Source organism: Citrobacter sp. A316 (assembly GCF_002042945.1).
GTDB classification, from domain to species: domain Bacteria; phylum Pseudomonadota; class Gammaproteobacteria; order Enterobacterales; family Enterobacteriaceae; genus Citrobacter; species Citrobacter portucalensis.
On sequence record NZ_MVFZ01000007.1, the window covers coordinates 1 to 56,933 of the forward strand.

59 protein-coding genes are annotated in these 56,933 nt (G+C 53.0%); 18 read left to right on the forward strand and 41 right to left on the reverse strand.

Annotated features, from left to right (window positions below):
- The 9 genes from BZK41_RS10150 to fkpA form a co-directional block, all read right to left on the reverse strand.
- Positions 1-352 (reverse strand): GTP-binding protein (locus BZK41_RS10150; protein ID WP_000031704.1); only part of this gene is annotated, 352 nt, incomplete at its 3' end.
- Between the two features lie 69 nt (positions 353-421).
- Positions 422-2,536: an elongation factor G gene (gene fusA, locus BZK41_RS10155; protein ID WP_003023659.1), complete on the reverse strand. Its 2,115-nt coding sequence runs from the start codon at positions 2,534-2,536 to the stop codon at positions 422-424.
- A gap of 96 nt (positions 2,537-2,632) precedes the next feature.
- The gene (gene rpsG, locus BZK41_RS10160) at positions 2,633-3,103 is read right to left on the reverse strand and encodes a 30S ribosomal protein S7 (protein WP_016154763.1); all 471 of its coding nucleotides are present in this window, start codon (positions 3,101-3,103) and stop codon (positions 2,633-2,635) included.
- Positions 3,104-3,198: 95 nt separating this feature from the next.
- A complete protein-coding gene (rpsL, locus tag BZK41_RS10165) occupies positions 3,199-3,573 on the reverse strand; it encodes a 30S ribosomal protein S12 (protein WP_003023654.1) in 375 nt (124 codons plus the stop codon).
- Between the two features lie 125 nt (positions 3,574-3,698).
- The gene (tusB, locus tag BZK41_RS10170) at positions 3,699-3,986 is read right to left on the reverse strand and encodes a sulfurtransferase complex subunit TusB (protein WP_079938084.1); all 288 of its coding nucleotides are present in this window, start codon (positions 3,984-3,986) and stop codon (positions 3,699-3,701) included.
- Between the two features lie 7 nt (positions 3,987-3,993).
- On the reverse strand, positions 3,994-4,353 hold the full coding sequence (gene tusC, locus BZK41_RS10175; protein WP_079938085.1) for a sulfurtransferase complex subunit TusC: 360 nt from the start codon (positions 4,351-4,353) through the stop codon (positions 3,994-3,996).
- On the reverse strand, positions 4,353-4,739 hold the full coding sequence (tusD, locus tag BZK41_RS10180) for a sulfurtransferase complex subunit TusD (RefSeq protein WP_079938086.1): 387 nt from the start codon (positions 4,737-4,739) through the stop codon (positions 4,353-4,355). Before tusD ends, tusC begins: the two co-directional genes overlap by 1 nt.
- Positions 4,739-5,461: a transcriptional regulator gene (locus BZK41_RS10185; RefSeq protein ID WP_003023643.1), complete on the reverse strand. Its 723-nt coding sequence runs from the start codon at positions 5,459-5,461 to the stop codon at positions 4,739-4,741. Before BZK41_RS10185 ends, tusD begins: the two co-directional genes overlap by 1 nt.
- 167 nt (positions 5,462-5,628) lie before the next feature.
- Positions 5,629-6,447: an FKBP-type peptidyl-prolyl cis-trans isomerase gene (gene fkpA, locus BZK41_RS10190; protein WP_003827768.1), complete on the reverse strand. Its 819-nt coding sequence runs from the start codon at positions 6,445-6,447 to the stop codon at positions 5,629-5,631.
- Positions 6,448-6,679: 232 nt separating this feature from the next.
- On the opposite strand from fkpA, the gene BZK41_RS10195 reads away from it, so the two are divergent.
- Positions 6,680-6,898: a protein SlyX gene (locus BZK41_RS10195; RefSeq protein WP_003023639.1), complete on the forward strand. Its 219-nt coding sequence runs from the start codon at positions 6,680-6,682 to the stop codon at positions 6,896-6,898.
- A 198-nt stretch (positions 6,899-7,096) separates the two neighbouring features.
- Here BZK41_RS10195 and slyD read toward each other — a convergent pair whose 3' ends face one another.
- The 4 genes from slyD to kefG form a co-directional block, all read right to left on the reverse strand.
- Entirely contained in the window at positions 7,097-7,708 is a 612-nt protein-coding gene (gene slyD, locus BZK41_RS10200) for a peptidylprolyl isomerase (RefSeq protein WP_008786294.1), read from the reverse strand.
- Between the two features lie 94 nt (positions 7,709-7,802).
- A complete protein-coding gene (locus tag BZK41_RS10205; protein WP_016154768.1) occupies positions 7,803-8,003 on the reverse strand; it encodes a YheV family putative zinc ribbon protein in 201 nt (66 codons plus the stop codon).
- Positions 8,004-8,012: 9 nt separating this feature from the next.
- Positions 8,013-9,818 carry a glutathione-regulated potassium-efflux system protein KefB gene (gene kefB, locus BZK41_RS10210; protein WP_003827759.1) on the reverse strand — a complete coding sequence of 602 codons (1,806 nt, stop codon included), beginning with the start codon at positions 9,816-9,818 and terminating at the stop codon, positions 8,013-8,015.
- The gene (kefG, locus tag BZK41_RS10215; protein WP_003023629.1) at positions 9,818-10,369 is read right to left on the reverse strand and encodes a glutathione-regulated potassium-efflux system ancillary protein KefG; all 552 of its coding nucleotides are present in this window, start codon (positions 10,367-10,369) and stop codon (positions 9,818-9,820) included. Before kefG ends, kefB begins: the two co-directional genes overlap by 1 nt.
- Positions 10,370-10,501: 132 nt before the next feature.
- Here kefG and BZK41_RS10225 point away from each other — a divergent pair, with 132 nt between their 5' ends.
- The 4 genes from BZK41_RS10225 to BZK41_RS10240 all read left to right on the forward strand — a co-directional run bounded on the left by BZK41_RS10225 (position 10,502) and on the right by BZK41_RS10240 (position 14,785).
- Complete coding sequence (locus tag BZK41_RS10225) at positions 10,502-12,403, forward strand: ABC transporter ATP-binding protein (protein WP_079938087.1); 1,902 nt, start codon at positions 10,502-10,504, stop codon at positions 12,401-12,403.
- A 221-nt stretch (positions 12,404-12,624) separates the two neighbouring features.
- Positions 12,625-13,647 (forward strand): hydrolase, encoded by a 1,023-nt coding sequence (locus BZK41_RS10230; protein ID WP_003827753.1) that lies wholly within the window; start codon positions 12,625-12,627, stop codon positions 13,645-13,647.
- Positions 13,644-13,862, forward strand: a complete 219-nt coding sequence (locus BZK41_RS10235) for a YheU family protein (protein ID WP_003023615.1) — start codon at positions 13,644-13,646, stop codon at positions 13,860-13,862. Before BZK41_RS10230 ends, BZK41_RS10235 begins: the two co-directional genes overlap by 4 nt.
- A gap of 53 nt (positions 13,863-13,915) precedes the next feature.
- On the forward strand, positions 13,916-14,785 hold the full coding sequence (locus BZK41_RS10240) for a phosphoribulokinase (RefSeq protein WP_008786301.1): 870 nt from the start codon (positions 13,916-13,918) through the stop codon (positions 14,783-14,785).
- Positions 14,786-14,883: 98 nt separating this feature from the next.
- On the opposite strand, the gene BZK41_RS10245 is transcribed toward BZK41_RS10240, so the two are convergent.
- Complete coding sequence (locus tag BZK41_RS10245; RefSeq protein WP_043018552.1) at positions 14,884-15,288, reverse strand: OsmC family protein; 405 nt, start codon at positions 15,286-15,288, stop codon at positions 14,884-14,886.
- A 308-nt stretch (positions 15,289-15,596) separates the two neighbouring features.
- Here BZK41_RS10245 and crp point away from each other — a divergent pair, with 308 nt between their 5' ends.
- Positions 15,597-16,229, forward strand: a complete 633-nt coding sequence (crp, locus tag BZK41_RS10250) for a cAMP-activated global transcriptional regulator CRP (protein WP_000242758.1) — start codon at positions 15,597-15,599, stop codon at positions 16,227-16,229.
- 51 nt (positions 16,230-16,280) lie between these two features.
- A complete protein-coding gene (locus BZK41_RS10255) occupies positions 16,281-18,368 on the forward strand; it encodes a YccS/YhfK family putative transporter (protein ID WP_079938088.1) in 2,088 nt (695 codons plus the stop codon).
- 91 nt (positions 18,369-18,459) lie between these two features.
- Here BZK41_RS10255 and argD read toward each other — a convergent pair whose 3' ends face one another.
- From argD to ppiA, 5 genes are all read right to left on the reverse strand, one after another.
- A complete protein-coding gene (gene argD / locus BZK41_RS10260) occupies positions 18,460-19,677 on the reverse strand; it encodes a bifunctional acetylornithine/succinyldiaminopimelate transaminase (protein ID WP_079938089.1) in 1,218 nt (405 codons plus the stop codon).
- Between the two features lie 85 nt (positions 19,678-19,762).
- Positions 19,763-20,326, reverse strand: a complete 564-nt coding sequence (gene pabA / locus BZK41_RS10265; RefSeq protein ID WP_079938090.1) for an aminodeoxychorismate synthase component 2 — start codon at positions 20,324-20,326, stop codon at positions 19,763-19,765.
- 31 nt (positions 20,327-20,357) lie between these two features.
- Positions 20,358-20,960 carry a putative adenosine monophosphate-protein transferase Fic gene (locus BZK41_RS10270; RefSeq protein ID WP_079938091.1) on the reverse strand — a complete coding sequence of 201 codons (603 nt, stop codon included), beginning with the start codon at positions 20,958-20,960 and terminating at the stop codon, positions 20,358-20,360.
- A complete protein-coding gene (locus BZK41_RS10275) occupies positions 20,950-21,117 on the reverse strand; it encodes a YhfG family protein (protein WP_003827708.1) in 168 nt (55 codons plus the stop codon). The genes BZK41_RS10270 and BZK41_RS10275 overlap by 11 nt, the downstream gene beginning before the upstream one ends.
- 106 nt (positions 21,118-21,223) lie before the next feature.
- The gene (gene ppiA, locus BZK41_RS10280; protein ID WP_003023595.1) at positions 21,224-21,796 is read right to left on the reverse strand and encodes a peptidylprolyl isomerase A; all 573 of its coding nucleotides are present in this window, start codon (positions 21,794-21,796) and stop codon (positions 21,224-21,226) included.
- A gap of 264 nt (positions 21,797-22,060) precedes the next feature.
- Between ppiA and tsgA the strand changes: the two genes are divergently transcribed.
- From tsgA to BZK41_RS10310, 6 genes are all read left to right on the forward strand, one after another.
- Entirely contained in the window at positions 22,061-23,242 is a 1,182-nt protein-coding gene (gene tsgA, locus BZK41_RS10285) for an MFS transporter TsgA (RefSeq protein ID WP_079938092.1), read from the forward strand.
- Between the two features lie 270 nt (positions 23,243-23,512).
- On the forward strand, positions 23,513-26,056 hold the full coding sequence (gene nirB, locus BZK41_RS10290) for an NADPH-nitrite reductase large subunit (protein WP_003023592.1): 2,544 nt from the start codon (positions 23,513-23,515) through the stop codon (positions 26,054-26,056).
- Positions 26,053-26,379: a nitrite reductase small subunit NirD gene (gene nirD / locus BZK41_RS10295; protein WP_079938093.1), complete on the forward strand. Its 327-nt coding sequence runs from the start codon at positions 26,053-26,055 to the stop codon at positions 26,377-26,379. The genes nirB and nirD overlap by 4 nt, the downstream gene beginning before the upstream one ends.
- A gap of 187 nt (positions 26,380-26,566) precedes the next feature.
- Entirely contained in the window at positions 26,567-27,370 is an 804-nt protein-coding gene (gene nirC / locus BZK41_RS10300) for a nitrite transporter NirC (RefSeq protein WP_079938094.1), read from the forward strand.
- 26 nt (positions 27,371-27,396) lie between these two features.
- Positions 27,397-28,770 (forward strand): siroheme synthase CysG, encoded by a 1,374-nt coding sequence (gene cysG / locus BZK41_RS10305; protein ID WP_079938095.1) that lies wholly within the window; start codon positions 27,397-27,399, stop codon positions 28,768-28,770.
- A 267-nt stretch (positions 28,771-29,037) separates the two neighbouring features.
- Positions 29,038-29,208, forward strand: a complete 171-nt coding sequence (locus tag BZK41_RS10310; RefSeq protein ID WP_048215416.1) for a YhfL family protein — start codon at positions 29,038-29,040, stop codon at positions 29,206-29,208.
- A 68-nt stretch (positions 29,209-29,276) separates the two neighbouring features.
- Here the strand turns inward: BZK41_RS10310 and BZK41_RS10315 are convergent, their stop codons facing one another.
- The 20 genes from BZK41_RS10315 to BZK41_RS10415 all read right to left on the reverse strand — a co-directional run bounded on the left by BZK41_RS10315 (position 29,277) and on the right by BZK41_RS10415 (position 47,036).
- Positions 29,277-30,371, reverse strand: a complete 1,095-nt coding sequence (locus BZK41_RS10315) for an aminotransferase class I/II-fold pyridoxal phosphate-dependent enzyme (RefSeq protein ID WP_079938096.1) — start codon at positions 30,369-30,371, stop codon at positions 29,277-29,279.
- A gap of 12 nt (positions 30,372-30,383) precedes the next feature.
- Positions 30,384-31,688, reverse strand: a complete 1,305-nt coding sequence (locus BZK41_RS10320; protein ID WP_079938097.1) for a YhfT family protein — start codon at positions 31,686-31,688, stop codon at positions 30,384-30,386.
- 11 nt (positions 31,689-31,699) lie between these two features.
- The gene (locus BZK41_RS10325; RefSeq protein WP_079938098.1) at positions 31,700-32,053 is read right to left on the reverse strand and encodes a DUF2620 domain-containing protein; all 354 of its coding nucleotides are present in this window, start codon (positions 32,051-32,053) and stop codon (positions 31,700-31,702) included.
- Positions 32,054-32,063: 10 nt separating this feature from the next.
- Positions 32,064-32,942, reverse strand: a complete 879-nt coding sequence (locus tag BZK41_RS10330; protein WP_079938099.1) for a phosphotriesterase-related protein — start codon at positions 32,940-32,942, stop codon at positions 32,064-32,066.
- Positions 32,939-34,165: a phosphopentomutase gene (locus BZK41_RS10335; RefSeq protein WP_079938100.1), complete on the reverse strand. Its 1,227-nt coding sequence runs from the start codon at positions 34,163-34,165 to the stop codon at positions 32,939-32,941. The genes BZK41_RS10330 and BZK41_RS10335 overlap by 4 nt, the downstream gene beginning before the upstream one ends.
- Positions 34,165-35,328: a YhfX family PLP-dependent enzyme gene (locus BZK41_RS10340; protein ID WP_079938101.1), complete on the reverse strand. Its 1,164-nt coding sequence runs from the start codon at positions 35,326-35,328 to the stop codon at positions 34,165-34,167. Before BZK41_RS10340 ends, BZK41_RS10335 begins: the two co-directional genes overlap by 1 nt.
- An 83-nt stretch (positions 35,329-35,411) precedes the next feature.
- Positions 35,412-35,774: a PRD domain-containing protein gene (locus BZK41_RS10345; protein WP_079938102.1), complete on the reverse strand. Its 363-nt coding sequence runs from the start codon at positions 35,772-35,774 to the stop codon at positions 35,412-35,414.
- Between the two features lie 15 nt (positions 35,775-35,789).
- Complete coding sequence (gene yhfZ, locus BZK41_RS10350) at positions 35,790-36,695, reverse strand: GntR family transcriptional regulator YhfZ (RefSeq protein WP_079938103.1); 906 nt, start codon at positions 36,693-36,695, stop codon at positions 35,790-35,792.
- Positions 36,696-36,861: 166 nt separating this feature from the next.
- Positions 36,862-37,866 (reverse strand): tryptophan--tRNA ligase, encoded by a 1,005-nt coding sequence (gene trpS, locus BZK41_RS10355; RefSeq protein WP_003827687.1) that lies wholly within the window; start codon positions 37,864-37,866, stop codon positions 36,862-36,864.
- The gene (gene gph, locus BZK41_RS10360) at positions 37,859-38,617 is read right to left on the reverse strand and encodes a phosphoglycolate phosphatase (RefSeq protein ID WP_003837920.1); all 759 of its coding nucleotides are present in this window, start codon (positions 38,615-38,617) and stop codon (positions 37,859-37,861) included. Before gph ends, trpS begins: the two co-directional genes overlap by 8 nt.
- The gene (gene rpe / locus BZK41_RS10365) at positions 38,610-39,287 is read right to left on the reverse strand and encodes a ribulose-phosphate 3-epimerase (RefSeq protein ID WP_003023561.1); all 678 of its coding nucleotides are present in this window, start codon (positions 39,285-39,287) and stop codon (positions 38,610-38,612) included. Before rpe ends, gph begins: the two co-directional genes overlap by 8 nt.
- Positions 39,288-39,304: 17 nt before the next feature.
- The gene (dam, locus tag BZK41_RS10370) at positions 39,305-40,141 is read right to left on the reverse strand and encodes an adenine-specific DNA-methyltransferase (protein WP_003023558.1); all 837 of its coding nucleotides are present in this window, start codon (positions 40,139-40,141) and stop codon (positions 39,305-39,307) included.
- 117 nt (positions 40,142-40,258) lie between these two features.
- Entirely contained in the window at positions 40,259-41,557 is a 1,299-nt protein-coding gene (damX, locus tag BZK41_RS10375) for a cell division protein DamX (protein WP_079938104.1), read from the reverse strand.
- A 96-nt stretch (positions 41,558-41,653) separates the two neighbouring features.
- Positions 41,654-42,742 carry a 3-dehydroquinate synthase gene (gene aroB, locus BZK41_RS10380; RefSeq protein WP_003827681.1) on the reverse strand — a complete coding sequence of 363 codons (1,089 nt, stop codon included), beginning with the start codon at positions 42,740-42,742 and terminating at the stop codon, positions 41,654-41,656.
- A 57-nt stretch (positions 42,743-42,799) separates the two neighbouring features.
- Positions 42,800-43,321, reverse strand: coding sequence for a shikimate kinase AroK (gene aroK / locus BZK41_RS10385; protein WP_003023552.1), 522 nt, complete (start codon positions 43,319-43,321; stop codon positions 42,800-42,802).
- Positions 43,322-43,725: 404 nt separating this feature from the next.
- The gene (hofQ, locus tag BZK41_RS10395) at positions 43,726-44,973 is read right to left on the reverse strand and encodes a DNA uptake porin HofQ (RefSeq protein ID WP_079938105.1); all 1,248 of its coding nucleotides are present in this window, start codon (positions 44,971-44,973) and stop codon (positions 43,726-43,728) included.
- Positions 44,876-45,289, reverse strand: a complete 414-nt coding sequence (locus BZK41_RS10400; protein ID WP_079938106.1) for a HofP DNA utilization family protein — start codon at positions 45,287-45,289, stop codon at positions 44,876-44,878. Before BZK41_RS10400 ends, hofQ begins: the two co-directional genes overlap by 98 nt.
- Positions 45,279-45,734 (reverse strand): hypothetical protein, encoded by a 456-nt coding sequence (locus BZK41_RS10405; RefSeq protein ID WP_079938107.1) that lies wholly within the window; start codon positions 45,732-45,734, stop codon positions 45,279-45,281. Before BZK41_RS10405 ends, BZK41_RS10400 begins: the two co-directional genes overlap by 11 nt.
- Positions 45,718-46,257: a PilN domain-containing protein gene (locus BZK41_RS10410; protein WP_079938108.1), complete on the reverse strand. Its 540-nt coding sequence runs from the start codon at positions 46,255-46,257 to the stop codon at positions 45,718-45,720. The genes BZK41_RS10405 and BZK41_RS10410 overlap by 17 nt, the downstream gene beginning before the upstream one ends.
- Positions 46,257-47,036, reverse strand: a complete 780-nt coding sequence (locus BZK41_RS10415) for a DNA utilization protein HofM (protein WP_079938109.1) — start codon at positions 47,034-47,036, stop codon at positions 46,257-46,259. Before BZK41_RS10415 ends, BZK41_RS10410 begins: the two co-directional genes overlap by 1 nt.
- Positions 47,037-47,156: 120 nt before the next feature.
- Here BZK41_RS10415 and mrcA point away from each other — a divergent pair, with 120 nt between their 5' ends.
- Positions 47,157-49,709 (forward strand): peptidoglycan glycosyltransferase/peptidoglycan DD-transpeptidase MrcA, encoded by a 2,553-nt coding sequence (gene mrcA / locus BZK41_RS10420; RefSeq protein WP_048227408.1) that lies wholly within the window; start codon positions 47,157-47,159, stop codon positions 49,707-49,709.
- A gap of 105 nt (positions 49,710-49,814) precedes the next feature.
- Here the strand turns inward: mrcA and nudE are convergent, their stop codons facing one another.
- Positions 49,815-50,375, reverse strand: a complete 561-nt coding sequence (gene nudE, locus BZK41_RS10425; protein ID WP_003827667.1) for an ADP compounds hydrolase NudE — start codon at positions 50,373-50,375, stop codon at positions 49,815-49,817.
- A gap of 322 nt (positions 50,376-50,697) precedes the next feature.
- Here nudE and igaA point away from each other — a divergent pair, with 322 nt between their 5' ends.
- The 4 genes from igaA to hslO all read left to right on the forward strand — a co-directional run bounded on the left by igaA (position 50,698) and on the right by hslO (position 54,879).
- Positions 50,698-52,833: an intracellular growth attenuator protein IgaA gene (igaA, locus tag BZK41_RS10430; RefSeq protein WP_079938110.1), complete on the forward strand. Its 2,136-nt coding sequence runs from the start codon at positions 50,698-50,700 to the stop codon at positions 52,831-52,833.
- A 62-nt stretch (positions 52,834-52,895) separates the two neighbouring features.
- A complete protein-coding gene (gene yrfG / locus BZK41_RS10435) occupies positions 52,896-53,564 on the forward strand; it encodes a GMP/IMP nucleotidase (protein WP_016157638.1) in 669 nt (222 codons plus the stop codon).
- Positions 53,565-53,574: 10 nt separating this feature from the next.
- Positions 53,575-53,976 (forward strand): ribosome-associated heat shock protein Hsp15, encoded by a 402-nt coding sequence (gene hslR / locus BZK41_RS10440; protein WP_016157639.1) that lies wholly within the window; start codon positions 53,575-53,577, stop codon positions 53,974-53,976.
- 24 nt (positions 53,977-54,000) lie between these two features.
- Positions 54,001-54,879, forward strand: a complete 879-nt coding sequence (hslO, locus tag BZK41_RS10445) for an Hsp33 family molecular chaperone HslO (RefSeq protein ID WP_003023531.1) — start codon at positions 54,001-54,003, stop codon at positions 54,877-54,879.
- 94 nt (positions 54,880-54,973) lie between these two features.
- Here hslO and BZK41_RS10450 read toward each other — a convergent pair whose 3' ends face one another.
- Positions 54,974-56,692, reverse strand: coding sequence for a DUF4153 domain-containing protein (locus tag BZK41_RS10450; protein WP_079938111.1), 1,719 nt, complete (start codon positions 56,690-56,692; stop codon positions 54,974-54,976).
- Positions 56,693-56,933: the final 241 nt, after the last annotated feature.

The following is a 56,933-nucleotide window of genomic DNA, read 5'->3' on the forward strand; positions in this document are numbered from 1 at the left end:
CACGAGTCTGCGGCATCGGGCCGTCAGTCGCAGCAACAACCAGGATCGCGCCGTCCATCTGCGCAGCACCGGTGATCATGTTTTTAACATAGTCGGCGTGGCCCGGGCAGTCTACGTGTGCGTAGTGACGAGTCGGGGTGTCATATTCAACGTGAGAAGTGTTGATGGTGATACCACGAGCTTTTTCTTCCGGCGCGTTATCGATCTGGTCGAATGCACGAGCAGCACCGCCGTAGGTTTTAGCCAGTACGGTAGTGATTGCAGCGGTCAGGGTAGTTTTACCGTGGTCAACGTGGCCGATGGTGCCGACGTTAACGTGCGGTTTTGTACGTTCAAATTTTTCTTTAGACACGGCTATATTCCTTACTATAGTGCTCTCCCCTATGGAGAGAGCACGGGACTTAGGTTTTAATCCTGTGGATTATTTACCACGGGCTTCAATAACGGCCTGAGCAACGTTGTTCGGCGCATCGTCGTACTTCAGGAACTCCATGGAGTAAGAAGCACGGCCTTTGGTCAGAGAACGCAGCTGGGTTGCATATCCGAACATTTCAGACAGCGGAACTTCAGCATGGATAACAACGCCAGTGACGTTGGATTCCTGACCACGAAGCATACCACGACGGCGGCTCAAGTCACCGATTACGTCACCGGTGTTCTCTTCCGGAGTCTCTACTTCAACCTTCATGATAGGCTCAAGCAGAACTGGTTTCGCTTTCTTAAAGCCATCTTTGAAGGCGATAGAAGCGGCCAGTTTAAACGCCAGCTCAGAGGAGTCAACGTCATGGTAAGAACCGAAGTGCAGACGCACGCCCAGATCAACAACCGGGTAACCCGCCAGCGGGCCAGATTTCAGCTGTTCCTGGATGCCTTTATCAACGGCCGGGATGTATTCGCCAGGAATTACACCACCTTTGATGTCGTTGATGAATTCGTAGCCTTTCGGGTTTGAACCCGGCTCCAGCGGGTACATGTCGATAACAACATGACCGTACTGACCGCGACCACCAGACTGCTTAGCGTGTTTACCTTCGATATCGGTAACTTTCGCGCGAATCGCTTCGCGGTAAGCAACCTGAGGTTTACCGACGTTCGCTTCAACGTTGAATTCACGCTTCATACGGTCAACGATGATGTCGAGGTGCAGTTCACCCATACCAGCGATAATGGTCTGGTTAGATTCTTCGTCAGTCCATACGCGGAAAGACGGGTCTTCTTTAGCCAGACGGCCCAGAGCCAGACCCATTTTTTCCTGGTCAGCTTTGGTTTTCGGTTCTACCGCGATGGAAATTACCGGCTCAGGGAATTCCATACGTTCCAGAATGATCGGGTGATCCGGGTCACACAGGGTGTCACCAGTGGTCACGTCTTTCAGACCGATTGCAGCCGCGATATCGCCCGCGCGAACTTCTTTGATCTCTTCACGTTTGTTAGCGTGCATCTGTACGATACGGCCAAAACGTTCACGTGCAGTTTTCACTGAGTTCAGGATGGTGTCACCGGAGTTAACCACACCAGAGTACACACGGAAGAAGGTCAGGTTACCCACGAACGGGTCGGTAGCGATTTTGAATGCCAGAGCAGCAAACGGCTCGTCATCGCTAGCATGACGCTCAGCAGGAGTATCTTTACCGTCGTCCAGAATACCGTTGATCGCAGGTACGTCTACTGGGGATGGCAGGTAATCAATTACCGCATCCAGCATCGCCTGAACACCTTTGTTCTTGAACGCAGAACCACAGGTTACCAGGATGATTTCGTTGTTCAGAACGCGCTGACGCAGAGCTTTTTTGATCTCTTCTTCAGTCAGTTCTTCGCCACCCAGGTATTTCTCCATCAGCTCTTCTGAAGCTTCTGCAGCGGACTCGATCAGGTTCTGGTGCCATTCTTCAGCCAGTTCCTGCATGTCAGCCGGGATATCTTCATAAGTGAAGGTTACGCCTGCATCTTCTTCGTTCCAGTTGATGGCTTTCATTTTCACCAGGTCAACAACACCGGTGAACGCTTCTTCAGCGCCAATTGCCAGCTGCAGCGGAACAGGGTTCGCGCCCAGACGGGTTTTGATCTGACCAACAACTTTCAGGAAGTTCGCACCCATACGGTCCATTTTGTTAACGAACGCAATGCGCGGAACTTTATATTTGTTTGCCTGACGCCATACGGTTTCAGACTGAGGCTGAACACCACCAACTGCGCAGTAAACCATTACTGCACCATCAAGCACACGCATGGAACGTTCTACTTCGATAGTGAAGTCAACGTGCCCCGGGGTGTCGATGATGTTTACGCGATGCGGTTCATACTGCTTAGCCATACCAGACCAGAATGCAGTAGTCGCTGCGGAGGTGATAGTAATACCACGCTCCTGCTCCTGCTCCATCCAGTCCATGGTGGCTGCGCCGTCATGAACTTCACCGATTTTGTGGTTTACACCGGTGTAGAACAGAATACGTTCGGTAGTAGTGGTTTTACCGGCGTCGATGTGCGCACTGATACCGATGTTACGGTAGCGCGCGATGGGTGTTGTACGAGCCATTTGATTCCTCGTTTATCTTTTAGGCGTTCAATTTAAGTAGCCCAAAGCGGGCTGCTTACTAGAAGCGCCCGCCTGGTGACTAAAACTCCGAAGGGATTACCAACGGTAGTGTGCGAACGCCTTGTTGGCTTCTGCCATACGGTGAACGTCTTCACGTTTCTTAACTGCAGTACCTTTGTTTTCTGCAGCATCAGAAAGTTCGTTCGCCAGGCGCAGAGCCATGGATTTATCACCGCGTTTACGAGCAGCTTCAACGATCCAACGCATTGCCAGGGCATTACGACGAACCGGACGGACTTCAACTGGAACCTGATAAGTAGAACCACCAACGCGGCGAGACTTAACTTCGACAGTCGGACGCACGTTTTCAAGGGCTACTTCAAAAGCTTCCAGGCCATCTTTACCAGAACGCTGAGCCAGGGTCTCCAGCGCGCTGTATACGATGGTTTCTGCAGTAGATTTTTTACCATCTACCATCAGGATATTTACAAATTTAGCCAGCAGCTCTGATCCGAACTTAGGATCCGGCAGAATTTTACGCTGACCAATGACGCGACGACGTGGCATGGGAATACTCCGTTGTTAATTCAGGATTGTCCAAAACTCTACGAGTTTAGTTTGACATTAATATAAAACGTTTGGCCTTACTTAACGGAGAACCATTAAGCCTTAGGACGTTTCACGCCATACTTGGAGCGTGATTGCTTACGGTCTTTAACACCGGAGCAGTCAAGCGCACCGCGAACGGTGTGGTAACGAACACCCGGGAGGTCTTTTACACGACCGCCACGGATCAGGATCACGGAGTGCTCCTGCAGGTTGTGACCTTCACCACCGATGTAGGAAGTCACTTCAAAACCGTTAGTCAAACGCACACGGCATACTTTACGCAGTGCGGAGTTTGGTTTTTTAGGAGTGGTAGTATATACACGAGTACATACGCCACGTTTCTGCGGGCATGCTTCCAGTGCAGGCACGTTGCTCTTTGCAACTTTGCGTGCGCGTGGTTTGCGTACCAGCTGGTTAACTGTTGCCATTAAATAGCTCCTGGTTGTAGCTTTCGCTTCGTAAACACGTAATAAAACGACCTCATACAATATGAGGACGCAGAATTTTAGGTCGGTGTCGAAAAGGTGTCAAGAAATATACAACGATCCCTCAATTACCAGGACATCTGGCTGGGATGCTTCACCGTAAGTCTGACGAAGTCAGTATAGCTAACCCTGACGACACTGTCTGAAATTTGACCATCCAACCCGCGAGCCTTAATGTCTTCTTCCAGCACATAGACCTTAATGGAGGCATTTTGCAGACTTTCAAGGAAACGACTTCCTTCTATTGCCGCGGTCACGCCATCCTGGAGCAATAAAAGCTCATCGTCTTTATCTACCAGGCGAAGAAGAGAGGAGAAATCGGTAAGCCACGCGGAGCGATGTAGTGTGTGCAGCATGAGTATCTCAAAACCTTAAAATGACGTCATAGTTGCCTAGCTCACGGCGTAAATCTTCCGGTTCTAACGCTGTCGCATCGACCACAAAATTAACACCCTGCTGGAGACCCCGTTCACGTAATGAGGCGGCACAAAGCCAACATTGCTCGATATCGTACAACCCTAACAGCTTGAAGGTTGAGATGTAGTCTCGGGCCAACACAACATCCGGCTGTTGTCCCTGGAGGATTTGAAAAACACCATCGCCGATAAAAAATACGCCGAGGTCTTCCGTTAATGCCGATGTCGCCAGCAATGCATCTAACCCTTCACGACCAGATGCGCTGCCGTGCGGCACGGTAGAAAAGACAAAAGCAACACGTTTCATCAGAACTGCACCACGCGATCGCAGGTCAGGGATGCCTCAGCCAGCGATCCAAGCCCGCTGAGGTTAAAACCTGATTGTAAATTTGCCCCTGCCAGTCCCAGCCGCTTTGCCTCAGTTTCATCAACAACGCCGCGCCGCAACGCCGCCGCCACGCAGATATTCAGCGTCACACCATGCTGTTGATTCAGTTGTTGCCAGGCCCGCACCAGATCATATTCATCACTGGCGGGTGAAGTCAGGAAATTGGCGTTATATACACCTTCACGATAGAAAAAGACGCTGCATAACTCATGCCCTTCTTCGAGTAGCGCGTGAGCAAATTGCAACGCGCTGCTCGCCTGCTGCGTGCCATAAGCAGGCCCTGTCACCATGATGGCAAAACGCATTACTTGTCTTGCCCCTGGAAATCGCCGCTTTTGAACTGACGAATATAGAGGTAGACCGTATGTTTGGAGATGTTCAGCCGATCGGCGACCTGGTTGATGGCATCTTTAATATCGAAGATGCCTTTCTCATACAAATTCAGGACGATCTGGCGGTTCTTCGCGTTGTTGGAAACATTGCGATCGGCATTCACTTCTTCAATCGTGAATTCCAGCGTCTGGGTAACCAGATCTTCCACCGAAGAAGCGAAGTTGACGGCAGAGCCCACTTCCGGGGTTTCCGGTGGGATAAAGGTATTCATTATCTGCGAGAAAGGAACATCAAGGTTCATGTTGATGCACAGCAGACCAATCACGCGATGCTCACGGTTGCGAATGGCAATCGTCACCGACTTCATCAAGACACCGCTTTTCGCACGTGTGAAGTAACACTTCGACACGCTGCTATCCGCACCCGTCATATCATGCAGCATACGCAACGCAAGGTCGGTAATCGGTGAGCCAATTTTACGGCCCGTGTGTTCACCGTTAGCAATGCGGATAGCCGAGCATTTCAAATCCTGCAAAGAGTGCAATACGATTTCACAATGGGAACCAATGAGCATCGCCAACCCGTCCACTACCGCTTCATAGGATTTGAGGATATCGAAGTCGGTTTGATCGAAAGGACGTTGATCCAGCAAATCTAGCTCACTGGTTTCGTTGGTTAAAAGCGACCTGGACATGAAAAAAAGCACTCCTTTTCAGGAGCCTGTCGTTATGTTGTCAGGGCAGGCTCATCACTATTATAGGGGCATCTAAAGTAATACAGCGCACAAGGCGCTTTCCAGTATTAATTATATCCTGTAGATAATAAAAAACCGCCGCCCTGTGGGCGGCGGTTTCTGTTAGCTTATTTTTTGCTGCTGTCTGCAGCTTTATCTGCCGGTGCAGCATCTGGCTGCGCGTCGGCTTTCGGTGCCGGTTTGATGTCTAACAGTTCAACATCAAAGACCAGCGTAGAGTTGGCCGGAATGCCCGGAACGCCGGTTTTGCCGTAAGCCAGATCCGGTGGGATAACCAGCTGGATTTTGCCGCCTTTCTTGATGTTTTTCAGGCCTTCAGTCCAGCCAGGGATTACACCGTCAAGACGGAAAGAGAGCGGCTCACCACGGGTATAAGAGTTATCAAACTCTTTCCCATCGATCAGCGTACCTTTGTAGTTGACTACCACGGTATCGCTGTCTTTCGGTGCAGCGCCAGTCCCCTCTTTCTCTACTTTATAGACCAGGCCAGTAGAAGAGGTTTTAACGCCTTTCTCTTTAGCAAATTTCTCGCGGTAAACTTTACCTTTGGCTTCGTTATCAGCCGCGTCTTTTTCCATTTTCGCCTGAGCGGAGCTCTTCACGCGCGCTTCAAACGCCTGCAGAGTTTGTTCGATTTCCTGGTCAGACAGTTTGCTCTTGTCTGCAAACGCATCCTGAACACCAGCGATCAGCTGATCTTTATCCAGTTTGATGCCCAGTTTTTCCTGCTCTTTCAGAGAGTTTTCCATATAACGACCCAGGGACGCGCCCAGCGCGTAAGCGGCTTTTTGATCGTCATTCTTGAATGCTGCTTTGCTGTCAGCAGTAGCGGCTGGTTTCGCAGCATCAGCAGCGAAGGTGATCGGGGCATGCAGAGCAACAGCCATTGTGGTCGCCAGCAGCGTTACTTTAAACAGTGATTTCATCCATATCTCCAGGGCCGGGGCATCTCACCCCAGGGTTAACTAACATAAAAATGTACTATAAAGCGTTGCAGAACAAATCAACATACAGGCACGCCCTATTATCACCACTTTTCAGACTCTTTTTGTTTAAATTAGTTTCGTTACCGAAGATTGAGTGCTGTGCAAACAGGCAAAGTTAAGTAGAATTCGCCGCAGTCCGCGATCTGCCGGAGAAAAAAGAAAGAGGTGAATCATGCAGGATACAACAATGGAAACTCGCCTGGCTGAACTGGAAAGTCGCCTGGCATTTCAGGAGATAACCATTGAAGAGCTCAACGTGACGGTGACCGCGCATGAACTGGAAATGGCCAAACTGCGCGACCATCTGCGTCTGCTGACAGAAAAGCTCAAAGCAACGCAGCCGTCCCACATTGCGTCGCAGTCTGAAGAGACCCCGCCGCCACATTATTGAGACGTAAAAAAAGCGGGGATATCCCCGCTTTTTTGTGTCCGAAGGCGCTAACGCTTATCGGATCTACTCACATATACCCAAAGGATTTCAAATCACAGCAAGGCGGCAAGCTTGAGGAAGTCCTGGGAGCATAGATAACTATGTGACCGGGATTCGAAAGCGCAGCCAACACCGCTGTGGGTTGAAAGACGAAGGGTATTAGTGGCAACCGCAGCCGCCGCCGTTACCTTTACCGCCACCGCCGCAGCAGCCTTCGCCGCCGTGCTCGTGACCATGGTCGTGACCGTGGCCGTGACCACCGCAGCAACCATCATGACCGTGGTCATGATCGTGGTCGTGACCGTGAGCACCGTGAACATGGCCGTGAGCCAGTTCTTCTTCGGTCGCTTCGCGGATAGCAACAACTTCTACGTTGAATTTCAGATTCTGGCCAGCCAGCATGTGGTTACCGTCAACCACAACGTGGTCGTCTTCCACTTCGGTAATTTCTACCGGTACTGGACCCTGGTCAGTTTCAGCCAGGAAACGCATGCCAACCTGCAGTTCGTCAACGCCCATGAAGACGTCTTTAGGAACGCGCTGTACCAGGTTTTCGTCGTACTGACCGTATGCGTCGTTTGCGCCAACAGCAACATCGAATTTGTCGCCAACTTCATGACCGTCCAGCGCTGTTTCCAGGCCAGAAATCAGGGAACCGTGACCATGCAGGTAGTCCAGCGGTGCACTCACCGGAGACTCATCAACCAACACACCGTCTTCTGTACGTACCTGATAGGCCAGGCTGACCACCAGGTCCTTTGCTACTTTCATGATATCTCCTGAGCATGGAAAGAATAGTGGCGCAGATTGTAGCGGAATTCTGCACCCGTGTACCCTCTAGCTTAAAAAAAGCTGCGCCATATCGCTAGTCCGGATGAAAAATCCCGATCACTTGCTCTTCTTTGCGAACGTGCTCGCGCGCCTCTTTATCCGCTTCCCGCATCTGATGGCCGCACTTAACACACTCAACAATATCGATATTATTTTCGCGCCACATCGCCAGCGTATCCTGCGCCTGGCAGGACGGACATTTTGCACCTGCGATAAAACGTTTACGAATTGCCATGATTATCCTCTACTCAAATTCATCCCAGCCATCCAGCTGACGTCGCTCTTGCTGCATCTCTCGTTGGAAAATTTCCTCCAGCTCGCGCCGGGCTTCCCTGGCTCGAGAGATTTGTACCGTATCCGTGTGCATGGGGATCAGCTCCCGCAGCATGCGCATATCCAGCCGCCGAAAATGCAGCTGAGCGCGCTGAGCCTGGTGCGGATGCATACCCAGTGTAACCAGCGTTTTACGCCCCAGCTCCAGCGCACTGGAGAACGTTTCGCGGGAAAACTGCGTCACACCAGCCTGTAATAACTCATGCGCCTCTACACGTCCGCGCGCTCGCGCAAGAATATGCAAATGCGGAAAATACTGTTGGCACAGTTCCACCAGTTTCATGGTGTCTTCAGGCTCATTACAGGTAATAACAATAGATTGCGCCGCCTCAGCCCCTGCGGAGCGCAACAGTTCCACCTGCGTGGCGTCACCGTAATAAACCTTATAGCCATATTTACGCATCAGATTCACCGCACTGATATCCCGCTCCAGGACGGTAATGCGCATTTTATTGGCCATCAACAGGCGACCAATAACCTGACCAAAGCGCCCAAACCCCACCACAATCACCTGCGGTTTATCATCTTCCACCCAGGGTTTTTCGTCTTCCTCATCCGTACCGTTAAACTGGCGGGAGAGCCATTTATCAATCAGCTTCATCACCAGCGGTGTGGTCATCATCGACAGCGTGACGGTCACCAGCAGCAACGCCATTTGGTCGCCCTGAAACAGCCGTTGCGAGGATGCCGTTGAAAACAGCACGAAAGCGAATTCACCGCCCTGACTTAAAACCCCGGCAAATTGCATCCGTTCAGAGCTTCTCATGCCGTTAAGACGTGCCAGCACATACAGCACCAGCATTTTTACGACCACCAGCACTATCACGCTCGCTGCCACCCACAGAATATGGGTGTAGAGCACGCCAAGATTGAGCGACATGCCTACGGAGATAAAAAACAGCCCGAGCAACAGGCCTTTAAACGGATCGATTGCCGTTTCCAGCTCATGTCGGTATTCGCTTTCCGCCAGCAGCACGCCCGCGATAAACGTTCCCAGCGCCATTGACAGCCCCAGCGCATCCATAAATAAAGCAGAACCCAGCACCAACAGCAGCGTGGCGGCGGTGAATACTTCCCGCACGCCAGAATCCGCAATAAAGCGGAAAACCGGACGCAGCAAATAGCGACCGCCAATCAGCATGCCGGCAAAGGCCAGCACCTTCATTCCCACTTTAATCCAGTCAAAATGTTCGTCAGCAGAACCCGCCAGCAGCGGAACCAGCGCTAGCGCAGGGATCACCGCCAGATCCTGAAACAGCAGTACCGAAAAGCCCAGCTGTCCGGATTCACTGCGGTTCATGCCTTTTTCGCGCATCAACTGTAGCGCCATAGCGGTCGATGACATTGCCAGACCAATGCCGCCAACCACTGCCGCCTGCCAGGAGAACGCAGTGAGCATCAATAATCCGGCCAGCACCACCGCACTCAGCATCACCTGCGCGGCACCGACACCAAAAATTGAACGCCGCAGTTGCCACAGTTTGGCGGGATTAAGTTCCAGCCCAATGATGAACATCAGAAACACCACGCCCAGCTCGGAAAAGTGCAGAATTTCATCCACATCGCTGATGAATCCTAATCCCCACGGGCCGATAGCAATACCCGCCAGCAAGTAACCCAGCACAGGACCGATACCCAGCTTTGAGGCCAGGGGTACCGCAGCCACCGCCGCGAAGAGGAACAACACTCCCGCCGTCAATAAATCAGAACCTTCCATCAGCGGCCTCCCACAGGGATCGGATTCGCCAGCCAGTCACCATACGCTTTCGCATGGCTATCCAGCTCCTGCTTCGTTTGCCGTCTGGCCCAGTAAACGATAATAGGGCTCATCCAGTGCATACGGCACATACCGGCCGTTAGCTCGAAAGGGCGCAGCACATCGCTCATTGGATAACGATTTAGCGCGTCATAGCGGTAGGCGCTTTCCGGTTCTCCGGTAGTGATAACGCTACGCCAGTACTTTCCCGCCAGTTGATTCCCTCCGGGACCGCTGGCAAATCCGCGGCTCAGTACGCGGTCAAGCCACTCCTTTAGCAGCGCCGGACAGCTATAGGTATAGAGTGGGTGCTGAAAAACAATCACATCATGCTCACGCAGCAGCGCCTGTTCATGCGGAATATCGATAAAAAAATCAGGATAGTGCGCGTAAAGGTCGTGCACGGTAACATTGCTGAGCTGCATGGCCGGTTTAAGCAGAACACGGTTCGCGACCGAGTCCTGAGATTCCGGATGGGCATACAGCAGCAAGACTTTCGCTGGCTGGAACATCATCCCCCTCCCGGTTTTGTCTTTTGTCTATTTTCGACGTTTTGGGCTACCATTGCGCCTCGGTGCGGCAAACGGCCCACACATTACATTATCATAATGATAAATTAACATAGTCTGAACATACGGCGCCTTATGATTGTTTTCTCATCGTTACAAATTCGTCGCGGCGTGCGCGTCTTGCTGGACAATGCCACGGCCACCATTAATCCAGGGCAGAAGGTTGGCCTGGTGGGTAAAAATGGCTGCGGTAAATCTACCCTGCTGGCATTGCTGAAAAATGAACTCAGCGCCGACGCTGGAGGATTTACCTATCCGGGGAACTGGCAGCTCGCGTGGGTGAATCAGGAAACGCCTGCGTTGCCACAGCCCGCGCTGGAGTATGTGATTGACGGCGACCGCGAGTATCGTCAACTGGAAGCGCAGTTGAACGACGCCAACGAACGTAACGATGGACATGCCATTGCCACCGTCCATGGCAAGCTGGATGCTATCGACGCCTGGACCGTGCGTTCACGCGCCGCCAGCCTGCTACATGGCCTCGGTTTTTCCAACGAACAGCTTGAACGTCCGGTCAGCGACTTCTCCGGTGGCTGGCGTATGCGTCTCAACCTGGCCCAGGCGCTGATTTGCCGTTCAGACCTACTGCTGCTCGATGAACCCACCAACCACCTCGATCTCGACGCGGTGATCTGGCTGGAAAGATGGCTGAAAAGCTATCAGGGCACGCTGATCTTGATCTCCCACGACCGCGACTTCCTCGATCCGGTGGTAGATAAAATTATTCATATCGAACAGCAAACCATGTTCGAGTACACCGGCAACTACAGCGCGTTTGAAATCCAGCGTGCGACCCGCCTCGCACAGCAACAGGCAATGTACGAAAGCCAGCAGGAACGCGTGGCGCATCTGCAAAGCTATATCGATCGTTTCCGCGCTAAAGCAACGAAAGCAAAACAGGCGCAGAGCCGTATCAAAATGCTGGAACGCATGGAGCTGATTGCCCCAGCGCACGTGGACAACCCGTTCCACTTCAGCTTCCGTGAGCCGGAAAGCCTGCCAAACCCGCTGCTGAAGATGGAAAAGGTCAGCGCTGGCTACGGCGATCGCGTCATTCTCGATTCGATCAAACTGAATCTGGTGCCGGGTTCCCGCATCGGCCTGCTCGGTCGCAACGGCGCGGGCAAATCGACGCTGATTAAGCTGCTGGCAGGCGAACTGGCCCCCATCAGCGGCGAGATTGGCCTGGCGAAAGGCATCAAACTGGGCTACTTCGCACAGCACCAGCTGGAGTTTTTACGCGCCGATGAATCACCCATTCAGCATCTGGCACGCATGGCGCCGCAAGAGCTGGAGCAGAAACTGCGTGACTACCTGGGTGGATTCGGCTTCCAGGGCGATAAAGTCAGCGAAGAGACACGCCGCTTCTCCGGTGGCGAAAAAGCGCGTCTGGTGCTGGCGTTGATCGTCTGGCAGCGCCCGAATCTGCTGCTGCTCGATGAACCGACCAACCACCTGGACCTGGATATGCGTCAGGCGCTGACCGAAGCGCTGATCGATTTTGAAGGCGCGCTGGTTGTCGTCTCTCACGACCGTCACCTAATCCGCTCCACCACAGACGACCTCTATCTGGTACACGACAAGAAAGTCGAGCCGTTTGATGGCGATCTGGAGGATTATCAGCAGTGGCTGAGTGATGTCCAGAAACAGGAAAATCAGGGCGACGAACCAGCGAAAGAGAGCGTTAACAGTGCCCAGGCACGTAAAGACCAGAAGCGTCGTGAAGCGGAACTGCGCACCCTGACACAACCCTTGCGTAAAGAGATTACCCGTCTGGAAAAAGAGATGGAGAAACTGCACGCGCAGTTGGCGCAGGCGGAAGAGAAACTCGGCGACAGCGAACTGTACGACCAAAGCCGCAAAGCCGAACTCACCGCCTGTTTGCAACAGCAGGCCAGTGCGAAATCCGGGCTGGAAGAGTGTGAAATGGCCTGGCTGGAGGCTCAGGAGCAGCTTGAGCAGATGCTCGCCGAGTAGTCATGATTGCCGGAGAAGGCGAAGCTGCCATCCGGCGCCAGAGCCGAAAATGCCTGATGAGGACGCTCGCGCGTCTTATCAGGCCTACGTTTCGTTGACGTAGTTGTGACCCAATCTCGCGTAACCTGCTGACTGACTAGCGACAAAATCACATATTGGCTAACCCGCACGCGCTGTGCGCGGTATAGTTATTCTTTCCGATTATTAATTGCTCCGGTGTTATGGTTGAAATCACGTCCACAGAAATGACCCCACCTACCGACGATTCGCGAGAATTCCGCCCGATGCGCGGTATCAGTAACCGCCATCTGCAGACGATGCTGCCGCGTTTAATTCGCCGCAAGGTGAAGTTCGACGCCCACTGGCAGCGTCTGGAATTGCCCGACGGTGATTTCGTCGATCTGGCGTGGAGCGAAGATCCGCAACAGGCGAAACACAAACCGCGCCTGGTGGTTTTTCACGGTCTGGAAGGCAGTCTGAACAGCCCCTACGCACATGGCCTGATTGAAGCAGCACAAAAGCGCGGCTGGCTGGGCGTGGTAATGCATTTTCGCGGTTGCAGCGGCGAACCCAATCGTCTGAACCGTATTTATCACTCCGGTGAAACAGAAGATGGCACCTGGTTTTTACACTGGCTGGAACGTGAGTTCGGTCGCGTACCGACCGCAGCGGTAGGTTATTCACTCGGTGGAAACATGCTGGCTTGCCTGCTGGCCAAAGAAGGCAACGATATTCCGATAGATGCGGCGGTTATCGTCTCCGCGCCTTTCGTGCTGGAAGCCTGTAGCTACCATATGGACAAGGGCTTCTCCCGGGTCTATCAGCGCTACCTGCTCAATTTGTTGAAAGCCAATGCCTCACGTAAGCTTGAAGCCTATCCAGGTTCGTTGCCGGTGAGTCTGGCCCAGTTGAAATCTTTGCGCCGCATTCGCGATTTTGACGATCTAATCACCGCCAAAATCCACGGTTTCGCCGATGCTATAGACTATTACCGCCAGTGCAGCGCCATGCCGTTGCTTAATCGGATCGCCAAACCAACGCTGATTATCCATGCGAAAGACGATCCGTTTATGGATCATCATGTGATCCCAAAACCGGAAAATCTGCCCTCACAGGTGGAGTACCAGCTTACTGAACACGGCGGCCACGTCGGATTTATAGGTGGCACGGTGCGCCGTCCTGAGATGTGGCTGGAATCCCGAATCCCGGACTGGCTGACAACGTATCTGGAGGCGTCATCATGATTATCCCCTGGCAAGATATCTCCCCGGACGCGCTGGACAATCTGATTGAAAGCTTTGTCTTGCGCGAAGGCACCGATTATGGTGAACATGAACGCTCGCTCGAACAAAAAGTCGCCGACGTCAAACGCCAACTACAATCAGGTGAAGCCGTGCTGGTGTGGTCCGAACTGCATGAAACGGTCAACATTATGCCGAGGAAGCAGATTCACGAGTAATCCGTAGCCGCCGGCCGACTTTACTATAATTACAACCATTTCATGGAGTTGTTATGTCTGCCAAACATCCGGTGATTGCGGTAACAGGATCCAGCGGCGCGGGGACCACCACCACCAGCCTCGCGTTTCGTAAAATTTTCGCGCAGTTAAATCTGCGCGCCGCCGAGGTGGAAGGTGACAGTTTTCATCGCTATACCCGTCCGGAAATGGACATGGCGATTCGCAAAGCGCGCGATGCCGGGCGGCATATCAGCTATTTTGGCCCCGAGGCTAATGACTTCGGCTTGCTGGAACAAACCTTCATCGAATACGGTCAGACGGGCAAAGGCCAGTCGCGAAAATATCTGCATACTTACGATGAGGCCGTTCCATGGAATCAGGTTCCGGGGACATTCACGCCCTGGCAGCCGCTGCCTGAACCGACAGATGTCCTGTTTTATGAAGGACTGCACGGTGGCGTCGTCACCCCACAGCAAAACGTAGCCCGGCACGTCGATCTGCTGGTTGGCGTGGTGCCGATCGTAAACCTGGAATGGATCCAGAAGCTGACCCGCGATACCAGCGAGCGCGGACACTCGCGTGAAGCGGTGATGGACTCGGTGGTGCGCTCAATGGACGATTACATCAATTACATCACGCCGCAGTTTTCCCGGACGCATATTAACTTCCAGCGCGTACCGACCGTCGATACCTCCAACCCCTTTGCCGCCAAGAGCATTCCATCACTGGATGAAAGCTTTGTCGTGATTCATTTTCGTAATCTGGAAGGGATCGATTATCCCTGGCTACTGGCCATGCTGCAGGGCTCATTCATTTCCCATATCAATACGTTAGTCGTGCCGGGTGGCAAAATGGGTCTGGCGATGGAGTTGATTATGCTGCCGCTGGTCCAGCGACTGATGGAAGGTAAGAAGATAGAGTGAGGTGTGGAAAGTGCCCGATGACGCTTCGCTTATCGGGCCTACGAATCAACATCATCCTGTAGACCGGATAAGGCAATGCCACCATCCGGCATCAGATATTACGCAGCAACCACTTCATAGGAGTGGGTAATGTTCACCGCCTTTTCCAGCATCAACGCCACGGAGCAGTATTTTTCCGCGGAAAGATCGACAGCGCGGGAAACAGACGCATCTTTCAGATCGTTACCCGTTACGATGAAATGCAGGTTGATGTGGGTAAACAGGCGCGGAGCTTCATCGCGGCGCTCTGAAGTCAGCTTCACTTCGCAGTTGGTCACATCCTGACGACCCTTTTGCAGGATCGACACCACGTCAATTGCGCTACAACCGCCAGCAGCCATTAATACCATTTCCATCGGGCTCGGCGCTTTATCACCGGAGTTACCGTCCATCAAAATTTGGTGGCCAGAGGCGGACTCACCGAGGAAGGTTAACCCCTCAACCCACTTTACACGCGCTTGCATATTTCGTAACTCCAATGTTTCAATTTTCCTGACAGATTACGCGCACATAACAATTCTCGCAACGGAAGGCGACCTGCGTCATGCTGAAGCGAGACACCAGGAGACACACGGCGAAAGCTATGCTAAAACAGTCAGGATGCTACAGTAATACATTGACGTACTGCATGTATGCAGAGGACATCACATTACAGGCTGCAGTTTATTTTTGACAGCCCCTTTCCCAGGTAGCGGGAAGCATATTTTTGCAAACCCAGAGGCAGCGTCGTTTTCTGGCTCTGGAGACAGCTTATAACAGAGGATAACCGCGCATGGTGCTTGGCAAACCGCAAACAGACCCGACTCTCGAATGGTTCTTGTCTCATTGCCATATTCATAAGTACCCATCGAAGAGCACGCTGATTCACCAGGGTGAAAAAGCGGAAACGTTGTATTACATCGTTAAAGGCTCCGTGGCAGTGCTGATCAAAGATGAAGAAGGGAAAGAAATGATCCTTTCTTATCTGAATCAGGGCGATTTTATTGGTGAATTAGGCCTCTTCGAAGAAGGCCAGGAACGTAGCGCCTGGGTACGTGCCAAAACCGCATGTGAAGTCGCTGAAATTTCCTACAAAAAATTTCGTCAATTAATCCAGGTCAACCCGGATATTCTGATGCGTCTGTCTTCTCAGATGGCTCGTCGCCTGCAGGTCACGTCTGAAAAAGTCGGCAACCTTGCCTTCCTCGACGTTACCGGTCGTATCGCTCAGACGCTGCTGAATCTGGCGAAACAGCCTGACGCGATGACCCACCCGGACGGCATGCAGATTAAAATCACCCGTCAGGAAATCGGCCAGATCGTTGGCTGCTCCCGTGAGACCGTCGGTCGTATTCTGAAGATGCTGGAAGATCAGAACCTGATCTCCGCACACGGTAAGACCATCGTCGTCTACGGCACGCGTTAACCCCATCGAAGTGGCGCGTTACCCAGTAATGCGCCACTTTTGTTTGCACCGATGTGGCGAAGACTGATATACCACCCAGAGATCAACTACGCACTACGACAAACGCTGGTGCTATGTTTACCTGTGGCTGTTGGTCTGATCATCGGTCAGCTTCATTTGGGGCTTCTCTTTTCCCTCGTCCCTGCCTGCTGCAACATTGCCGGTCTTGATACCCCGCACAAGCGCTTTTTCAAACGCTTAGTCATTGGTGCATCGCTGTTTGCCGGGTGCAGTTTGATCATGCAGCTACTGCTTGCGCAAACTATACCGCTGCCATTGATCCTCACCGGCCTGACGCTGATTCTTGGCGTAACCGCTGAGCTAAGCCCTTTGCATGCGCGATTACTGCCAGCCTCGCTTATCGCGGCGATTTTCACGCTCAGCCTGGCCGGGAATATGCCCGTCTGGGAGCCGTTGCTGATCTACGCGCTGGGCACGTTATGGTATGGCCTGTTCAACTGGTTCTGGTTCTGGATGTGGCGCGAACAACCGCTCCGCGAATCGCTCAGCTTGCTGTACCGTGAATTAGCCGATTACTGTGAAGCCAAGTACAGCATGCTGACCCAGCATGCCGACCCAGAAAAAGCGCTACCTCCCCTGCTGGTTCGCCAACAAAAGGCAGTGGATCTGATTACCCAGTGCTATCAGCAAATGCATATGCTGTCGGCGCATCACAACAACGAATACAAACGCCTGCTGCGTGCCTTTCAGGAGGCGTTGGATTTACAGGAACATATTTCCGTTAGCCTCCACCAGCCAGAAGAAGTGCAAAAACTGGTTGAGCGTAGCCACGCCGAGCAGGTGATTCGCTGGAACGCGCGTACCGTCGCCGAACGCCTTCGGGTACTGGCCGATGATATTTTGTATCACCGCTTGCCAACCCGTTTCTCGATGGAAAAGCAGATTGGCACGCTGGAGAAAATCGCCAGGCAGCATCCGGACAATCCGGTGGGACAATTTTGCTACTGGCACTTCAGCCGTATTGCCCGCGTGCTACGCACCCAGCGCCCGCTGTATGCCCGTGACTTAATGGCTGACAAGCAGCGTCGGTTGCCGCTGATCCCTGCCCTGAAAAACTACCTGTCGTTGAAATCCCCGGCGCTGCGCAATGCCGGACGCATCAGCGTTATGTTGAGCATCGCCAGCCTGATGGGCAGCGCCTTACACCTGCCAAAGCCTTACTGGATTTTGATGACAATCCTGTTTGTTACGCAAAATGGCTACGGGGCGACCCGGGTGCGCATCTTACATCGTTCCGTAGGTACGCTCGTTGGACTGGTTATTGCCGGCGTCACGTTGCACTTTCATATTCCTGAAGGTTTCACGCTGGCGGCTATGCTGCTGATCACCCTGGTGAGCTATCTGATCATCCGCAAAAACTACGGCTGGGCTACCGTCGGCTTTACGGTAACGGCGGTATACACCCTGCAACTACTGACGCTGAACGGGGAACAGTTTATCGTGCCGCGGTTTGTTGACACGGTAATAGGCTGCTTAATCGCCTTTGGCGGTACGCTCTGGCTGTGGCCACAGTGGCAGAGCGGCCTGCTGCGTAAGAACGCCCACGATGCGTTAGAAGCCGACCAGGAGGCTATTCGCCTGATCCTCAGCAACGATCCGCAGGCTACACCGCTGGCGTATCAACGCATGCGGGTCAACCAGACGCAAAACACGCTGTTCAACTCGCTGAACCAGGCAATGCAGGAGCCAGGATTCAACTCGCACTATCTGGCAGATATGAAACTGTGGGTCACGCACAGCCAGTTTATCGTCGAACACATCAACGCGATGACCACGCTGGCAAGGGAACATACGATGCTGACGCCGGATTTGGCGCAGCGGTATCTGGAATCCTGCGAAATCGCGCTCCAGCGCTGTCAGCAGCGACTGGAATATGATGGGCCGGGAAGCTCGGGAGATGTGAATATTCTCGAGGCACCAGAGATGCTGTCCCACGGTCCGTTAAGCACCCTGGAGCAGCATCTACAAAGGGTATTGGGGCATCTGAACACCATGCACACCATTTCGTCGGTAGCATGGCGTCAGCGACCGCACCACGGGATCTGGCTGAGCCGTCGGTTACGGGATATGAAGGGCTAAGATCGACTGCCGGATGCGCTACGCTTATCCGGCCTACGAATCACAACTTACCCTGTAGGCCGGATAAGGCGCTCGCGCCGCCATCCGGCAATCAGCCCACCACCTTCGCTACCGCCTGCGCGAAGCGCTGCATCCCTTCATCGATATCCGCCTGCTCTACCACCAGTGACGGCGCGAAACGCATCACGTCCGGCCCGGCGTTCAGCACCATCACCCCTTCGTGCGCGGCGGCATAGAGGAAATCGCGCGCCCGGCCTTTAAACTGCGGCTTCAACTCGGCGCCAATCAGCAGCCCCATTCCGCGAATATCGCTGAAAATGTCGAACTGTTGATCAATCTTGTGCAAATGCTGGACAAACGTCTGACGTTTGGCCTGAATGCCTCCCAGCACTTCCGGCGTGTTGATGATATCAAACGCTGCCCCCGCTACCGCGCAGGCCAGCGGGTTGCCGCCGTAAGTGGATCCGTGTGAGCCCACATGGAATGCGGAGGCAATCTCCTGAGTGGTCAACACCGCGCTTACCGGGAAGCCGCCACCGAGCGCCTTCGCACTGGTGAGGATATCCGGCGTCACGCCGTAGTGCATATAGGCAAACAAATCGCCGGTACGCCCCATCCCGCACTGCACTTCATCAAATACCAACAGCGCCTGGTGCTGGTCACAAAGCTCACGTAAACCTTGCAGGAATTCCGGCGTTGCCGCAGTGACGCCACCTTCTCCCTGAATAGGCTCAACCACCACCGCGCAGGTGTGATCGTCCATCACCGCTTTGACCGCATGCAGATCGTTAAACGGGACATGGATGATATCCGCTGGCTTTGGTCCAAAGCCGTCGGAGTATTTCGGCTGACCGCCGACAGAAACGGTAAACAGCGAACGGCCGTGAAACGCATTATGGAAGGCAATGATTTTGGTTTTGAAGGGGCTATGACGCACGCAGGCATAGTGGCGCGCCAGCTTAAAGGCGGTTTCGTTGGCTTCGGTACCGGAGTTCATGAACAACACACGCTCGGCGAAGGTCGCATCAATGATTTTACGGCCTAAGCGCAACGCCGGTTCGTTGGTGAAAACGTTGCTGGTATGCCACAGAGTTTCGCCCTGGGTTTTTAACGCCTCAACCAGTGCCGGATGGCAATGCCCTAACGCGGTCACTGCAATGCCGCCCGCGAAATCAACATACTCTTTGCCTTGTTGATCCCACACTCGACTCCCTTTCCCTTTTACCGGGATAAACTCAGCCGGTGCATAAATCGGCAGAATCACTTCATCGAATGTCGCGCGCGTAATTGCAGTTTGTTCAATTGCCATGTCATTGCCACCCTGTTAAGCAGAAATGTTAGTGAAATTATAATCACAAAATATGAATAAAAAATCACTGAATAGCAACCACAAATCAGCGATTGAGAAAATTAGCCAGCAGCTGATGTCCCTGTTCGCTGAGAATACTCTCCGGGTGAAACTGCACCCCTTCCATATCCCACTCACGGTGACGAATGCCCATAATCTCCTGCGTTTCACTCCAGGCCGTCACCTCAAAGCACTCGGGAAGCGTCTCAGGAGCAACCACCAGAGAATGGTAACGCGTTACCGTTAATGGGTTGGCGAGTCCCTGAAAAACACCCTGTCCGTTATGAGTAATCGGCGAGGTTTTACCGTGCATCACTTTAGCCGCCCGAACCACGCTCGCGCCAAAGGCTTGAGCCATCGCCTGGTGGCCAAGACAAACACCCAGCAGCGGAATCTTACCCGCGAAATGACGAATAACTTCCAGCGAAATACCGGCGTCATCCGGCGTACAGGGTCCAGGGGAAATCACGATTTTTTGCGGGCTCAGCGCATCAATTTGCGCCAGCGTCAGCTCGTCGTTGCGCCGGACAAGGACATCAGCGCCCAATTCGCAGAAGTATTGGTACAGGTTCCAGGTAAAAGAATCATAGTTATCGATAAGCAGGATCATGGCGGCTCCGGTACATAAGAACCGCGCTATTCTACTCAGTTTCCGGGGCTTCGCTTACCACTTTACGAAATATCGCCCGCAGTGCAGACAGGTCACCCATCGCCCCGCTCTGATTAGCCTGATTCCACTCCTCAACCGGAATGCCATCCCAGCTCAGCATATACCCGGCATGAATCGCTAACTGTTCGAAGAAAATACGCTGCGCCAGGCCGCTGCCAATGCGAAACGGATGCAGCACATTGATTTCGCAATAATAATGCGCAAGACGATCGACAAACTTGTCTTCCGGAGATCCCACCAACCAGGACTCATCTTCCAGGTCCTGCATCAGCGCATTGCCCTCTTTCTCGATATAAGCGAAATGGCAAAAGCGAGTATCGCCCTGGTAGATATCGACTTCGCGCAGGTGTCCGGCCCAGTCAAAAATATCCCGATACAGCTGGCGATGAATGGCGCACAGGTGCGGTAAACCCCGTTTAAGCGGCCCCAATTCGATAGTCGCCGCACGCAGCGCCGTCAGTTCATAAGCCGCCTGAGCCAAACGCTGCGCCTGATGAATCCCCAGACGGTTACGCATGACATTCAGGCCCGGATATAAATACGGGTCGCGTCCATCACCGAATTTATCGCTCATAGTGCCTCCTCAGCTCCTCAAGACGCGCCAGGGCGTCTTCAGCACTCAGAGTAACCCGTGGAATATCTACGCCTTCCAGCCGTCGGCTGGCCTGGAAATTGGCGTTTCGCCGTTGTTCCCATAGCCTGGACTTTTGTTTATCGGTGAGTTTTTTCACGTGACCTCCCTGAATGAGCCGACACTTGCCACAAGTATAAGCAGCAATTTCGGGTTACGCAGAGAGAGGGGGGAACGCGGGCAAGAACTACCCGCGCAAAATACGATTACGGCAGGACTTTAGCAGAAAGGATAACAATCGGTTTTGACGGGACATTCTGGTATGGACCGACATCATGGGTCTGTACCTGAGAGATCTTATCCGCGACATCCATACCTTTCACAACTTTACCGAAAACAGCGTAGCCAAAGTCGCGTTGGCCGTGATCGAGGAAAGCGTTGTCTGCAATATTGATAAAGAACTGGCTGGTCGCGCTGTCTTTATCCGCTGTACGCGCCATAGCAATCGTGCCGCGGGTGTTACGCAGTCCGTTATCGGCTTCATTCTTGATTGGCGGGTTAGGTTTCTTCTGCTGCATCTGCTCGGTAAAACCGCCGCCCTGCACCATGAAGCCTGGGATCACACGGTGGAACGTGGTGTTGTTATAGAAACCACTGTTGACATAATCGACAAAGTTTTGCACTGAAACCGGGGCTTTCTGACTGTTCAGCTCCAGCTCAATGTTACCGGCAGAGGTTGTCAGCAGGACATGCGGGTCACCTTTTGCTGCCAGTGCTGCGGGAGAGAGAGCAGAAAGAGCGAGAACAGCTGCAACAGCCGCCAGAGTCGATTTGAGCATGAGAATTCCTTAACAAGAGCAGAAATGAAGCAAGTGAATTGATTCTAAAGAGCCTTCAAGGACAAGGCCATCCCTTTACTTAATTTTACGTACTTGAAACAAATGTAACCTTATCGCCTCACGATCCAATGCGATCCAGATCACATAAAAAAATGTAACGGAGCCATAAATTACCAATAAACATTTAAATGCGTCACTAAAGCGCCTAAAATCTGCCCGCTCACGGCGCAGTCAATGCGCCTTACACTTCTATACAGGCCAGTCATGACTAACAGCAATCGCATCAAGCTCACATGGATTAGCTTTCTCTCCTACGCCCTGACAGGTGCGTTGGTAATTGTCACCGGGATGGTAATGGGAAACATCGCAGATTACTTCCATTTGCCCGTTTCCAGCATGAGTAACACCTTCACCTTCCTGAATGCCGGCATTCTGATCTCTATCTTTCTGAATGCATGGTTAATGGAAATCGTGCCACTGAAAACCCAGTTGCGCTTCGGCTTTATCCTGATGGTACTGGCCGTTGCCGGACTGATGTTCAGCCATAGTCTGGCCTTGTTCTCAGCCGCCATGTTTGTATTGGGTCTGGTAAGCGGTATTACCATGTCGATTGGTACGTTCCTGGTAACTCAAATGTACGAAGGTCGCCAGCGCGGTTCACGCCTGCTGTTTACTGACTCCTTCTTCAGCATGGCTGGTATGATTTTCCCGATGGTTGCCGCGTTCCTGTTAGCGCGCAGCATCGAATGGTATTGGGTCTATGCCTGCATCGGCCTCGTATACGTCGCTATTTTCCTGCTGACCTTCGGTTGTGAATTCCCGGCACTGGGTAAACACGCTCAGCAGTCAGACGCGCCGGTAGTAAAAGAAAAATGGGGGATTGGCGTGCTGTTTCTGGCGATCGCCGCACTGTGCTACATCCTCGGTCAGTTGGGCTTTATCTCCTGGGTCCCGGAATACGCCAAAAGTCTGGGCATGAGCCTGAACGATGCGGGTAAACTGGTCAGCGACTTCTGGATGTCTTACATGGTTGGCATGTGGGCATTTAGCTTTATTCTGCGTTTCTTCGATTTGCAGCGCATCCTGACCGTACTGGCGGGTCTGGCTACCGTCCTGATGTATCTGTTTATCACCGGTACACCAGAGCATATGCCGTGGTTTATTATGACGCTGGGCTTCTTCTCCAGCGCGATTTATACCACCATCATTACCCTTGGCTCCCAGCAGACGAAGGTTGCCTCACCCAAACTGGTTAACTTCGTTCTGACCTGCGGCACCATTGGCACCATGCTCACTTTCGTCGTCACCGGCCCTATCGTGGCACACAGCGGCCCGCAGGCGGCATTGCAAACAGCTAACGGCTTGTATGCAGTTGTATTCGTGATGTGCTTTATTCTTGGGTTTGTCACGCGTCATCACCAGCATAACGCCCCAGCAACGCATTAATCTCACCGCCGGATGGTATCCACATCATCCGGCACATTCTCGCCCTCCTCTTATTTACTGGTCATGTAGGACAATTCTTACAAAAACCCTTTAATTTGTACGCTATTTATACAAACACGAAAACCCAAATAATTCCGTCACTTATAAAAATGCTGACAAATCAGTTATATACCTCTTAAGGAGTATATAAGGGCGAATTTGATTTGTATCAATAAGCGCGGTAGCTGAATCGTTAAGGTAGGCAGTAATAGAAAAGAAATCGAGGCAAAAATGAGCAAAGTCAGACTCGCTATTATCGGTAATGGTATGGTCGGCCATCGCTTTATTGAGGATCTTCTTGATAAATCCGACGCTGCCAATTTTGATATTACCGTCTTCTGTGAAGAACCCCGCAAAGCGTACGACCGTGTACACCTGTCTTCCTACTTCTCCCACCACACCGCCGAAGAGCTTTCCTTGGTGCGTGAAGGATTCTACGAGAAGCACGGCGTTAAGGTGTTAGTGGGCGAGCGCGCAATTACCATTAACCGCCAGGAGAAGGTGATCCACTCCAGCGCCGGTCGTACGGTTTACTACGATAAGCTGATCATGGCGACGGGCTCTTACCCGTGGATCCCGCCGATTAAAGGTTCGGAAACCCAGGACTGCTTCGTTTACCGTACTATCGAAGACCTCAACGCCATTGAGTCTTGCGCACGCCGCAGCAAACGCGGTGCTGTGGTCGGCGGTGGCCTGCTGGGCCTGGAAGCCGCCGGTGCGCTGAAAAGCCTCGGCGTTGAAACCCACGTGATTGAATTCGCCCCAATGCTGATGGCTGAACAGCTGGATCATATGGGTGGCGAGCAGTTACGTCGCAAAATTGAAAGCATGGGCGTGCGTGTGCACACCAGCAAAAACACCAAAGAGATCGTTCAGGAAGGCACCGAAGCGCGCAAAACCATGCGTTTTGCCGACGGTAGCGAACTGGAAGTCGATTTCATCGTCTTCTCTACCGGTATTCGTCCACGCGACAAACTGGCCACCCAGTGCGGCCTGGACGTCGCGCCACGCGGCGGTATCGTCATTAACGACACCTGCCAGACATCTGACCCGGACATCTATGCCATCGGCGAATGCGCCAGCTGGAACAACCGCGTGTATGGTCTGGTCGCTCCAGGCTACAAAATGGCGCAGGTTGCCGTTGACCATATTCTCGAAACCGAAAACGCCTTTGAAGGCGCAGATCTGAGCGCCAAGCTGAAGCTCCTCGGCGTTGACGTCGGCGGTATTGGCGACGCGCATGCGCGCACGCCGGGCGCACGTAGCTATGTCTATCTCGACGAAAGCAAAGAAGTCTACAAACGCCTGATCGTTAGCGAAGATAACAAAACCCTGCTCGGCGCGGTTCTGGTGGGCGACACCAGCGATTACGGCAATCTGCTGCAGCTGGTGCTGAACGCCATCGAACTGCCGGAAAATCCGGATTCATTGATTCTGCCAGCACACGCGGGCAGCGGTAAACCATCTATCGGTGTCGATAAACTGCCGGACAGCGCGCAGATTTGCTCCTGCTTTGATGTCACCAAAGGCATGCTGGTTGCCGCTATCAACAAGGGCTGCCATACCGTTGCGGCGCTGAAAGCGGAAACCAAAGCCGGTACCGGTTGCGGCGGGTGTATCCCACTGGTAACGCAGGTCCTGAACGCCGAACTGGCGAAACAGGGTATCGAAGTTAACAACAACCTGTGTGAACACTTCCCGTACTCACGTCAGGAACTGTTCCATCTCATCCGCGTAGAAGGCATCAAAACCTTCGAAGAGCTGCTGGCAAAACACGGGAAAGGCTACGGCTGCGAAGTGTGTAAACCGACCGTAGGTTCCCTGCTGGCTTCCTGCTGGAATGAGTACATCCTCAAACCGCAGCACACCCCGTTGCAGGACACCAACGACAACTTCCTGGCGAACATCCAGAAAGACGGTACTTACTCCGTGATCCCGCGCTCTGCGGGTGGCGAAATTACCCCTGAAGGCCTGGTAGCTGTGGGCCGTATCGCGCGTGAATTTAACCTGTACACCAAAATTACCGGTTCTCAGCGTATCGGTCTGTTCGGCGCGCAGAAAGATGACCTGCCGGAAATCTGGCGTCAGCTGATTGAAGCCGGTTTTGAAACCGGTCACGCGTATGCCAAAGCGCTGCGTATGGCGAAAACCTGCGTAGGCAGTACCTGGTGCCGTTACGGCGTCGGCGATAGCGTTGGCTTCGGCGTGGAGCTGGAAAATCGCTACAAAGGCATTCGTACCCCGCACAAAATGAAATTCGGCGTCTCCGGCTGCACCCGTGAATGTGCGGAAGCCCAGGGTAAAGACGTGGGTATCATCGCTACTGAGAAAGGCTGGAACCTGTACGTTTGCGGTAACGGCGGGATGAAACCTCGTCATGCAGACCTGCTGGCAGCGGATATCGATCGCGAAACGCTGCTCAAGTACCTTGACCGTTTCATGATGTTCTACATCCGTACCGCTGACAAACTGACCCGTACCGCACCGTGGTTAGACAATCTGGAAGGCGGTATCGAGTATCTGAAGTCCGTCATCATCGACGACAAGTTGGGTCTGAACCAGCATCTTGAAGAAGAGATGGCCCGTCTGCGTGAAGCAGTGGTCTGCGAGTGGACAGAAACCGTTAACACTCCATCCGCGCAGGTTCGCTTCAAACACTTTATCAACAGCGATAAACGCGATCCGAATGTCCAGGTTGTGCCTGAACGTGAACAACATCGTCCGGCCACGCCTTATGAGCGTATCCCGGTGACTCTGGTGGAGGAAAACGCATGAGCCAGTGGAAAAACATCTGCAAAATCGATGACATTCTGCCTGCAACAGGCGTCTGCGCCCTGTTAGGTAACGAGCAGGTTGCGATTTTCCGCCCGTATCACAGCGACCAGGTGTTTGCGATCAGCAACATCGACCCGTTCTTTGAGTCCAGCGTGCTTTCTCGTGGGCTGATTGCTGAACATCAGGGTGAATTGTGGGTTGCCAGCCCGCTGAAAAAACAGCGTTTTCGCTTAAGCGACGGTCTGTGCATGGAAGACGAACAGTTCTCCGTGAAACATTACGAAGCGCGAGTGAAAGACGGCATGGTGCAACTGCGCAGTTAATAAATTTTTGGGAGGCGCAACGCCTCACCTTTTTTGACGTATTTGTAGGTCTTTTATTTGTAGGCCTGATAAGCGTAGCGCCATCAGGCAATTGCACAAGCACATTGCCGGATGGCGGCATAAATGCCTTATCCGGCCTACGGTTACGATTTCTTTTTATTGTTTGTACTTCAAGGATAATCAACACATGTTCACAGACACTATCAATAAGTGTGCGGCTAACGCTGCGCGCATCGCACGCCTGTCGGCTAAAAACCCGCTCGGATTTTGGATCAGTTCGGCAATGGCAGGAGCCTATGTGGGTCTCGGCATCATTCTTATTTTCACCCTCGGTAATCTGCTCGACCCGTCCGTTCGTCCTCTGGTAATGGGTGCAACCTTTGGTATTGCCTTAACGCTGGTTATTATCGCCGGTTCTGAACTGTTCACCGGACACACGATGTTCCTGACGCTTGGCGTTAAAGCAGGCACCATCAGTCACGGTCAGATGTGGGCAATCCTGCCAAAAACCTGGCTGGGTAACCTGGTCGGTTCCGTGTTTGTCGCCCTGCTTTACAGCTGGGGTGGCGGTAGCCTGCTGCCGGTTGATACCAGCATCGTCCACTCGGTTGCTCTGGCGAAAACGACCGCGCCTGCGATGGTTTTGTTCTTTAAAGGTGCGCTATGTAACTGGTTGGTTTGTCTGGCTATCTGGATGGCAATCCGTACCGAAGGCGCGGCAAAATTCCTCGCTATCTGGTGGTGTCTGCTGGCGTTTATTGCTTCCGGCTACGAGCACTCCGTTGCCAACATGACGCTGTTTGCCCTCTCCTGGTTCGGCCATCACAGCGAAGCCTATACCCTGTCAGGAATTGGTCATAACCTGCTGTGGGTGACACTCGGTAATACTTTGTCCGGTGTCGTATTCATGGGATTGGGTTATTGGTATGCTACGCCAAAATCGGAGCGTCCTGTTCCGGCAAAAATCAACCAAGCTGAAAATCTGGCATAACAGCCAAATAATTAAGGGGTAATGTCGTGGATCATTTGCCTATATTTTGTCAACTACGTGACCGCGACTGCTTGATCGTCGGCGGTGGTGATGTCGCAGAACGCAAAGCGCGGTTACTGCTGGAAGCAGGCGCCCGTTTGACGGTTAATGCGCTGGCGTTTATTCCGCAGTTCAAAGTATGGGCAGATGAAAACATGCTGACGCTGGTTGAGGGGCCGTTCGATGAGTCCCTGCTCGACACCTGCTGGCTGGCTATTGCCGCCACCGATGACGATGCCGTCAACCAAAGCGTCAGCACCGCCGCAGAATCACGTCGTATTTTCTGCAACGTAGTCGATGCGCCAAAAGCAGCCAGTTTTATCATGCCCTCCATTATCGACCGCTCACCGCTGATGGTGGCGGTCTCCTCCGGCGGGACATCGCCGGTGCTTGCCCGTCTGCTGCGTGAAAGGCTTGAATCCGTACTGCCTCAGCATTTGGGCCAGGTCGCGCAGTATGCCGGCAAGTTGCGCTCCCGCGTGAAGCAGCAGTTTGCCAGCATGGGTGAACGTCGCCGCTTCTGGGAAAAATTATTCGTGAATGACCGCCTGGCGCAGTCGTTGGCGAACAATGACCTGAAAGCCGTCGAGGAAACCACCGAGCAAATGCTCAGCGAACCGCTGGATCACCGTGGTGAAGTGGTGCTGGTTGGCGCTGGTCCTGGCGATGCCGGCCTGCTGACACTGAAAGGGCTACAGCAGATCCAGCAAGCGGATGTCGTGGTCTATGACCGTCTGGTTTCCGACGACATCATGAACCTTGTACGCCGCGATGCAGACCGGGTGTTCGTCGGTAAACGCGCGGGCTATCACTGCGTACCGCAGGAAGAGATCAACCAAATCCTGCTGCGTGAAGCACAACAGGGCAAGCGCGTGGTACGACTGAAAGGTGGCGACCCGTTCATCTTTGGCCGCGGTGGCGAAGAGCTGGAAACGCTGTGCCACGCCGGCATTCCGTTCTCCGTTGTGCCGGGTATTACTGCAGCTTCCGGTTGTTCCGCCTATTCCGGCATTCCGCTGACCCATCGTGATTACGCCCAGAGCGTACGTCTGGTTACCGGACACCTGAAAACCGGTGGAGAACTGGACTGGGAAAACCTGGCGGCAGAAAAACAGACGCTGGTGTTCTACATGGGACTGAACCAGGCAGCCACCATCCAGGAAAAACTGATTGAATTTGGCATGCAGCCCAATATGCCCGTTGCGCTGGTAGAAAACGGGACTTCCGTGAAGCAACGCGTCGTCAACGGGGTACTGACCCAGTTGGGCGAGCTGGCACAACAGGTTGAAAGCCCGGCGCTAATTATTGTTGGTCGTGTGGTAGGCCTGCGCGATAAGTTGAACTGGTTCTCGAATCATTAATTGAATGCTAATAAATGCCCTGATATTCAGGGCATTTATTTATCATCCAGCAGAAATAAATAATAAACGAAAGTCGCTATATCCCCCCCAGCAATCCGACCATTAATCATTAATTAAAATATAACTAACCTGTAATCTAATTCATTAATTATATAAAGCTTGCCATGTCTTTATCCGGACTACTTAAAATTTATTTTAGTTGATATCTTAACCGCCGAGAAATGGACTTCATCCATTTTAAAATAGATATCTTACAAGGATTTTAACATGCTGAAATTTGCAAAAATCACCTTAATTGCTGGTGTTCTGGCTACGCTGACCGCGTGTACTGGTCATATCGAAAACACAAAAAATAACTGCAGCTACGATTACTTCCTGCATCCAGCAATTTCGATTTCTAAAATTATTGGTGGCTGTGGTCCGGCTGCAAATCAGTAATAAAAGCGATTGCGCAGATACAAAAAAACCGGGAATCTCCCGGTTTTTTGCATTTATAGATTCGATGCTCATTCACATGTTATCGCACTCACACTCTCGCGCAAAATACGCAGCACGGTCTGTTCTCCACTTCTGTTTGGGTTAATACGGATCGCATAATCTCCCAGCGACGGATTTGCTTCGCGAAACGTCCCCGAAAGACGATAGAACAGTGGAGGGATCTCATACTTTGACTCTGCTCCCACCGGGTATGGCAGCGCACCTCTCTCTTGCGCCGCCTTCAGCACGCGGGCAGCAATCGGCTGGTGAAACTCCACGATTAGCACCTTCGACTGGGCATTGGCGATGACGGCTTTTTTCACCTCGGGCAGCACTCCGCTATTGAACATCGCCAGCAACCGTTCGGAAACGCCAGCCTGTACCGCATGCATCACCGGAGCGAAAACCAGTCCACGAAGTACCTCCAGCGCCTGCCCTCCCTGAATCTGGCTACCGCCGGAATAAAGTGTCGCACGGATTTTAGCGATAACCTCCGCCTTGCCGACAACCGCCCCTACGCCTTCCGGGCCGAAGAGTTTAAAGCACGAAAAGGTAGACAGTGTAGCTCCACATTCACAGCCAATACCGTCAACTTTCATCACCGCGTAGTTATCGTCGGTTAACGTCGGTACGCCGCACTGCGCAATTTCCGCCAACACCTCGGCTAACACGTAACGATCCTGCGGTTGCTGACGCGTGTGCTGCACCAGCGCGGCATCAGGGCGATGCTCCGTAATGACCTGCTTTATGGCCTTAAGATCGTTGAAATCTGCCCTGATGAGGAGAATGCCCATCTGCTCGATGAGTACCTGTGTCGTAGGATACACTGGCGCGTCATGAACCAGCAGTCGCTGGCCGGGTTTGAGCAGCGCAGCCAGCCCGACGCGAATAGCCCCGGTGCCTGCCCCCTGAACCAGCGCTGCGGCCTCAGCATGAAACGCCTCGGCCAACACCTTTTCCACACGCTGCGTGACCCGAGGCTGATTCAGCCCCGGGGCCAGCCCCATATCACCCCCCGCCAGAAAATCAGCGCCAGGAAAGTGACGGCAGAGCGTATCCACCAGCGCAAACTGCTTTTGCTGTGCTTGTGCGAGCGTCAGGCTTTGCAGAGGGAACGTCTTCATGCTTTAGCCTCCTCAGGCCGGAACAAACAGACCAAACCAGTAGAGAATATTCAGCACAATACCGGTGATCATCACCGCTACGACCGGGGCCGCCATCTTCTGGACCGGACGCCCTATCGATTCGTTGAGGAAGTAAATCGCCACCGCAATCGAGAATCCGGTATAACCTGCCATCTTGATAGCAGCAAAGATCGAGCCGACCAGCAGCGCCATTTCCATCAGCATATTCATTGCATTACGAATATTGTCCGATGCGTTACGCACTGACGGATAACGGCCCAGCCATTTACCAATGGAACGCAGCAGCAGCACTTCCGCTGAAATCACGATCGCGCCAAAGATTGCCGCAATCCACGGGTTCGGCGCCAGATAGCCAACGGAGAAGACGAAGGTGAAACCCGCTACCGCATAAACCCCCGTCGCCAGCGCCGTTGTCGCAATCATCGGTACAAAACCCAGCCCGCGCATAAACTCCGCCAGGGCAGCCTGGTTCACCAGCGTCTGCGACTGCTCCGGCGTAATCCCTGCCGAATAAGCTTTTTCCAGCGTAAAAATTGAGACTTCGCTGCCAGCGAAAATCTTCATACTGGCGACGGCGGCAATCAGTGCGCCGACAATGGCGATGTACGGCAGGTTTTTAATAATCCGCGAGGTTCGTTCTTCAAAGACCGATAACCCGCTGGCATCCATCTCTTCATCGCCACGGTGGCGAATATCATGCGTAATGGCAATCGCCAGCAGCATCATCATCCCCACAAAAATCTCAATTGATTCCGGGTTCAAATGCGGGAAGTAACGCACCACCACCACGCGGGTCATCAGTACCACCACCGCCGCGATAATGCTGTGCTTCCAGCCGAACTGGTAGAAAATCGCCACCAGCGGGAAAAGTGCGAATGCGGAAACCACCGGAGAACTCAGCTCACCGAGGCTACACAGTACATCTACCGGCAGCGCCGTGAGCAGATGGTTCACCGGCAACAGGCAGGTCAGAATCAATATGCCCCAGATAGCGCCCAGACCGAACGCCAACAGGCTGTTCATCGCCAGCACGCCGAGAATATCCGTCGGCAGGAACAGCAACCAGGCGTTGAGCAAGCCGGTTTTCAGGGTAAAGGAGATCCCAACCGACGCCACAAAGCCAATACTCAGACCAAACGCGATACTTCCCGCCTCACGGCGGTTCATGTACCCCTCGATTAGCTGCGGCAGAATCGGACGGATACCGTCATGAAAGACGGCCGCCGAACGATGTGCCAGAAGTGACGTCATGCCGGTCAGGCAGGCCACCACCACAATCTGAATATACAGATCCATAGTCATGCCTTTTATTTCAGATGGTTAACCAGCATCGGGATCGCATGTTCAACATGTTCGACGGAGAGACCAAAAGCCACTTTCCCTTCCGCAACCATTTTTGCGATATGTTCGTCTTTCGCCTTAATACCCGGCTTGGCAATAGTGCAGCTTTTGTTGTAGCCAATCACCGCGATGGCAATCGACAGCGCTGCGCCCGCGCCGGTGTTACAAGCGCCAATGTAGTAATCCAGCTGTCCGGATTTCACCTTCATCGCCGCTTCCATATCGTTATGAATGGAGACTTCAAAGCAGCCCGGAGCTGTGGTTTCGATGGTCTTTTTAATCTGCTCACGCTGTAAGCCAGCAACGCCAATCTTCTTCATGATTCTGTCCTTATTGGAAAAATTGTGAGGGGTTATCACGTAACATCGTGTCCACATCGGCCTGGCTGAATCCTGACTGGCGCAACTGTGGGATAAAAGTGGTTAACAGGTAGTCGTAGCCATTGCCGCCATTGGCTTTTAAATGCGAGCGGCGGGTAATGTCCATGGAGAGCATCACGCGATTAAGCAGCCCGCGATTACGTAGCGCGTGCAACATGCCAATACGTTTCTCGTCCGGGTAATAGCTGTTTTTACCGATGGTATCGAACTGCACATACGCGCCGAGATCGATCATGCGTAAGATATTGTCGAGATTATCTTTCAGGTCACAGTGACCAACGGTTACGCGAGAAAGGTCGACGCCGTGCGCTTGCAGCAGCAGCAGCTGTTCCAGGCCCATCGTGCTAAAAGAGGTGTGGGTCGAGATGGGACGTCCGGTTTCGATATGCGCCCGCGCCGCGGCGATAAATACCTTCTCTTCAAGCGGCGTAATCACCCCTTCGCTGGAACCAATTTCGGCGATAATTCCGGCCTTCAATTCAGTGCCATCAATACCGATGACAATCTCATCGACCATCTCCTGCGCGAGCTGTTCCACGCTGCGGGCCGCGACATGTTCAGGAAAGAACGCATCCTGGTAATAGCCTGTGCACGCCATCACATTGATTCCGGTATCGCGCATCAGGTCGAGCATGAATTGCGGATTACGCCCCATATAGCGGTTGGTCATCTCAATAATGTTGCTGACGCCTAACGCCCGGAGATCCTTCATTTCCTGACAAATGAGATCGTACTGATCTAACCGGCAGTCGAGATTATTCTTGAACCCGGAGAGATCTATATGCAGATGTTCGTGGACCCAGGTGTAGCCCGTCGGATCAAAATTCATAAGGTGTCTCCTGTAAGGCGTAATGCCGAAAGAAAAGAGCTGCCGTTTTGTGGTGCCGCCGCGCCGAAAAATTCACATACCGTAGCGCCAACATCCGATAACGTCGCCCGGACGCCTAATTGCGCAGGCTCCAGCCCCTGCCGATACACCAGAACCGGTACAACTTCCCGGGTATGGTGGCTGTGACCGATGGTCGGATCGTTGCCGTGATCGGCCATAACCACCAGACAGTCATTTGGATCCATAGCGGCCAGAAGGCGTGAAAGATTAAGATCAACAAGCTGCAGCCGTTCGGCATAACGTGCTACGTCTTCAGCGTGCCCGGCGAGATCGGTTTCCTGAATGTTGGTACAGATAAATACCGTCGACTCAGCGTTAAATTCGTTAAGCGTGATATCCATGATCTGCTGACTATCCACCAGGTTTTGCCAACTGCGCCCGTGCGGATTGCCAACGATGTCCGCCACTTTCCCGACCAACACGGTAGGGATTCCGGCGTCATGCAGTTTTTGTGGCACCTGTACCTGCTCATCAACGCCAAAGCCCATATGCCTGACCTGGAAGCCATTTTCATAGGCGCCGGAACGTGGGGCGTTAATGCCGATAAAGCGCCCTTCTTTGGTTTCGGCGGCATCCAGAATACGCTGGCTGTCTGCAAGCTGACCGCCAAACGCGATCACGCGCCCAACCTGAACCTGCTCACGCACCACGCGGCCTATCTTTAGCACCTCATCAAACGGAATAACGGCAAGATTGGCGGTAATGTTGTAGACCTGACCTAAATCCGCTTCGAGGTTATCGCCCACCGCAACCGCATCGTTGACCCAAAGAAACGCCAGGTCGTCGCCGCGGCGTTCCACCTGCCAGCCCGCGGCTTTCAGCGCCTTCTCAACGCTATTAATAACCTCGTTAAATGGCATCCGCAGCGGAGCTTGAGGTTGCGTGCCTAAAATCTCCTGATGGCCCATAAAGGTATCTCCCCCTTCATGCTGTAGCTCTGCAACGCCCCAGACCGCCGATGCTGAAGGTTTCATCACGCCCGGCACAAAGCCCAGAGCGTTAATCAGCCCCAACTTCTCAAGCGTCGGCAGGCGTAACTGCGGGAGTTCGCCCAGGATATGGCCGCAGGTATTCGCTCCTGCATCCTGTGGCCTGACCAGCGTGACGTCTTTCATTGCGCCAACGCCAAAACTGTCGATTACTAACACCACGAATCGGGCCATTAGTCCTCCAGAATATTGCCGAGACTGTCGTAACGCGCGACGATTTCAGTTGCACCTCGCTGAATCCCCGATACCAGTACCACGTCGCTACGCGTCACGAAGATCTGGGTGCGAAAACAGAAGATCACCGCACTGCTCACCGGAAACTCCCCGGCAACAGGCAGGTAGTAGTCAATGCTGCTGTCGTCCACAGGTTTGAGCTTCGCAGCGATCGGCGAGTCACTTTCCGGCGTAAAGACCAGCGCATTTTGCGCATGGCCGCGACGGTAATAGCCCCCGCCGTAGCAATAACTGTCCCCGCGAAACGTGTGCGATACCTCGCTCAACCACAGCATCGCAATGCGTTCCGGCTGGTCGCCTTTTTGATTGGAAGGAATAGTACCGGTCAGCGCATGACCTGGCTCAGCATGGGTGACGCCGTATTCCGCCAGCAGAGGGAGTGACGAACAGCTACTGGCTGACGGCGCATTCAACTGCTCAATGGCAATCCCGGCTTCCGCCAACTGACGTCGGGCATTCACCAGCGTGTGCAGATTAGGTGTCGGTATCGTCTGCGCTGAGTTTTCATCCCATAACAGGCAGGGGAAATGGGTCAACCCGCTCAGGCGTAAGCCCGGCAGCCTGCGAATTTCATTGACCACATCCGTCAGATACATCAGCGGAAAGCCGCTTTCCTGCCCCGGATAGAGAAAATCATCCTTGTCGTACACCTTCAACATCACGTTCTGTTCGAAGCCAGCCTTCACCGCCGCAGCCGAAACTTCGCGCGCTTTCTCCAGTGAAAACAATGTGATGACTTCAGTACCCTGCGCTACAGCCTCATTGACCAGCCGCGACGGGATCTGCACCAGATGTCCCTGATGCGCAACCGGCAGCCCGGCACGGCGCATGACGCGACTCTCCTTGTAATCCACAACCACGATGCCTTCATAGCCAAGCTGTAACAGCTTCTCCGCCAGCCACGGGTTACGTCCAACCTGTTTGGTCATCAGATACAGCGAGATGCCATGTTGCCTGGCGACATCCAGCAGGCGTTTGCCATTTTCAATGACCTGGTCAACATCAATAACCCAACTGTCAGGTGCGATCTTTCCCTGCTGCCACAACGCGATAGCAGCCGAGATAAGCGCGGGGTTCTGGCGTTTCAATGCCTCTATAAACATTTCTCTGCCTCGTTTCTAATCCTTCAGCTAAATATTCATTTTTTTGAATATTTAGGATGTAATAGGCTAATTCCCCATTGAATTCAGACGCCTTCGTTCGCCGCCATCCACAATCCATACAGATTCGCCAGCATGTAACCTTCTTCATTCACATGCAGCGCCACCGTGAACTCTTTCAGCAGCGCCTGATGTACCAGCAAAATAGTTGGCCAGAGATGAGATTGCGCCAGCTCCTCCAGTAGCTCACCATCCAGCGCTTCAATCACCTCGCCCTGGCGACTACGCATTAACGCACTCGCCATATGGGTCATCGCCATAGTTCCTTGCTCGCTATGAATCGGCAAACGCCACTCTTCATCCAACCGCCTGACTACTTGCAGCATGCCGCTACAAATATCCTTGTCGATAACGCCTGCTTCACACAGCAGGTTAAGCCTGTTTTCCATGTCGTTCGCCTTCACTTAATAACTGGGTTCCTGTTCGCCGTTCGCCACACGTTGTTGGTGGGCAAGCAGCGCCTCTTTGTTAACAACGGCCCGCAATAGCTGCTGCATCGGATAATCCTCTGCGCGAGTAAGTACCACGGCCTCCGTGGCCTGCAGAAATCGAGGATCGTTAGTGAGCGGCGTGGCTTCTAATCCCAAAACCGCCAGCTCAGCCTCCGCAACCACGTTCCAGATAACTGCATCCACATCCCCTTTCGCAATACGCTGCAAGCTTTCGTGATAAGGCATATCGATCAATTCAACGTCACGGTTGCCAAAACAGGCCTCGGTCATGATTTTCTGATCCGCCGAACGGTTATCGAGTCCAACACGTTTTACATTTGCAGATTCGCCCTTGCGACAAATCAGCTGATGCTCGCCGACGTAGGTATGCGGTCCCAGTGCCAACGTGATGCGTAGTCCGGCCTGAGCAAGGTAACTTTCCGCAGCCAGACGGGAAACCACCGCCATGTCGTAGACGCCGTTGAGCAGGCATTCCACGCGAATATCAGCCCCACGCATGTGTGCGTAATAAAATGGGATCCCGTCAAACTGCGCCTTCAGCCCACTCGCCAGCCCTTCATATAAACGGGTGTAGGGCAGCGGCATCGCACAAACTACGTTATTAATATCTACATGCTTTAGCAGCGTACGGTTATCCATCTCCACCAGATAGCTACCGTTACGCCCACGACGCTCAATACGGATTGCCCCGGAAGATTCCAGCGTTTTCAACGCAGCCTGGGTTAACCCTACCGATGAGTGACACTCGGTTGCCAGTTCATCGATAGTTTTCAGTCTGTTACCGCACTTCTCACCGAGCAGGTAACGGGCCAGGGTTGTCAGCACAACCCCTTCTTTTTTGATAAATGTCCGACGCATTTTATATTTTCAGTAAATTGAATATTTATATCTTCATTAAATTGAAGATATAACGCAATAAGGAAATTTGCAAACGTCGAGGCGCTTCACACTTTTTTGAGGTTCACAAACGAACAGGCGAAAAAAAACCGGGCGTAACCCGGTTTCTTGAGTATCGCAGAAAGCATTACGGCTTGGCGACAAAACCAATCGCTTCGTAAACGGCTTTCAGCGTAACAGATGCGCGGGCACTGGCTTTTTCGGCACCTTCTTTCATCACTTTCTGCAGGAAAGCTTCATCGTTACGGAAACGGTGATAGCGCTCCTGAAGCTCGGTCAGCATACCGGAAACGGCCTCTGCGACTTCACCTTTCAGATGACCATACATTTTGCCTTCGAAGTGCTGTTCCAGCTCCGGAATGCTCTTACCGGTGACCGCAGAGAGGATATCCAGCAGATTGGAAACACCCGCTTTGTTCTGCACGTCGTAGCGTACAACCGGCGGCTCTTCAGAGTCGGTCATCGCGCGTTTGATTTTCTTAACCACAGATTTCGGATCTTCCAGCAGGCCGATCACGTTGTTGCGGTTGTCATCCGACTTGGACATTTTCTTCGTCGGCTCCAGTAGAGACATCACGCGCGCGCCGGATTTAGGAATGAACGGCTCAGGTACTTTGAAGATGTCGCCATACAGGGCGTTGAAGCGCTGGGCGATATCGCGGCTAAGTTCCAGATGCTGTTTCTGATCTTCGCCAACCGGTACCTGGTTGGTCTGATACAGCAGGATGTCAGCCGCCATCAGTACCGGATAATCAAACAGACCGGCGTTGATGTTCTCCGCATAGCGTGCGGATTTATCTTTGAACTGGGTCATACGGCTCAGCTCGCCGAAGTAGGTGTAGCAGTTCAGCGCCCAACCTAACTGTGCATGCTCCGGTACGTGAGACTGCACGAAAATGGTGCTTTTTTCAGGATCGATACCGCATGCCAGATACAGCGCCAGCGTATCGAGCGTTGCTTTACGCAGTTGCTGAGCATCCTGACGAACGGTGATGGCATGTTGGTCAACGATGCAGTAGATGCAATGGTAGTCATCCTGCATGCTCACCCACTGACGCAGCGCACCCATATAGTTGCCAATGGTCAATTCACCTGAGGGCTGTGCGCCACTAAAAACGATGGGCTTAGTCATTTTTTGATTCCTGATTTTCGCTATGCGGAAGCCCGAGAGCGGGCAGTAGTTCATTAATACGGTCGTAAATAACGTCGGGCTGGCTCAGCGCGATCGACTCGCCGTAGTTGTAGCCATAGGTCAGGCCAACCGACGGGCAGCCAGCAGCTTTTGCCGCCTGAATATCATTGCGTGAATCCCCTACGAAGAGCATTTGCTCAGGCTTGATGCCAAGCTTGCTTGCCACCAGCAGTAGCGGATCCGGATGCGGCTTTTTATTCTGCACGTCGTCACCACCGATGACCACGCTAAAGTACTTGGCGATATCTAATGCTTCGAGCAATGGCGCGACAAACGGGGTCGGTTTGTTGGTCACCAGACCCAGCGGTAATCCTTTCGCATGCAGCGCGCCCAGCGTGTCGGCAACATCAGGGAACAGGAATGTCCCTTCTTCTGCGACATCGCCATAGTATCTGTCGAACAGCTTACGCAAAATACGTACCTGCTCCTCGGCGGGAATATCATCATCAACGGGCGGTTTACCCATCGTTTTACGTAAGGTCGCACGCTCCTGACGAGACCACGCCAGCGCGCGCTCCATCAGTACATCTGCACCGTTACCAATCCAGGTGATAACGCGTTCTTCACCAGCAACCGGCAGTTCCAGCGCATACAGCGCCATATCCACCGCTGCGGCTAATCCCGGCGCGCTGTCGACCAGCGTACCGTCGAGGTCAAATGCAGCGCCCCGAATATCCTGAAACTTATCCATGACTTACCTTCGCCAGTTCATTGCGCATTTCATCAATGACTTTTTTGTAGTCTGGTTGGTCGAAAATAGCGGAGCCTGCAACAAACATATCTGCGCCTGCTGCGGCAATTTCACCAATGTTGTTCACTTTGACGCCGCCGTCTACTTCGAGACGGATATCGTAACCAGATTCATCAATGCGACGACGCACTTCGCGCAGCTTATCCAGCGTTTGTGGGATGAAGGATTGCCCGCCAAAGCCTGGGTTAACGGACATCAGCAGGATCACATCGAGCTTATCCATAACGTAGTCCAGATAGCTCAGCGGCGTTGCCGGATTGAACACCAGGCCCGCTTTACAGCCATGCTCTTTGATCAGCTGTAAAGTGCGATCGACATGCTCGGAGGCTTCCGGATGAAAAGTAATGATGCTGGCGCCAGCCGCTGCGAAGTCAGGGACAATACGATCGACCGGTTTCACCATCAGGTGAACATCAATCGGGGCGGTGATGCCATATTTACGCAGCGATTTCAGTACCATCGGTCCGATGGTCAGGTTCGGTACGTAGTGATTGTCCATGACGTCGAAGTGCACGACATCGGCACCGGCAGTCAGCGCTCTCGCGGTGTCCTCACCCAGGCGGGCAAAATCAGCCGACAGAATTGAGGGGGCGATCAAATACTGTTTCATCCGCTTCTCCTTGAGATTTATTTCTTCGCAGGCGTTACGACTCCTGGTTTATACAGTGCCAGCAGTTCGTTCACCTTTTTACGCGTGCCGCCATTGCTGCTTATGCTGCGCCGCACTTTGACCTGAAAATGTTTCGCCGCTCGGTACCATTCACGGGTATCGGGCGTATCGTGGTTCGAAATTAACACCGGGATCTGCTTACTGACCAGCTTTTCTGCCATCTCGGCCAAATGTGCCTGCTCTTTCGGGCTAAAGCTGTTGGTGTGATACGCAGTGAAATTTGCCGTCGCCGAAAGTGGTGCATAAGGCGGGTCACAATAGACCACAGAGTTGCTATCCGCACGGTCCATGCACTCTTCATAGGAGAGGCAATGGAACTCCGCATTCTGCGCTTTCTCAGCAAAATGGTACAACTCGGCTTCCGGGAAGTAAGGTTTTTTATAACGCCCAAACGGGACGTTAAACTCGCCGCGCAGGTTATAACGGCACAATCCGTTGTAACCAAAGCGGTTCAGATACAAGAACAGCACTGCTCTGCGGAACGGATCCTGGCTGGCATTAAATTCTTCTCTGAACCGATAGTACACCTCAGCCTGATTGGTTTCAGGCATAAACAGCTCACGCGAAGCCTGCACATACTCATCGGTACGCGTCTTCACGATGTTATAGAGACTGATAAGGTCGCTGTTGATATCGGCAAGAATATAACGAGAAAAGTCGGTGTTGAGAAACACCGACCCGGCACCCACGAAAGGTTCAATCAGGCACTCACCCTGAGGTAAATGCCGTTTGATATCATCAAGCAGGGGGTATTTCCCCCCTGCCCATTTCAAAAAAGCGCGATTTTTTTTCATGCTGACTAACTAATTACACCTTCTCCGGCTGTGGAGAAAGCTCCGACAGCATCCTGCGCTTTAGTCTTTGTCCCGCAATTGGGCGAAACATCAAACCATTGCAGAACATATCCTATCTTACTTCAAATCGGCCTGAACCTGATGCAGCGGTTTTGCCCACGGGTTTTTCGCCTGAATATCAGCGGGTAACGTAGACACAGCACGTTTCGCATCTTCTTTAGACGCATACACGCCTGTCACCAGAACATACCACGGTTGACCGTTACGCGTCGTCTGGTACACCACATAGTTCTTCAGGTTTTCTTTCTTCGCCCAACCGTTAAGGTTGTCGTAGTTAGAAGAACTGCTGAGCTGCAGCGTGTAATGGCTGGACGGCGCAGATTTTAACGCTCCAACATTACCTGCACTTTTCGCTCCGCCAGCAACAGGCGTTGACGCTGTTGCGGTTGGCGCAGGCGTTGCGGTCTGAGCAGGCGTGGTATTCGCGGTTGCTTTCGGCTCAGCGGTCGCCTTCGGCGTAGCGGTAACCACAGGTGCTTTGGTTGTGGTCGTCGGCGCAGCTGCGGTTGGTTTTGCCTGAGCAACAGGTTTCGGCTCTGTCGGCGTCGCTTTCACCGTAGTTTGCGGTTTGCTCTTCGGCTCAATAACGGCCTGTTTGCGTTCCTGGCGCGGAGCAGCAGGACGTTCAGTCGTTTCCGTTTTCGCAGTCTGGCGCACAGCATTACCATTACGCATCGGCGCAACGGTCGCAGGTTCGGTCGGCAGCGTAGAGTTAACCACAGCGTTGTTAACCTGCTCCTGACCTTGCGGTTGTGTCAGAGCGTTGTTCAGATCGCCCTGCACTTCAACACGCTGCTGCCCTTCAGTTGCCGCAGGTGCCTGACCTTGAGTCGGGGTAGAGGAAATTGGTGGCAGGGAAACATCCTGCTGGGTATTGCCAGCGGTCTGCTCAGCGCCCGTTGCAGGAGCCGTTGCGCTCGCCTGATCCGTTGCATTGCTGCCAGAAAGATCGATGCTCTTCTCACCAGATGCTGCCTGCTCATTGGAAGAAGATGAGGGGGCTTTCAGCGCAGAACCAATGCCGATAATCAGCAGCAGCAGTACCAGAACACCCACACCCATCATCATATATTGGCGGGAGGCAGGCTTGCTGGTCGCTTTCTTACGCTTGCGCGGACGACGTTCTACACGCTCTTCATCCACAGCATCGTCATCAGATTCATACTCTTCTTCAATGTCCTGCTCTTCTTCACGCTCTTTGCGTGCGCGCGCAGGACGGCGATCGTCAGCATCCAGATCAACATCATCAAAATTGATTTGCGGCTCATTATCGCGTTCAGACGATTGACGAGAACGACCAGTACGACGATCGCTGGGATCGGGTTTCAGCTCGTCTTCTGGTTTGAATTCATCCATTTAACACCCCACTCAAAGGTTAATGCTTACGACTTTGCACATAACCTGAAGCTAAAAAACCTACGTTTCGCAACGTAAGCCTGACCTTTCTTGTTGTTACGCCTGCTGGCAATCAGCAATAGCGTTAAGAACCACCTCGTGCGACACTCCGCCGCGCACTTCACTCTTCCCTATCGCTCGCGGAAGCACCAAACGAATCTCTCCCGCTAACACTTTTTTATCTCGCAGCATGTGCGGCAGATAAGCCTCGGTGGACATTTCACGCGGCCCATTCACCGGCAAGCCTGCTCGCTGTAACAGCGTAATGATGCGCTGCGTATCAGCGGAGGTGAACTGACCCAAACGTTCTGACGTACGGGCAGCCATTACCATACCTGCGGCGACTGCTTCACCATGTAACCAATTGCCATAACCCATTTCAGCTTCGATCGCATGGCCAAACGTGTGTCCCAGATTCAGTAAAGCACGTAAGCCCATTTCGCGCTCGTCCGCTGCGACAACTTCTGCTTTCAGCTCACAACAACGACGAATACAGTACGCCATCGCCGGACCGTCCAGACGCAACAACGCATCCAGATTGTCTTCCAGCCAGCTGAAAAATTCACCGTCAAGAATGATGCCGTATTTGATCACTTCCGCCAGCCCCGATGCCAGCTCACGCGCAGGAAGCGTTTTCAGACAATCGAGATCCACCACCACGGAGGCCGGTTGGTAAAACGCGCCAATCATGTTTTTACCGAGGGGATGGTTTACGGCGGTTTTGCCGCCAACGGAGGAGTCGACCTGCGACAACAGGGTTGTCGGGACTTGAATAAAACGAACACCACGCTGATAACTGGCTGCCGCAAAACCGGTCAGATCGCCAATCACGCCGCCGCCAAGGGCAACTAACGTGGTATCACGACCGTGCGGTTTTTGCAGTAACGCGGTGAAAACCGTATCCAGAACCGTCAGGCTTTTATACTGCTCGCCATCGGGAAGGATAACGCTATCAACGTTAACACCCGCCTGTTCAAGTACGCCGCGAACCTTATCGAGATAAAGGGGAGCCAGGGTTTCGTTGGTCACCAACATAACCTGATCGCCCGATTTCAGCGGTAAGAATGAAGCTGGCTCATTGAACAAACCAGCCGCGATGGTGATAGGGTAACTACGTTCCCCGAGAGTGACTGTGATCCTCTCCATTACGCGACATCCACCTTAGTTACTTGTACCCGCAGACGAGTGTGTATTCAGCCAGAATTAGTTGCTTTCCAACATATGAATAATCTGGTTTGCTACGACTTTTGCGCTCTGATCGTCGGTGCGAATGGTCACGTCAGCAATCTCTTCGTACAGAGGATTGCGTTCGTCAGCCAACGCTTCCAGAACTTCACGAGGCGGTGATTCTACCTGCAGCAGCGGGCGTTTCTTGTCACGTTGAGTACGCGCAAGTTGTTTTTCAATTGTCGTTTCAAGATAGACCACGACGCCACGCGCGGAAAGACGGTTACGTGTTTCACGTGATTTTACAGAGCCACCGCCAGTTGCCAGCACAATACCCTGTTTTTCCGTCAACTCGTTGATGACTTTTTCTTCGCGATCACGGAAGCCGTCTTCACCTTCTACATCGAAGACCCAGCCCACATCAGCTCCGGTTCGTTTCTCAATCTCTTGATCAGAATCGTAAAATTCCATATTGAGTTGTTGAGCTAACTGGCGCCCAATAGTGCTTTTTCCGGCACCCATAGGCCCAACCAGAAAGATATTGCGTTTCTCTGCCATTTTTTCGGTACTACTAAGACTATTCGTTAATGGTAAACCCGCTTCGCAGACACCCAGCGCAGCAGGACATGAACTGAAACCTCATAAGATATTGCGAGAGTCAGACTGAAAATTATCTCAATACTCAAGCGGGTTTGGCAACTGAATAAATCACCAAACCTAACGCATTTCTGGTCGTGGCAGGCATGCTACCCTGCAAACATCAGACCTGGCGACGTATCGCGCAGTCAAATGACACCCAATAAGCCTATGGCACACCACCGGAAAGGCAAAGCGTATTCACTGCCGCATAAGTAAAGAAAAGTACCGACGCTCAAATCGGTACTCCTTGTATGCTAAATACACCCTCACGTCAAATCCCTGAAACGTGTTCAGTGCAAAAACAACGGCTTTTCATGCATAAGTTATTCCGTTGAAACCAGTCTGGGCGTAATAAAGACCACTAATTCGCGCCTTTCGTCTTCTTTACCATCATGGCGAAAAAGAGAGCCAAGCCAGGGAATGTCGCCTAATAGCGGCACGCTGTCGGCTGCAGATTTATTCTTATGTGAAAAAATCCCGCCAAGCGCAATCGTCTCGCCGCTTTTTACCTCGACCTGCGTTTCAATCTCTTGCTTGTCGATAGCCAGCACTTCGCCATCTGCTTGCTGTAGAACCTGTCCGGGAACATTCTGGCTGATATGCAGTTTCAGCCTGATTCTCCCTTTCTGCAACACCGTTGGTGTCACCTCCATCCCCAGTACCGCTTCCTTGAACTCGACGGATGTCGCACCGCTTTCACCGCTGGAGACCTGATAAGGGATCTCACTGCCCTGCTTAATACTGGCAGGTTGCAGGTGAGATGCCAGTAATCGTGGACTGGCGATGATATCCAACTGCTGCTTTTGCTCCAGCGCAGACAACTCCAGTTCCAGTAAACGACCGTTAATACGACCAATGTTAAATCCCACGCGGGATGTGGCGGTGGCTACAGAGAGATCGCTGGCAAGCGTTGTAACATTCCCAACCGCCCCCGGTTGTTGTGCGTCAGCCAGCGACCACTTCACCCCCAGCTCGCGCAAACTTTTTTCATTAATGGTGACGATATGCGCCGCCAGTTCAACCTGAGCAACCGGCAAATCCATTTGCGCCACCCACTTTTCCAGGGTGTTAAGCGCAACGCTATTATCACGCAGCAGTAAGCGGTTAGTCCGTTTATCCACCGTCATGCTCCCTTTGGCGCTGAGCAGCTTTTCTCCTGCTTTTGCCAGCTCGGTGGCATCGGCATAGTGCAAAATAATGCTGCGCTGCTCCAGCGGCAAACTGGCCTGAATCCGCGCCTGTTCATTGTCCTGGCGGGCCGCATTGTCATTCTGCCATTGAACAGAATGCACATGCAGGATATTGCCCTCCTGGCGTAATACCAGCCCGGCACTTTTTACCACCGTCTGCAATGCCTGCTTCCAGGGGACATCCGTCAAATGCAGCGACAGCATGCCGCTGACATCTGGCGAAACAACCAGGTTTTTCTGTTCCTGTTCAGCCAGCGCCTGCAATACCTGCGTAACCGGCACATCATCGACCACCAGCGTCACGTTTTGCGGTTTCGTCGCCAGCGCGTTCGTTATCCCGACCGCCAGTACCATTACTATCAACGCTATCCATCGCTTCATTTACCGCTCCTTGTCGTTGCCACTGCCACCGCGGCGGTTCGCATTTTTTTTCTGTGTCGAGGGTTATGTTCTGGGCCGTTATCTGCGTAATCGTCCAACCGTTTTTCAGGACGTCATTTTGCTTTACCCGCCGCCATTTTTTCTGGCTATCCTGAACGATGCCCATGGGTCGCGAGCCCTGGCTCACCATGCCCTGAAAACGCCATGTCGACAGCTCAGCAATTTGGCAATGGTCCTCCGGCGGCAGGAAGGGATTACGCATACCGGTGAGCATCAGTACGCTCATACATGCCAACAGCCAGCGTTCAACCGTCATTCAGGCGCTCCAGCTGTAGCGTTAGCAGCAGCTCCGCGCCTTCTGCGCTAAGCGAAAATCGACTGACGTTCATCCCCTGATCCGCCAGTTGGATAAACATCTGCGGGATGGCATCCCAGGCTGGTTTCAGCATCATCTCTCCGCCTTGCGCGGAGGGCTGCCAGTGGATAAGACGAGTGAGGGAAGTCTGAAACAACAGCGGGGAGAACGGGGTCAGTTTCTCTTCAGGCTCTTCTGGTGATGCCACCAGCAGATAGACATCTCGCCATTGCATCTGAATAGCTGCACGTTGCTGGACCAGCGTCTCGCGTTGCATAGCCCGCTCCCGCGCTACGGGGTAAAGACATAACGTCACCAGTATGAGTAACCCCAGTATCCAGCCACACCAGCAGATGAGTCGAAAGCGCGGCGACTGCGCTAACCAGACATCACAGAGCGTTATCATGCGCACAGCTCCGTGTCAGTCGATAGTGGAATTGCCAGCGTCCCTGCGCATCCTGCTGCGTTTCACCGGGGCTGCTCAACTGAAACAATGGCTGCTGACGTAATTGTGCTTCCAGCGTCTTCAGCGCGGCAAAGTTCAGCGTGCTTCCCGTCAGTTCCAGCGTGTCCTGCTGCCAGGTCATTTTTGTTAACCACGCCTGCTCCGGCAGTAATTCCGCCAGCTCTTGCAAAACCCGCTGCCAGCTTTGGGTCTGCTCACGCTGTTTGTTCCTTGCCTGCACCTGCTGCCATCGTTGCTGGCGCTGCTGCATACGCGGCTTTAGCGCCATTAAGGCCTCGGCCCGCGTCTTTTCGGCGTCTGCCAGCAACAATTCAGTCCGATGTTCTACACTCAACACGCTGTAATAGCGCAACAACACGCCAATACTAAGCAAGAGTGAAGCGCTAAATAAGATGCCCCAGAAGCGCAGGCAAGCGTAACGCCGAGCCTGACGCCAGGGCAGAAGATTAATGGTCGTTATCATCAGTATGCGTCCCCCATAGCGAGTCCCAGAGCAATGGCGAAGTGATGGCTTTGCGTTGGAATGGGCGGCTGGCGTACAGACACGACGCTTAAAGGATCGAAGCCGCCAGGAAAGCATTGCACAATGGCTGTCGAGGGCAGAGACAATGTCGTGGCAAGCTCATCGATACTGCCAATATCACCCGTTGATTTACGCCCCCATGCCGAACGGGTCGCCCATAACCACTGGGCATCATCACGCCATACCAGACACTGGTGATGCTCCGGCAAGAAGGGAATAAATCGCTGTAGCGCGCTGGCATCCGGTGTAATCGCCGTAACCTGCACCTTCAGGGTTTGGATAAGCGTCAGAAGCGCTGAAATCTCTTTGCTTTGCGCAGCAGTGACGTTAAACGCCGGACTCAACGTGTCTTCGCTATAATCAAAATGCAGCGCATCCGGCGCCATATCCAGTTCACGCGCCATCGAACCGGACAACCATGCAGTTTGCTCTGGCTCGCGTAACGTCATTGTCGGACGAGGAAACTTTTTTTGTAACGTCCTGTTGGCGGGGAAAGAGAGATGAATACGGTGTCGGCGAGGGAGCTCCCGGCTCCACGGCAGTAGCGCGGCGACAAACTGGTCAGGCTCGCGAATGTGGCCATCGACGATAGCCTGAGGCGTCAGCGGTATACGCCACCAACGCTGTAGAAACCAACCGGATGCGTCGCGAACAGCCGCGACAGCCAGCGCTTCATGTTGCTGAATATGCAGGCCAATTTTCCAGATATTGAAAGCCATTGCTGATGATCTCCTTATCACCCGTCGCTTTAACGGGTATATCAATGCGTCTGGCTTGCCTTTATACTACCGCGCGTTTGTTTATAAACTGCCCAAATGCCACTAAATGGGAAATCTCCAGTGAAGTTCGTAAAGTATTTATTAATCCTTGCAGTATGTTGCATCCTGCTGGGAGCAGGCTCGATTTATGGCCTCTATCGCTATATCGAGCCGCAATTGCCTGACGTCGCGACGCTCAAAGATGTGCGTTTACAGATCCCGATGCAGGTTTACAGCGCTGACGGCGAGCTGATCGCGCAATATGGCGAGAAACGTCGAATCCCGGTCACGCTGGATCAGATGCCGCCGGTAATGCTCAAAGCCTTTATCGCCACAGAAGACAGCCGCTTTTATGAGCACCATGGGGTAGACCCGGTGGGGATCTTCCGTGCGGCAAGCGTCGCGCTGTTCTCCGGTCACGCGTCGCAAGGGGCGAGTACCATTACCCAACAGTTGGCGAGAAACTTCTTCCTGAGCCCGGAACGTACGCTGATGCGTAAGATCAAGGAAGTGTTCCTGGCAATCCGCATTGAACAACTGCTGAGTAAAGATGAGATCCTCGAACTGTATCTGAACAAGATCTATCTGGGGTATCGCGCCTATGGCGTGGGTGCTGCCGCGCAGGTCTATTTCGGTAAAACGGTTGATCAGCTCAGCTTAAGTGAAATTGCGGTGATTGCCGGCCTGCCAAAAGCGCCGTCAACCTTCAACCCGCTCTATTCGATGGACCGTGCAACCGCGCGACGTAACGTTGTACTGTCGCGTATGTTGAGCGAAAACTACATCACGCAGGCCCAGTACGATCAGGCGCGCGGCGAGGCCATTGATGCCAACTACCACGCGCCGGAAATCGCTTTCTCTGCACCGTATCTGTCTGAGATGGTGCGCCAGGAGATGTATAACCGTTATGGCGAGAAAGCCTATGAAGACGGGTATCGCATCACCACCACCATTACGCGCAAAGTGCAGCAGGCGGCTCAGCAGGCAGTACGTAACAACGTGATGGATTACGACATGCGCCACGGCTACCGCGGCCCGTCGAACGTGCTGTGGAAAGTGGGCGAAAGCAGTTGGGACAGCAAGAAAATTACCGATACGCTGAAAGCGCTGCCGACTTATGGCCCTCTGCTGCCAGCGGTTGTTACCAGCGCCAATCCGCAGGAAGCCATTGCCGCGCTGGCGGATGGTACGTCAGTGTCATTACGCATGGATGGTATGCGCTGGGCGCGTCCTTACCGCTCGGATACTCAACAAGGCCCAACGCCGCGTAAAGTGACCGACGTGGTTCAGACCGGCCAGCAAATCTGGGTACGCCAGGTGGGCGATGCCTGGTGGCTGGCGCAAGTGCCAGACGTCAACTCCGCACTGGTCTCCATCAACCCGCAAAACGGCGCGGTGCTGGCGCTGGTGGGTGGTTTTGACTTCAACCAGAGCAAGTTTAACCGTGCAACCCAGGCGTTACGTCAGGTGGGCTCCAACATCAAGCCATTCCTGTATACCGCCGCGATGGATAAAGGTCTGACGCTGGCGAGCATGCTCAACGACGTACCGATCTCCCGCTGGGATGCCGGTGCCGGCTCCGACTGGCAGCCGAAGAACTCACCGCCGCAGTATGCTGGCCCTATCCGTTTACGTCAGGGGCTGGGTCAGTCGAAAAACGTGGTGATGGTACGCGCCATGCGCGCCATGGGCGTGGATTACGCGGCAGAGTATCTGCAACGTTTCGGCTTCCCGGCACAGAACATTGTGCATACCGAGTCGCTGGCGCTGGGTTCTGCTTCGTTCACACCGTTGCAGGTGGCACGCGGTTACGCAGTGATGTCTAACGGCGGCTTCCTGGTCGATCCGTATTTCATCAGTAAGATCGAAAGCGATATGGGCGGCGTTATCTTCGAAGCGAAGCCGAAAATTGCCTGCCCGGAATGCGATATTCCGGTGATTTACGGCGATACCCAGAAATCTAACGTGCTGGAAAACAGTAACGTAGAAGATGTCGCCGTCTCGCAGGAACAGCAGAATGCCGCCGTGCCTATGCCACAGCTTGAGCAGGCTAACCAGGCACTGGTCGCGCAAAGCGGAACACAAGAGTACGCTCCGCACGTGATCAACACACCGCTGGCCTTCCTGATTAAAAGCGCGCTGAACACCAATATCTTTGGTGAACCAGGCTGGATGGGAACCGGTTGGCGTGCAGGTCGCGATTTACAGCGTCATGATATCGGCGGGAAAACCGGGACCACCAACAGCTCTAAAGATGCGTGGTTCTCCGGTTACGGGCCAGGGGTAGTAACGTCGGTATGGATCGGCTTTGATGACCATCGCCGCAACCTTGGTCATACGACAGCTTCCGGCGCGATCAAAGACCAAATCTCAGGCTACGAAGGTGGCGCGAAGAGTGCGCAGCCTGCATGGGATGCTTACATGAAATCCGTGCTGGAAGGTGTGCCTGAACAGCCGCTGACGCCGCCGCCGGGTATCGTGACGGTCAATATCGATCGCAGCACAGGACAACTGGCAAGCGGTGGCAATAGCCGCGCAGAGTATTTCATTGAAGGTACTCAGCCAACGCAGCAGGCGGTACACGAGGTGGGAACAACCATTATCGATAATGGTGAGACACACGAACTGTTCTGATCAATTGCCGGATGGCGCTTCGCTTATCCGGCCTACAAATTCGGTACAATTCTTTGATCTTCCGGAATTTTGTAGGCTGGATAAGGCATCAATTGGCAATCGTAATTAAAGCCGCCCCTGCCCTTTCAACCATTCCCGTACGAGGAACAGCGCACTGACATTACGTGCTTCGTGAAAATCAGGATCTTCCAGCAAGTCCATCAAATGCGCCAGCGGCCAGCGCACCTGCGGTAATGGCTCGGGTTCATCACCCTCCAGCGATTCAGGATATAAGTCCTCTGCCACCACGATGTTCATCTTGCTGGAGAAATAAGATGGCGCCATGCTGAGTTTCTTTAAAAACGTCAGATCTTTTGCGCCAAACCCCACCTCTTCTTTCAGCTCCCGATTCGCCGCCTCAAACACGCTTTCGCCAGGATCGATTAATCCCTTAGAAAAACCCAGTTCGTAGGACTCGGTCCCGACCGCGTATTCGCGAATAAGGATCAGGTGGTCGTCAACAATCGGCACAATCATTACCGCTTCACGCGTGGATGGACGCATGCGTTCATAAACGCGGCGTACGCCATTGCTGAACTCAAGGTCCACGCTTTCGACCTTAAAAAGCCGGGATTGGGCGACGGTTTCCACTTTCAAAATCGTGGGTTTCTGTAATGATTTGCTCATTGTGAGGATCTTTGCTGTGAAATCTGGGGTTATTGTGCGATATACCGCACGGTTTCGGCAATGTGAATTGCCGTTTATTTACATTTATGTAACGTACTAAAAGTTAATCCCTATTTCAAATTAAAAGTCAATAGGTTGAAATAACTCCAGGAATTTGCTGATATTCCATTTTTAGTGATTTTGCTATGATTCGCATTTACTGGGCTGTACTTAAAGATGCTCAAGTTCGACTCCACACTTGCCGATAGCCAACCACAGAATCACGAATATTGAACAGGGTGCGACTGACCACGCCTGACAGACTAAGTAAGATGGGGAAAGCATGAGCACCATTCTGATTTTTTTAGCTGCTTTGCTGGCCTGCTCATTGCTTGCAGGATGGCTACTCAAATCAAAATCCAGGCAGAAAAATTTACCCTTGAGCAGCGTCTTCTCAGACGCCTCGAAACGTAAACTCGCGCCTGAAGAACGCAGTGCAGTCGAAAACTATCTCGAAAGCCTTAGTCAAATTCAGCAAGTACCTGGTCCAACGGGAGCCAGTTCTGCGCCGGTCTCATTAACGTTGAATGCCCAAAGTAATAGCGTCATCGTGCTTACTCGTTCGATTACACGTTACGGCATTACCACCGACGATCCTAACAAATGGCGCTACTATCTTGATTCCGTTGAGGTACATCTTCCCCCTTTCTGGGAACAATACATCAATGACGAAAACAGCGTTGAGATAATCCACACCAATACGATACCGCTGGTTATCTCGTTGAACGGCCATACGCTGCAGGAATATATGCAGGAAGCGCGAGGTTATGCGTTACAGCACACAGCGTCCACCCAGGCGTCAATTCGTGGTGAAGAAAGTGAGCAGATTGAACTGCTGAATATTCGCCAGGAAACCCATGAAGAATATGCGCTCAGCCGTCCTTCGGGATTGCGCGAAGCATTGCTGATAACCGCCTCATTCCTGCTGTTCTTTTTCTGTTTGGTTATCCCGAATACGTTTGTTCCGTGGGCAGTCGGTGGCGCGGTGCTGCTGTTAGCTGCGGGTCTGTGGGGATTGTTCGCCCCGCCGTCCAAAAGCGCCCTGCGGGAAATTCATTGTCTGCGCGGTACGCCGCGTCGCTGGGGGTTGTTTGGCGAAAACGATCAGGAGCAAATTAATAATATCTCGCTGGGTATTATTGATCTGATCTACCCACCTCACTGGCAGCCTTACATCGCCCAAGACCTTGGCCAGCAAACGGATATCGATATTTATCTCGATCGCCACGTTGTCCGCCAGGGGCGTTTTTTATCTCTGCACGATGAAGTGAAAAACTTCCCGTTGCAGCACTGGCTGCGCAACGCCGTCATCGCAGGCGGCTCCTTGCTGGTACTGCTGATGCTGCTGTTTTGGATCCCGCTGGATATGCCGATAAAGGTCACGCTTTCCTGGATGAAGGGCGCGCAAACTATCGAAGCCACCAGCGTTAAACAGCTCGAAAACGCGGGCGTTCGCGTGGGTGACACGCTGCACCTGAGCGGTACGGGTATGTGTAACATTCATACCCAAGGGAGCTGGAATGCGCAGCCTGCCACGCCGTTTATGCCTTTCGATTGCTCACAAATTATCTGGAATGACGCGCGCGCATTGCCGTTACCTGAGTCTGACCTGGTGAATAAGGCTATCGCGCTCACGCAGGCAGTGAGCCGCCAGCTACATCCCAAACCTGACGATGACTCTCGCGTCAGCGCATCGCTACGCTCGGCAATCCAAAAGTCCGGCATGGTATTACTGGACGATTTTGGTGAGATTGTCCTGAAAACGGCCGATCTGTGTGCAGCCAAAGATGAATGTGTACGCTTAAAAAATGCGCTGGTTAACCTCGGTAACAGTAAAGACTGGGCCGCGCTGGTGAAGCGAGCGAACGCAGGCAAACTGGATGGTGTGAACGTGCTGCTGCGTCCGGTAAGCGCAGAGTCGTTAGATAATCTGGTGAATACCTCTACAGCGCCGTTTATTTCACGCGAGACTGCGCGAGCAGCCCAGGCGCTGAATAGCCCTGCCCCCGGTGGTTTCCTGATTATCAGCGATGAAGGCAGCGATCTGGTCGATCAGCCATGGCCGACGACCTCGCTATATGACTATCCACCCCAGGAACAGTGGAACGCCTTCCAGCGCCTAGCGCAGATGCTGATGCAGACATCGTTTCGCGCGGAGGGGATCGTCACCAATATTTCGACTGACGCCAATGGCACCCAGCACATTGGCCTGCACCGTATTCCGGATCGTTCAGGATTATGGCGCTACCTTGGCACGACGCTGCTGATGTTTTCCATGCTCGGATGCGCTATCTACAACAGCGTGCAGGCATTCAGACGCTACCAGCGTCACCGCACCCGCATCGCGGAAATTCAGAGCTACTACGAAAGTTGTCTAAATCCAACGCTTATTGACGACCCGGAAAGCCTGATTCGATAACACGCTCGCGCGACAGGATATGCTACCCTGTCGCGCATCATGTTTTCTTCTGGGGAGTTTCCATGCAAATCAATATTGCCTGGCAGGATGTCGACACCGTATTACTCGATATGGACGGCACGCTGCTCGACCTGGCATTCGATAACTATTTCTGGCAAAAACTGGTGCCGGAAACCTATGGCGCGAAGCAGGGTATCTCTCCTCAGGAAGCTCAGGACTATATTCGTCAGCAGTATCATGCCGTGCAGCATACGCTAAACTGGTACTGCCTGGATTACTGGAGCGAGTGCCTGGATCTGGATATTTGCGCCATGACAACGGAACAGGGACCGCGCGCCGTTTTGCGTGAAGATACCGTACCGTTTCTTGATGCCTTAAAAGCCAGCGGCAAGCGCCGTATTTTGCTCACCAACGCACATCCGCATAATCTGGCGGTGAAGCTTGAGCATACCGGTCTGGCCTCACACCTTGATTTATTACTTTCCACCCACACATTTGGTTATCCCAAAGAGGATCAGCGGTTATGGCACGCTGTGGCTGAAGAAACGGGAATGAGTGCAGAGAAGACGCTGTTTATTGACGACAGCGAACCCATTCTCGACGCCGCTGCTCTGTACGGTATTCGTTACTGCCTCGGCGTGACCAATCCCGACTCCGGCATCGCCGAAAAACAGTACGCACGCCATCCGTCACTGAATGACTACCGCCGACTGATCCCCTCACTAATGTGAAGGAGACGCCATGAAAGAAAAGCCCTCTGCTGAAGTCAGGCTGGATAAATGGCTGTGGGCTGCACGCTTTTACAAAACGCGTGCGCTAGCCCGCGAAATGGTTGAAGGCGGTAAGGTGCACTACAACGGCCAGCGCAGCAAGCCGAGCAAGATTGTCGAGCTGAACGCCACCCTCACCCTGCGCCAGGGAAATGACGAGCGAACGGTCATTATCAAGGCCATTACCGAGCAGCGTCGCCCGGCCACGGAAGCCGTTACGCTGTACGAAGAAACCGCGGAAAGCGTGGAAAAACGCGAAAAAGTGGCGCTGGCGCGTAAACTTAACGCGTTAACCATGCCGCACCCGGACAGGCGACCGGACAAAAAAGAGCGCCGCGACCTGTTACGATTTAAACATGGCGACAGCGAGTGACTGTCACCTGCAAGAGAGATGATTATGCCGCAACATGACCAATTACATCGTTATCTGTTTGAAAACTTTGCCGTGCGCGGCGAACTGGTGACCGTTTCGGAAACCCTGCAACAGATCCTCGAAAATCATACTTACCCGCAGCCGGTCAAAAACGTGCTGGCTGAGCTACTGGTTGCCACCAGCCTGCTCACCGCCACGCTGAAATTTGCCGGTGATATCACTGTGCAGTTGCAGGGCGATGGTCCGCTGAGCCTGGCCGTCATCAACGGCAACAACAATCAGCAGATGCGCGGCGTGGCCCGCATGCAGGGTGATATTCCTGAAGATGCCGATCTGAAAACGCTGGTGGGCAACGGCTACCTGGTGATCACCATTACCCCAGAAGAAGGCGAGCGCTATCAGGGCGTGGTCGGTCTGGAAGGTGACACGCTGGCAGCGTGTCTGGAAGATTACTTCATGCGTTCTGAACAGCTGCCGACACGCCTGTTCATCCGCACTGGCGACGTCGATGGCAAACCCGCTGCTGGCGGAATGCTGCTGCAGGTAATGCCGGCGCAAAACGCACAGGCAGATGATTTCGATCACCTGACAGCCCTGACCGAAACCATTAAGGCCGAAGAGCTGCTGACGCTGCCGGCCAACGAAGTGCTTTGGCGCCTGTACCACGAAGAAGAGGTTACTCTCTACGATCCGCAGGACGTTGAGTTCAAATGCACCTGTTCACGTGAACGCTGCGCAGGCGCACTGAAAACATTGCCGGACGAAGAAGTGGACAGCATTCTGGCGGAAGAAGGCGAAATCGATATGCACTGCGATTACTGCGGTAGCCACTATCTGTTTAACGCCATGGATATTGCTGAGATCCGCAGCAACGCCTCCCCTGCCGATCCACAGGTGCATTAATCACCGTCTTGCCTGATAGGCCTACGGAAAAACAGCCGTAGGCCTGATAAGGCGTTCGCGCCGACATCCAGCAATAACGATATCGGCAACACACTCACTCGGTGTAATAAGTCATCGGCAGTCTTTTGCCATCAATAGTGATATCCCGCCAGATTCTGGGGGCTGAGCCCAGTTGCTGATTCGCCACCGCCTGCAGCAATTTATCCTTATTGAATCCTTCAGGTAGCCTGGCAACAGCTAACAAATCCCATTTGTTTTTCTGCATGCCGAAGACCAGACTCTCCCCATCGCCAAAGGCATATAATACCTGCTCAGGATGACCATCCGCATTGAGGTCCTGACTCACCAGTACGCACGCATTCTGCTCAACGCAAGAGGTGATGCGATATCCCTGTGTTTTGACAAACGTCCAGAACGCATAGTCTGGCTTCTGGCTCCCCGGAGCAATCACAACCTTCGATACTAACTGTGTTGCGGTTAGCTCTTTAACCGGATCCCGGCTCCCTTGCAGCAGAGAACTCAAGTCGCGTCTGCGCTTACTGTCTTGATTAAACGCCACATCTTTTTGTAATGCTTCCAACGCTGCGCGCCCCGGTTTTCCGCTGTGATCCAACATATACAGGCTGACCTGATCCGGTTTAATTTTCCCGCTGTGATACAGCCCCATATGGCTGTTAACGCTGATACGCCAGGTATCAATAACCGGCGACGACAGCAGAACCAACAGCCCCAGCGTCAGCAACGAAACGCCAAGAATGACTGGCCCCTGAAGCTCAAGCGGATTGCGCCCGCGGCGCAAAATGCTGGCCAGATAGCCAAACGACCATACCAGCAGTACCACGACCACCAGCACGCCATACAAACGCTCAGGCGTCCAACCGTACTGCTGTATTCGCACCCACAGTGACCAACCGGCAATCAGCATATAGATGGGCGCGACAATCAGAGAGCATTTGATCAGGTAGCGTAACGCGCCAGGATAGGGTAACGCCTCTTTTTGCGGTTCACGCACGATAGCCATCAACAGCAACAGGAGCAGCGTCAGCGTTGACATCAACCCGGCCGCAGACACGCGTTGCGAAATAGCCTCCAGCCCGGTGAAGGGTAAGGTCAGTATGAACATCAGCGCCAACAGCGCGACCAGAGGTAACAGACCGGTGGCAATAAACGTCAGTAATTTTTGTACCGCCGTGACCAGACGCGACTGCGTACGAGCCAGTACCACTGCCAGTGCGGTAATCAGGCCAAAGGCCACATAGCCAAACCAGTCGGTATCAAAAAAGAGCGTGCTGAAGAAGGGAATACCGACCAGCTTAAACATCTCGCTCCATAGAAGGAGCACCAGCCAGAACAAACCGTTGGCGAGAAAGACAATCAGCAACGTCAGCGTATTAAGCCACAATTGCCGATAAAAATGCGGGTAACGCGCCTGCTCACGAGAGACATGAAGGGAGTACTGAATCCAGGGCAAAGCAAGCATCGCCATCAGCAGTAAGCGCCAACCATAGAACATAAAAACATCATGTTGCCGCCACTTATCACTGTCCTCGACTTGCCACTTTAGCCAGACGCTCATCGCCAGCACCACAACAAAGATCAGCGCCATCCAGAACCACAGTGCGCGTTGTTTGAAAGAAACAACAGTAAGCAAAAGTGCCGAGGTGATCGCAATCGTCGCAGGCATGCCATAGAACAGCCAGCCATCGTTATGGGGCACCAGATATGTCATCAGCAAATAGCATAATGTCCCCTGCAACAGGCCGATGAATATCATGCCCCAACGCGTCGTACGTGAAATTTCAGCACTATCCATGTCAGTATCCAGAATGAAGGGAAAAGCTAATTATCGCATCAACTTCACAATTTTGAGCATTAGTAGAGCGATTTCAGACCACGACGACGGGAAGTGAATCGATATTGTTCATGTATAACCAACGTTCATTTCTTGCATGAATGCGATTACACTCACAAGATTCCCGCCAAAAACACTCTCTATTAACGTTTTAAGAACATTTTCCACAACAAAAAAGGGTTTCCTGCCATAATATCTGCCT

What these genes read in the sequence shown, in the direction of transcription:
- BZK41_RS10325 (WP_079938098.1), bottom strand. Translation starts at nt 32,053, where the DNA reads ATGAAGAAGATTGGCGTTGCTGGCTTACAGCGTGAGCAGATTAAAAAG.
- rpsL (WP_003023654.1), bottom strand. Translation starts at nt 3,573, where the DNA reads ATGGCAACAGTTAACCAGCTGGTACGCAAACCACGCGCACGCAAAGTT.
- BZK41_RS10235 (WP_003023615.1), top strand. Translation starts at nt 13,644, where the DNA reads ATGATTATCCCCTGGCAAGATATCTCCCCGGACGCGCTGGACAATCTG.
- tusC (WP_079938085.1), bottom strand. Translation starts at nt 4,353, where the DNA reads ATGAAACGTGTTGCTTTTGTCTTTTCTACCGTGCCGCACGGCAGCGCA.
- BZK41_RS10400 (WP_079938106.1), bottom strand. Translation starts at nt 45,289, where the DNA reads ATGACGGTTGAACGCTGGCTGTTGGCATGTATGAGCGTACTGATGCTC.
- igaA (WP_079938110.1), top strand. Translation starts at nt 50,698, where the DNA reads ATGAGCACCATTCTGATTTTTTTAGCTGCTTTGCTGGCCTGCTCATTG.
- BZK41_RS10410 (WP_079938108.1), bottom strand. Translation starts at nt 46,257, where the DNA reads ATGATAACGACCATTAATCTTCTGCCCTGGCGTCAGGCTCGGCGTTAC.
- yrfG (WP_016157638.1), top strand. Translation starts at nt 52,896, where the DNA reads ATGCAAATCAATATTGCCTGGCAGGATGTCGACACCGTATTACTCGAT.
- argD (WP_079938089.1), bottom strand. Translation starts at nt 19,677, where the DNA reads ATGGCAATTGAACAAACTGCAATTACGCGCGCGACATTCGATGAAGTG.
- kefG (WP_003023629.1), bottom strand. Translation starts at nt 10,369, where the DNA reads ATGTTCCAGCCAGCGAAAGTCTTGCTGCTGTATGCCCATCCGGAATCT.
- rpe (WP_003023561.1), bottom strand. Translation starts at nt 39,287, where the DNA reads ATGAAACAGTATTTGATCGCCCCCTCAATTCTGTCGGCTGATTTTGCC.
- tsgA (WP_079938092.1), top strand. Translation starts at nt 22,061, where the DNA reads ATGACTAACAGCAATCGCATCAAGCTCACATGGATTAGCTTTCTCTCC.
- ppiA (WP_003023595.1), bottom strand. Translation starts at nt 21,796, where the DNA reads ATGCTCAAATCGACTCTGGCGGCTGTTGCAGCTGTTCTCGCTCTTTCT.
- rpsG (WP_016154763.1), bottom strand. Translation starts at nt 3,103, where the DNA reads ATGCCACGTCGTCGCGTCATTGGTCAGCGTAAAATTCTGCCGGATCCT.
- nirC (WP_079938094.1), top strand. Translation starts at nt 26,567, where the DNA reads ATGTTCACAGACACTATCAATAAGTGTGCGGCTAACGCTGCGCGCATC.
- BZK41_RS10310 (WP_048215416.1), top strand. Translation starts at nt 29,038, where the DNA reads ATGCTGAAATTTGCAAAAATCACCTTAATTGCTGGTGTTCTGGCTACG.
- crp (WP_000242758.1), top strand. Translation starts at nt 15,597, where the DNA reads ATGGTGCTTGGCAAACCGCAAACAGACCCGACTCTCGAATGGTTCTTG.
- BZK41_RS10315 (WP_079938096.1), bottom strand. Translation starts at nt 30,371, where the DNA reads ATGAAGACGTTCCCTCTGCAAAGCCTGACGCTCGCACAAGCACAGCAA.
- aroK (WP_003023552.1), bottom strand. Translation starts at nt 43,321, where the DNA reads ATGGCAGAGAAACGCAATATCTTTCTGGTTGGGCCTATGGGTGCCGGA.
- BZK41_RS10320 (WP_079938097.1), bottom strand. Translation starts at nt 31,688, where the DNA reads ATGGATCTGTATATTCAGATTGTGGTGGTGGCCTGCCTGACCGGCATG.
- BZK41_RS10345 (WP_079938102.1), bottom strand. Translation starts at nt 35,774, where the DNA reads ATGGAAAACAGGCTTAACCTGCTGTGTGAAGCAGGCGTTATCGACAAG.
- BZK41_RS10230 (WP_003827753.1), top strand. Translation starts at nt 12,625, where the DNA reads ATGGTTGAAATCACGTCCACAGAAATGACCCCACCTACCGACGATTCG.
- BZK41_RS10415 (WP_079938109.1), bottom strand. Translation starts at nt 47,036, where the DNA reads ATGGCTTTCAATATCTGGAAAATTGGCCTGCATATTCAGCAACATGAA.
- fusA (WP_003023659.1), bottom strand. Translation starts at nt 2,536, where the DNA reads ATGGCTCGTACAACACCCATCGCGCGCTACCGTAACATCGGTATCAGT.
- dam (WP_003023558.1), bottom strand. Translation starts at nt 40,141, where the DNA reads ATGAAAAAAAATCGCGCTTTTTTGAAATGGGCAGGGGGGAAATACCCC.
- nirB (WP_003023592.1), top strand. Translation starts at nt 23,513, where the DNA reads ATGAGCAAAGTCAGACTCGCTATTATCGGTAATGGTATGGTCGGCCAT.
- BZK41_RS10225 (WP_079938087.1), top strand. Translation starts at nt 10,502, where the DNA reads ATGATTGTTTTCTCATCGTTACAAATTCGTCGCGGCGTGCGCGTCTTG.
- yhfZ (WP_079938103.1), bottom strand. Translation starts at nt 36,695, where the DNA reads ATGCGTCGGACATTTATCAAAAAAGAAGGGGTTGTGCTGACAACCCTG.
- hofQ (WP_079938105.1), bottom strand. Translation starts at nt 44,973, where the DNA reads ATGAAGCGATGGATAGCGTTGATAGTAATGGTACTGGCGGTCGGGATA.
- BZK41_RS10205 (WP_016154768.1), bottom strand. Translation starts at nt 8,003, where the DNA reads ATGGCAATTCGTAAACGTTTTATCGCAGGTGCAAAATGTCCGTCCTGC.
- gph (WP_003837920.1), bottom strand. Translation starts at nt 38,617, where the DNA reads ATGGATAAGTTTCAGGATATTCGGGGCGCTGCATTTGACCTCGACGGT.
- BZK41_RS10240 (WP_008786301.1), top strand. Translation starts at nt 13,916, where the DNA reads ATGTCTGCCAAACATCCGGTGATTGCGGTAACAGGATCCAGCGGCGCG.
- BZK41_RS10245 (WP_043018552.1), bottom strand. Translation starts at nt 15,288, where the DNA reads ATGCAAGCGCGTGTAAAGTGGGTTGAGGGGTTAACCTTCCTCGGTGAG.
- hslR (WP_016157639.1), top strand. Translation starts at nt 53,575, where the DNA reads ATGAAAGAAAAGCCCTCTGCTGAAGTCAGGCTGGATAAATGGCTGTGG.
- BZK41_RS10270 (WP_079938091.1), bottom strand. Translation starts at nt 20,960, where the DNA reads ATGAGCGATAAATTCGGTGATGGACGCGACCCGTATTTATATCCGGGC.
- trpS (WP_003827687.1), bottom strand. Translation starts at nt 37,866, where the DNA reads ATGACTAAGCCCATCGTTTTTAGTGGCGCACAGCCCTCAGGTGAATTG.
- BZK41_RS10185 (WP_003023643.1), bottom strand. Translation starts at nt 5,461, where the DNA reads ATGTCCAGGTCGCTTTTAACCAACGAAACCAGTGAGCTAGATTTGCTG.
- kefB (WP_003827759.1), bottom strand. Translation starts at nt 9,818, where the DNA reads ATGGAAGGTTCTGATTTATTGACGGCGGGAGTGTTGTTCCTCTTCGCG.
- damX (WP_079938104.1), bottom strand. Translation starts at nt 41,557, where the DNA reads ATGGATGAATTCAAACCAGAAGACGAGCTGAAACCCGATCCCAGCGAT.
- pabA (WP_079938090.1), bottom strand. Translation starts at nt 20,326, where the DNA reads ATGATCCTGCTTATCGATAACTATGATTCTTTTACCTGGAACCTGTAC.
- BZK41_RS10330 (WP_079938099.1), bottom strand. Translation starts at nt 32,942, where the DNA reads ATGAATTTTGATCCGACGGGCTACACCTGGGTCCACGAACATCTGCAT.
- BZK41_RS10255 (WP_079938088.1), top strand. Translation starts at nt 16,281, where the DNA reads ATGTGGCGAAGACTGATATACCACCCAGAGATCAACTACGCACTACGA.
- BZK41_RS10335 (WP_079938100.1), bottom strand. Translation starts at nt 34,165, where the DNA reads ATGGCCCGATTCGTGGTGTTAGTAATCGACAGTTTTGGCGTTGGCGCA.
- BZK41_RS10195 (WP_003023639.1), top strand. Translation starts at nt 6,680, where the DNA reads ATGCAGGATACAACAATGGAAACTCGCCTGGCTGAACTGGAAAGTCGC.
- hslO (WP_003023531.1), top strand. Translation starts at nt 54,001, where the DNA reads ATGCCGCAACATGACCAATTACATCGTTATCTGTTTGAAAACTTTGCC.
- nudE (WP_003827667.1), bottom strand. Translation starts at nt 50,375, where the DNA reads ATGAGCAAATCATTACAGAAACCCACGATTTTGAAAGTGGAAACCGTC.
- BZK41_RS10340 (WP_079938101.1), bottom strand. Translation starts at nt 35,328, where the DNA reads ATGTTTATAGAGGCATTGAAACGCCAGAACCCCGCGCTTATCTCGGCT.
- nirD (WP_079938093.1), top strand. Translation starts at nt 26,053, where the DNA reads ATGAGCCAGTGGAAAAACATCTGCAAAATCGATGACATTCTGCCTGCA.
- slyD (WP_008786294.1), bottom strand. Translation starts at nt 7,708, where the DNA reads ATGAAAGTAGCAAAGGACCTGGTGGTCAGCCTGGCCTATCAGGTACGT.
- aroB (WP_003827681.1), bottom strand. Translation starts at nt 42,742, where the DNA reads ATGGAGAGGATCACAGTCACTCTCGGGGAACGTAGTTACCCTATCACC.
- BZK41_RS10405 (WP_079938107.1), bottom strand. Translation starts at nt 45,734, where the DNA reads ATGATAACGCTCTGTGATGTCTGGTTAGCGCAGTCGCCGCGCTTTCGA.
- BZK41_RS10450 (WP_079938111.1), bottom strand. Translation starts at nt 56,692, where the DNA reads ATGGATAGTGCTGAAATTTCACGTACGACGCGTTGGGGCATGATATTC.
- tusD (WP_079938086.1), bottom strand. Translation starts at nt 4,739, where the DNA reads ATGCGTTTTGCCATCATGGTGACAGGGCCTGCTTATGGCACGCAGCAG.
- fkpA (WP_003827768.1), bottom strand. Translation starts at nt 6,447, where the DNA reads ATGAAATCACTGTTTAAAGTAACGCTGCTGGCGACCACAATGGCTGTT.
- tusB (WP_079938084.1), bottom strand. Translation starts at nt 3,986, where the DNA reads ATGCTGCACACACTACATCGCTCCGCGTGGCTTACCGATTTCTCCTCT.